The sequence below is a fragment of the Pelomonas sp. Root405 genome (genome assembly GCF_001425165.1).
GTDB lineage: Bacteria > Pseudomonadota > Gammaproteobacteria > Burkholderiales > Burkholderiaceae_C > Pelomonas.
In genome coordinates this window covers 111,833-168,134 of the sequence record NZ_LMDU01000018.1, presented here as the reverse complement: position 1 = coordinate 168,134, position 56,302 = coordinate 111,833, and the positions used below count along the sequence as shown (strand labels likewise).

General features: G+C 68.2%; 50 protein-coding genes and 1 pseudogene (2 of these 51 cut by a window edge). 29 read left to right on the top strand and 22 right to left on the bottom strand.

Annotated features, from left to right (window positions below):
• Window positions 1-449, bottom strand: partial view of an amidohydrolase family protein gene (locus ASC81_RS26160; protein ID WP_156392431.1) — the 5' portion only. Its footprint begins 925 nt before the window's first position; only the first 449 of its 1,374 coding nucleotides appear in the window; it begins with the start codon at window positions 447-449; its stop codon lies beyond the left edge, outside the window.
• Window positions 450-515: 66 nt separating this feature from the next.
• Here ASC81_RS26160 and ASC81_RS26155 point away from each other — a divergent pair, with 66 nt between their 5' ends.
• From ASC81_RS26155 to ASC81_RS26125, 7 genes are all read left to right on the top strand, one after another.
• Entirely contained in the window at window positions 516-2,498 is a 1,983-nt protein-coding gene (locus ASC81_RS26155; protein ID WP_056274385.1) for a DNA topoisomerase IV subunit B, read from the top strand.
• Between the two features lie 154 nt (window positions 2,499-2,652).
• Window positions 2,653-4,170 carry a S8 family serine peptidase gene (locus ASC81_RS26150; RefSeq protein ID WP_235533797.1) on the top strand — a complete coding sequence of 506 codons (1,518 nt, stop codon included), beginning with the start codon at window positions 2,653-2,655 and terminating at the stop codon, window positions 4,168-4,170.
• 141 nt (window positions 4,171-4,311) lie between these two features.
• Window positions 4,312-5,343 (top strand): histone deacetylase family protein, encoded by a 1,032-nt coding sequence (locus ASC81_RS26145; protein ID WP_056274381.1) that lies wholly within the window; start codon window positions 4,312-4,314, stop codon window positions 5,341-5,343.
• 76 nt (window positions 5,344-5,419) lie between these two features.
• On the top strand, window positions 5,420-5,944 hold the full coding sequence (locus ASC81_RS26140; RefSeq protein ID WP_056274378.1) for a GNAT family N-acetyltransferase: 525 nt from the start codon (window positions 5,420-5,422) through the stop codon (window positions 5,942-5,944).
• Complete coding sequence (locus ASC81_RS26135) at window positions 5,941-6,594, top strand: lytic transglycosylase domain-containing protein (protein ID WP_056274375.1); 654 nt, start codon at window positions 5,941-5,943, stop codon at window positions 6,592-6,594. The genes ASC81_RS26140 and ASC81_RS26135 overlap by 4 nt, the downstream gene beginning before the upstream one ends.
• Window positions 6,591-8,924: a DNA topoisomerase IV subunit A gene (gene parC, locus ASC81_RS26130; RefSeq protein ID WP_056274372.1), complete on the top strand. Its 2,334-nt coding sequence runs from the start codon at window positions 6,591-6,593 to the stop codon at window positions 8,922-8,924. Before ASC81_RS26135 ends, parC begins: the two co-directional genes overlap by 4 nt.
• 192 nt (window positions 8,925-9,116) lie before the next feature.
• Window positions 9,117-9,596, top strand: a complete 480-nt coding sequence (locus ASC81_RS26125) for an FxDxF family PEP-CTERM protein (protein WP_056274368.1) — start codon at window positions 9,117-9,119, stop codon at window positions 9,594-9,596.
• A gap of 182 nt (window positions 9,597-9,778) precedes the next feature.
• Here the strand turns inward: ASC81_RS26125 and ASC81_RS26120 are convergent, their stop codons facing one another.
• From ASC81_RS26120 to ASC81_RS26110, 3 genes are read right to left on the bottom strand one after another with little or no spacing between them, the layout of a single operon-like run.
• Window positions 9,779-10,276, bottom strand: coding sequence for a hypothetical protein (locus ASC81_RS26120; protein WP_056274365.1), 498 nt, complete (start codon window positions 10,274-10,276; stop codon window positions 9,779-9,781).
• 6 nt (window positions 10,277-10,282) lie between these two features.
• Window positions 10,283-11,323 (bottom strand): quinone-dependent dihydroorotate dehydrogenase, encoded by a 1,041-nt coding sequence (locus ASC81_RS26115; RefSeq protein ID WP_056274362.1) that lies wholly within the window; start codon window positions 11,321-11,323, stop codon window positions 10,283-10,285.
• Between the two features lie 14 nt (window positions 11,324-11,337).
• The gene (locus ASC81_RS26110; protein WP_056274359.1) at window positions 11,338-12,282 is read right to left on the bottom strand and encodes a LysR family transcriptional regulator; all 945 of its coding nucleotides are present in this window, start codon (window positions 12,280-12,282) and stop codon (window positions 11,338-11,340) included.
• Between the two features lie 98 nt (window positions 12,283-12,380).
• On the opposite strand from ASC81_RS26110, the gene ASC81_RS26105 reads away from it, so the two are divergent.
• From ASC81_RS26105 to rpiA, 8 genes are all read left to right on the top strand, one after another.
• The gene (locus ASC81_RS26105) at window positions 12,381-13,304 is read left to right on the top strand and encodes a DMT family transporter (RefSeq protein WP_056274356.1); all 924 of its coding nucleotides are present in this window, start codon (window positions 12,381-12,383) and stop codon (window positions 13,302-13,304) included.
• 28 nt (window positions 13,305-13,332) lie between these two features.
• On the top strand, window positions 13,333-14,469 hold the full coding sequence (locus ASC81_RS26100; protein ID WP_056274353.1) for a 3-deoxy-7-phosphoheptulonate synthase: 1,137 nt from the start codon (window positions 13,333-13,335) through the stop codon (window positions 14,467-14,469).
• Window positions 14,470-14,572: 103 nt separating this feature from the next.
• Window positions 14,573-15,004, top strand: a complete 432-nt coding sequence (locus tag ASC81_RS26095; protein WP_056274350.1) for a DUF2141 domain-containing protein — start codon at window positions 14,573-14,575, stop codon at window positions 15,002-15,004.
• Window positions 15,005-15,017: 13 nt separating this feature from the next.
• A complete protein-coding gene (locus ASC81_RS26090) occupies window positions 15,018-16,499 on the top strand; it encodes a carotenoid oxygenase family protein (RefSeq protein ID WP_056274347.1) in 1,482 nt (493 codons plus the stop codon).
• 251 nt (window positions 16,500-16,750) lie between these two features.
• Window positions 16,751-17,416 carry a PEP-CTERM sorting domain-containing protein gene (locus ASC81_RS26085; RefSeq protein WP_056274344.1) on the top strand — a complete coding sequence of 222 codons (666 nt, stop codon included), beginning with the start codon at window positions 16,751-16,753 and terminating at the stop codon, window positions 17,414-17,416.
• A gap of 15 nt (window positions 17,417-17,431) precedes the next feature.
• A complete protein-coding gene (locus ASC81_RS28045; RefSeq protein WP_056274342.1) occupies window positions 17,432-18,073 on the top strand; it encodes a PEP-CTERM sorting domain-containing protein in 642 nt (213 codons plus the stop codon).
• Between the two features lie 5 nt (window positions 18,074-18,078).
• Window positions 18,079-19,848: a family 16 glycosylhydrolase gene (locus tag ASC81_RS26075; protein ID WP_082536838.1), complete on the top strand. Its 1,770-nt coding sequence runs from the start codon at window positions 18,079-18,081 to the stop codon at window positions 19,846-19,848.
• A gap of 50 nt (window positions 19,849-19,898) precedes the next feature.
• Entirely contained in the window at window positions 19,899-20,570 is a 672-nt protein-coding gene (gene rpiA, locus ASC81_RS26070; RefSeq protein WP_056274340.1) for a ribose-5-phosphate isomerase RpiA, read from the top strand.
• Window positions 20,571-20,660: 90 nt separating this feature from the next.
• On the opposite strand, the pseudogene ASC81_RS26780 reads toward rpiA, so the two are convergent.
• The 8 genes and pseudogenes from ASC81_RS26780 to ASC81_RS26030 all read right to left on the bottom strand — a co-directional run.
• Window positions 20,661-21,886 (bottom strand): annotated as a pseudogene (locus ASC81_RS26780) (methyl-accepting chemotaxis protein); the annotation flags it as partial.
• 190 nt (window positions 21,887-22,076) lie between these two features.
• Window positions 22,077-23,615 carry an FAD-dependent 5-carboxymethylaminomethyl-2-thiouridine(34) oxidoreductase MnmC gene (gene mnmC / locus ASC81_RS26055; RefSeq protein ID WP_056274329.1) on the bottom strand — a complete coding sequence of 513 codons (1,539 nt, stop codon included), beginning with the start codon at window positions 23,613-23,615 and terminating at the stop codon, window positions 22,077-22,079.
• On the bottom strand, window positions 23,579-23,899 hold the full coding sequence (locus ASC81_RS28040) for a hypothetical protein (protein ID WP_235533795.1): 321 nt from the start codon (window positions 23,897-23,899) through the stop codon (window positions 23,579-23,581). The genes mnmC and ASC81_RS28040 overlap by 37 nt, the downstream gene beginning before the upstream one ends.
• Window positions 23,896-24,531, bottom strand: coding sequence for a hypothetical protein (locus ASC81_RS26050; protein WP_056274326.1), 636 nt, complete (start codon window positions 24,529-24,531; stop codon window positions 23,896-23,898). Before ASC81_RS26050 ends, ASC81_RS28040 begins: the two co-directional genes overlap by 4 nt.
• A complete protein-coding gene (locus tag ASC81_RS26045) occupies window positions 24,515-26,476 on the bottom strand; it encodes a DUF3482 domain-containing protein (protein ID WP_056274322.1) in 1,962 nt (653 codons plus the stop codon). Before ASC81_RS26045 ends, ASC81_RS26050 begins: the two co-directional genes overlap by 17 nt.
• 20 nt (window positions 26,477-26,496) lie before the next feature.
• Window positions 26,497-26,823 (bottom strand): type II toxin-antitoxin system RelE/ParE family toxin, encoded by a 327-nt coding sequence (locus ASC81_RS26040; protein ID WP_056274320.1) that lies wholly within the window; start codon window positions 26,821-26,823, stop codon window positions 26,497-26,499.
• Complete coding sequence (locus ASC81_RS26035; protein WP_056274317.1) at window positions 26,820-27,089, bottom strand: type II toxin-antitoxin system Phd/YefM family antitoxin; 270 nt, start codon at window positions 27,087-27,089, stop codon at window positions 26,820-26,822. The genes ASC81_RS26040 and ASC81_RS26035 overlap by 4 nt, the downstream gene beginning before the upstream one ends.
• A gap of 65 nt (window positions 27,090-27,154) precedes the next feature.
• On the bottom strand, window positions 27,155-31,387 hold the full coding sequence (locus tag ASC81_RS26030) for a DEAD/DEAH box helicase (protein ID WP_056274313.1): 4,233 nt from the start codon (window positions 31,385-31,387) through the stop codon (window positions 27,155-27,157).
• A 200-nt stretch (window positions 31,388-31,587) separates the two neighbouring features.
• Between ASC81_RS26030 and ASC81_RS26025 the strand changes: the two genes are divergently transcribed.
• Window positions 31,588-32,199, top strand: coding sequence for a hypothetical protein (locus ASC81_RS26025; protein ID WP_056274310.1), 612 nt, complete (start codon window positions 31,588-31,590; stop codon window positions 32,197-32,199).
• A gap of 98 nt (window positions 32,200-32,297) precedes the next feature.
• On the opposite strand, the gene ASC81_RS26020 is transcribed toward ASC81_RS26025, so the two are convergent.
• Both ASC81_RS26020 and ASC81_RS26015 read right to left on the bottom strand, forming a co-directional pair.
• Window positions 32,298-33,815, bottom strand: a complete 1,518-nt coding sequence (locus ASC81_RS26020) for a DEAD/DEAH box helicase (RefSeq protein ID WP_056274307.1) — start codon at window positions 33,813-33,815, stop codon at window positions 32,298-32,300.
• A 143-nt stretch (window positions 33,816-33,958) separates the two neighbouring features.
• Entirely contained in the window at window positions 33,959-35,539 is a 1,581-nt protein-coding gene (locus ASC81_RS26015) for an ABC transporter substrate-binding protein (protein ID WP_056274303.1), read from the bottom strand.
• A 90-nt stretch (window positions 35,540-35,629) separates the two neighbouring features.
• Between ASC81_RS26015 and ettA the strand changes: the two genes are divergently transcribed.
• From ettA to ASC81_RS25995, 4 genes are all read left to right on the top strand, one after another.
• The gene (ettA, locus tag ASC81_RS26010; RefSeq protein WP_056274301.1) at window positions 35,630-37,294 is read left to right on the top strand and encodes an energy-dependent translational throttle protein EttA; all 1,665 of its coding nucleotides are present in this window, start codon (window positions 35,630-35,632) and stop codon (window positions 37,292-37,294) included.
• A 106-nt stretch (window positions 37,295-37,400) separates the two neighbouring features.
• Window positions 37,401-37,898, top strand: a complete 498-nt coding sequence (locus ASC81_RS26005) for a Spy/CpxP family protein refolding chaperone (protein WP_056274298.1) — start codon at window positions 37,401-37,403, stop codon at window positions 37,896-37,898.
• A gap of 91 nt (window positions 37,899-37,989) precedes the next feature.
• The gene (locus ASC81_RS26000) at window positions 37,990-38,706 is read left to right on the top strand and encodes a response regulator (RefSeq protein ID WP_056274296.1); all 717 of its coding nucleotides are present in this window, start codon (window positions 37,990-37,992) and stop codon (window positions 38,704-38,706) included.
• Between the two features lie 19 nt (window positions 38,707-38,725).
• Complete coding sequence (locus ASC81_RS25995; protein WP_056274293.1) at window positions 38,726-40,096, top strand: ATP-binding protein; 1,371 nt, start codon at window positions 38,726-38,728, stop codon at window positions 40,094-40,096.
• Here the strand turns inward: ASC81_RS25995 and ASC81_RS25990 are convergent.
• The 3 genes from ASC81_RS25990 to trpS are packed head-to-tail and all read right to left on the bottom strand — an operon-like array spanning window position 40,093 to window position 42,853.
• On the bottom strand, window positions 40,093-41,436 hold the full coding sequence (locus ASC81_RS25990; protein WP_056274291.1) for an MATE family efflux transporter: 1,344 nt from the start codon (window positions 41,434-41,436) through the stop codon (window positions 40,093-40,095). The genes ASC81_RS25995 and ASC81_RS25990 overlap by 4 nt on opposite strands.
• Entirely contained in the window at window positions 41,433-41,843 is a 411-nt protein-coding gene (locus ASC81_RS25985) for a DUF3717 domain-containing protein (RefSeq protein WP_056274288.1), read from the bottom strand. Before ASC81_RS25985 ends, ASC81_RS25990 begins: the two co-directional genes overlap by 4 nt.
• Complete coding sequence (trpS, locus tag ASC81_RS25980; RefSeq protein ID WP_056274286.1) at window positions 41,840-42,853, bottom strand: tryptophan--tRNA ligase; 1,014 nt, start codon at window positions 42,851-42,853, stop codon at window positions 41,840-41,842. Before trpS ends, ASC81_RS25985 begins: the two co-directional genes overlap by 4 nt.
• Before the next feature lie 58 nt (window positions 42,854-42,911).
• On the opposite strand from trpS, the gene purN reads away from it, so the two are divergent.
• From purN to ASC81_RS25960, 4 genes are all read left to right on the top strand, one after another.
• A complete protein-coding gene (gene purN / locus ASC81_RS25975; RefSeq protein WP_056274284.1) occupies window positions 42,912-43,544 on the top strand; it encodes a phosphoribosylglycinamide formyltransferase in 633 nt (210 codons plus the stop codon).
• Window positions 43,545-43,568: 24 nt separating this feature from the next.
• Window positions 43,569-44,831, top strand: coding sequence for an RsmB/NOP family class I SAM-dependent RNA methyltransferase (locus ASC81_RS25970; RefSeq protein WP_056274281.1), 1,263 nt, complete (start codon window positions 43,569-43,571; stop codon window positions 44,829-44,831).
• Between the two features lie 131 nt (window positions 44,832-44,962).
• Window positions 44,963-46,177: an acyl-CoA desaturase gene (locus ASC81_RS25965; protein WP_056274278.1), complete on the top strand. Its 1,215-nt coding sequence runs from the start codon at window positions 44,963-44,965 to the stop codon at window positions 46,175-46,177.
• Window positions 46,178-46,275: 98 nt separating this feature from the next.
• Window positions 46,276-46,761, top strand: coding sequence for a DUF3016 domain-containing protein (locus ASC81_RS25960; protein ID WP_056274274.1), 486 nt, complete (start codon window positions 46,276-46,278; stop codon window positions 46,759-46,761).
• A gap of 93 nt (window positions 46,762-46,854) precedes the next feature.
• Here the strand turns inward: ASC81_RS25960 and rpmG are convergent, their stop codons facing one another.
• From rpmG to trxB, 3 genes are all read right to left on the bottom strand, one after another.
• Window positions 46,855-47,025 (bottom strand): 50S ribosomal protein L33, encoded by a 171-nt coding sequence (rpmG, locus tag ASC81_RS25955; RefSeq protein ID WP_056274272.1) that lies wholly within the window; start codon window positions 47,023-47,025, stop codon window positions 46,855-46,857.
• 45 nt (window positions 47,026-47,070) lie between these two features.
• Complete coding sequence (rpmB, locus tag ASC81_RS25950) at window positions 47,071-47,304, bottom strand: 50S ribosomal protein L28 (protein ID WP_056274269.1); 234 nt, start codon at window positions 47,302-47,304, stop codon at window positions 47,071-47,073.
• A gap of 188 nt (window positions 47,305-47,492) precedes the next feature.
• A complete protein-coding gene (gene trxB / locus ASC81_RS25945; protein ID WP_056274266.1) occupies window positions 47,493-48,452 on the bottom strand; it encodes a thioredoxin-disulfide reductase in 960 nt (319 codons plus the stop codon).
• 164 nt (window positions 48,453-48,616) lie between these two features.
• On the opposite strand from trxB, the gene ASC81_RS25940 reads away from it, so the two are divergent.
• Genes ASC81_RS25940 through ASC81_RS25920 form a run of 5 tightly spaced genes read left to right on the top strand, consistent with a single transcriptional unit; the run spans window position 48,617 to window position 54,480 of the window.
• Window positions 48,617-49,285: a Crp/Fnr family transcriptional regulator gene (locus ASC81_RS25940; protein WP_056196243.1), complete on the top strand. Its 669-nt coding sequence runs from the start codon at window positions 48,617-48,619 to the stop codon at window positions 49,283-49,285.
• Window positions 49,286-49,301: 16 nt separating this feature from the next.
• Window positions 49,302-51,689, top strand: coding sequence for a DNA translocase FtsK (locus ASC81_RS25935; protein ID WP_056274263.1), 2,388 nt, complete (start codon window positions 49,302-49,304; stop codon window positions 51,687-51,689).
• Window positions 51,690-51,699: 10 nt separating this feature from the next.
• Window positions 51,700-52,305, top strand: a complete 606-nt coding sequence (gene lolA, locus ASC81_RS25930) for an outer membrane lipoprotein chaperone LolA (protein ID WP_056274261.1) — start codon at window positions 51,700-51,702, stop codon at window positions 52,303-52,305.
• Complete coding sequence (locus tag ASC81_RS25925) at window positions 52,302-53,597, top strand: replication-associated recombination protein A (RefSeq protein WP_056274258.1); 1,296 nt, start codon at window positions 52,302-52,304, stop codon at window positions 53,595-53,597. The genes lolA and ASC81_RS25925 overlap by 4 nt, the downstream gene beginning before the upstream one ends.
• Window positions 53,598-53,619: 22 nt before the next feature.
• Window positions 53,620-54,480: an amino acid ABC transporter substrate-binding protein gene (locus ASC81_RS25920; RefSeq protein ID WP_056274254.1), complete on the top strand. Its 861-nt coding sequence runs from the start codon at window positions 53,620-53,622 to the stop codon at window positions 54,478-54,480.
• On the opposite strand, the gene ASC81_RS25915 is transcribed toward ASC81_RS25920, so the two are convergent.
• Both ASC81_RS25915 and ASC81_RS25910 read right to left on the bottom strand, forming a co-directional pair.
• Complete coding sequence (locus ASC81_RS25915) at window positions 54,477-55,817, bottom strand: sigma-54 dependent transcriptional regulator (protein WP_056274250.1); 1,341 nt, start codon at window positions 55,815-55,817, stop codon at window positions 54,477-54,479. The genes ASC81_RS25920 and ASC81_RS25915 overlap by 4 nt on opposite strands.
• Window positions 55,810-56,302, bottom strand: partial view of an ATP-binding protein gene (locus ASC81_RS25910; protein ID WP_056274248.1) — the 3' end only. It continues 1,361 nt past the right edge of the window; only the last 493 of its 1,854 coding nucleotides appear in the window; the start codon falls outside the window, past its right edge — the gene reads right to left on this strand; its stop codon occupies window positions 55,810-55,812. Before ASC81_RS25910 ends, ASC81_RS25915 begins: the two co-directional genes overlap by 8 nt.

Sequence of the window (56,302 nt, the reverse complement as noted above, 5' to 3'; positions counted from 1 at the left end):
ACCGCGGCCAGCGGATAACCGTCGGGCGAGGTGATGCAGGCGGTGACGAAGCTGACGTCCGGCGCGCCTGGCGTGGCAGCCAACGGCTGCACTTCGGCAACGCCGGCTGGGTCGCCGCAGAGCATGGCGGCGTAGAAGACGCCCTCGTCGATGTACTTGTCCGCGAACTGGCCCCAGCCCCAGGCTGTCTGCAGGTTGTGGTTGTGGGCTTCGGCCAGCGGATTGATGAGGATCTGCTGGCCGCGCAGGTCCATCTTGCGGTTGACCTTGGCGGGCCTGTTGGCGACGAAGACGCCGTTCTCGACATAGAGGTTGCCACGCTGGAGCTGGCGGCCGTCGAACCAGCGGGCGTTCTTCAGCTCCCAGGACAGTGGGGCGCTGGCCTGGTAGGGGGCTTCGGCCTGTGCGAGTCCGCAGGCGAGCAGCAAAAAGGCGGTCAGGATTCTCAAGCGGGATCAGGCGAACTTCGGGGGCCGCGAATCCTAGCCGGAGCGCCTTCATAGAATCGCGCCCCTATGTCGAGCCGTCCGCCTTCCTCTCCCGCCTCTTACGGTGAAGCTTCCATCCGCGTGTTGAAGGGCCTTGAGCCCGTCAAACAGCGGCCGGGCATGTACACCCGCACCGAGAACCCGCTGCACTGCATCCAGGAGGTCATCGACAACGCCGCCGACGAGGCGCTGGGCGGTTTCGGCAAGCGCATCGACGTCACCCTGCATGTCGACGGCTCGGTGTCCGTCGCCGACGATGGCCGCGGCATTCCCTTCGGCTTGCACCCCGAGGAAGGCGTGCCGGTCGTCGAGATCGTCTTCACCCGCCTGCATGCCGGCGGCAAGTTCGACAAGGGCTCGGGCGGCGCCTACAGCTTTTCGGGCGGCCTGCACGGGGTGGGCGTGTCGGTGACCAATGCTTTGGCCAAGCGGCTGGAAGTGGCCGTCTGGCGCGACAAGCAGGTGGCCGGCATCGCCTTCGAGCACGGCGATGTCGTGCAGCAGGTCGTCACCCGCCCGGCCGCCAGTGGCGACCGCAAGCAGGGCACGACGGTGCGTGTCTGGCCCGAAGCCAAGTATTTCGAGAGCGCCGAACTGCCCAAGCACGAGCTGGTGCATTTGCTGCGCTCCAAGGCCGTGCTGATGCCGGGCGTGACCGTCACGCTCAAGATCGAGAAGACCGGCGAGACGACGACCTGGCTCTACAAGGCCGGCCTGCGCGACTACCTGGCGCAGTCGCTGCAGAGCGACCCGCTGGTCCCGCTGTTCGAGGGCGAGGGCTTCGCCACCGCCGGCGAGAGCGAGAACTTTGCCGAAGGCGAGGGCGCCAGCTGGTGCGTGGCCTTCACCGAAGACGGTGCACCGCTGCGCGAGAGTTATGTGAACCTGATCCCGACGGTCGCCGGCGGCACGCACGACTCGGGCCTGAAGGACGGCCTGTTCGGCGCGGTCAAGGGCTTCATCGAGATGCATTCGCTGCTGCCCAAGGGCGTCAAGCTGATGCCCGACGACGTGTTCTCGCGCGCCAGCTTCGTGCTGTCTGCCAAGGTGCTGGACCCGCAGTTCCAGGGCCAGACCAAGGAGCGCCTGAACTCGCGCGACGCGCTGCGGCTGGTCTCGGCCTATGTGAAGCCGGCGCTGGAGCTGTGGCTGAATCACCATGTCGACCACGGCAAGAAGCTGGCCGAGCTGGTCATCAAGCAGGCACAAACCCGGCAACGCGCCAGCCAGAAAGTTGAAAAGCGCAAGGGCTCCGGCGTGGCCGTGCTGCCAGGCAAGCTGACCGACTGCGAGAGCCGCGACCTGCTGCACAACGAGGTCTTTCTCGTCGAAGGCGACTCGGCCGGCGGCAGCGCCAAGATGGGCCGCGACAAGGAAACCCAGGCCATCCTGCCGCTGCGTGGCAAGGTGCTGAATTCCTGGGAAGTCGAGCGCGATCTGCTGTTCAAGAACAACGAGATCCACGACATCTCGGTGGCCCTCGGCGTGGACCCGCACGGGCCCAACGACTCGCCCGACCTGAGCGGCCTGCGCTACGGCAAGGTCTGCATCCTGTCGGACGCCGATGTCGACGGCTCGCACATCCAGGTGCTGCTGCTGACGCTGTTCTTCCGCCATTTCCCCAAGCTGGTCGAGACCGGCCACGTCTTCATCGCCCGCCCGCCGCTGTACCGCGTGGACGCGCCGGCCCGCGGCAAGAAGCCGGCCGCCAAGCTGTATGCGCTGGACGAGGGCGAGCTGACCGCCACGCTGGACAAGCTGCGCAAGGAAGGCGCGCGTGAAGGCTCATGGAGCATCAGCCGCTTCAAGGGCCTGGGCGAGATGAATGCCGAGCAGCTGTGGGACACGACGCTGAACCCCGAGACGCGGCGGCTGTCGCGGGTCGACTACGGCCAGCTCGACTTCGGTGCCACGGTGGAGGCCTTCAACAAGCTGATGGGCAAGGGCGAGGCGGCGTCGCGGCGCGAGCTGATGGAGCTGCATGGCGACGCCGTCGAGGTGGACGTCTGACGCCTGTGTGAAGCGGGCTGCCCCCGATACGAGGGACAGGGCCCGCCCCCGTTGACGCGGGCGGCGCGAGGCGAAAAATGGGTGGCTTCAATTCCATGGAGCTGCCATGCGCCAGCACAGATTCGCCCGAAGATTGCTCCCTCGTGCCCTCGCCGTGTGCCTGGGTTTGAGCACGCTGGCCCTGCCGTCGCTGGCAGCCGGCAAGGATGAGGTCCAGGTCATCGTCGGCCACAAGGCCAATGCCGGCGGCAGCGTGCGCGCGGAGGTGAACCGTGGCGGCGGTCGCGTCGACCACGACCTGTCCGAAGTTGACGCGCTGGTCGTCACCATGCCGCGCGCTGCGGCCCAGGCCCTGGCCCGCAACGGCAAGGTCGATTTCGTCGACTCGCCCGTGCGCCGCCGCGTCCTCGGCAGCCGCAGCATCCGGGTGGCCGGGAGCCAGGCCCAGGCGGCACCCTATGGCATCGCCATGGTGCAGGCCGACAAGCTGCCCGACAGCCAGGCCGGCAATCGCCGCCTGTGCATCGTCGACTCGGGCATCGACGCCGGTCACGAAGACCTGGCGGGCGTGCCGATGGCCGGCGAGAACTTCACCAAATCCGGCACCTGGAACAGCGACGAGAACTCCCACGGCACCCATGTGGCCGGCACCATCGCGGCACTGAACAATGCGGTGGGTGTCGTCGGCGTGGCGCCGTCGGGCCGGCTGAACCTCTTCATCGCCAAGGTCTTCGACGCCAGCGGCAGCGCCACCGACCCGCAGATCGCCCGCGCCATGATGAGCTGCGCCCGCAACGGCGCCAACGTCATCAGCATGTCGCTCGGCGGGGCCGAGGGCAGCAGGCTCGAAGCCCGCGTCGTGTCCCGCCTGGCCAAGCAGGGCGTTCTGCTCATCGCTGCGGCCGGCAACGATGGCGACAACACGCTGTCCTATCCCGCCGCCTTTCCCGAGGTCGTCTCGGTTGCCGCCGTCGACTCGGACAAGGTCGTGGCGGGCTTCTCGCAGTTCAACGCCGACGTCGAGCTGGCCGCGCCGGGCGTGGCCGTGATGTCGACGGTGCCGGCCTTCAGCCAGACCGGCGCGTCGCTGGACGTGGCCGGCAGCGGCTACGCCGAGCAGTCCATGGAGGGCTCGCCGCGCAGCACCGCGACCGGCGCTCTGGCCGATTTCGGCCTCGGCACGGCCGCCGCGGCCGGCAGCATGACGGGCAAGGTCTGCCTGATCCAGCGCGGCACGATCAGCTTCGCGGAGAAAGTCGGCAACTGCCAGGCCAGCGGCGGCGCTGGGGCGGTGGTCTACAACAACACGGCGGGCGACCTGGTCGGCACGCTCGGCGAGACGGTGACGGCCATTCCCTCGGTCGGCGCCACGCAGGCCGATGGCGCGACGCTGCTCGGCCAGCTCGGCCAGTCGGCCGAGGTCGGCGTCTTCGGCCTGCCGGACCTGTACGCGGCCTACAGCGGCACGTCGATGGCCACGCCCCATGTGTCCGCGGTCGCGGCTCTGGTCTGGAGCCTGAACCCCGGCTGCACCGCCGCTCAGCTCCGCGCCTCGCTGAACAAGAGCACCCTCGACCTGGGGACCGCAGGGCGTGATGACTACTACGGCAACGGCCTCGTGCAGGCCAAGGCCGCTCACCAGCGCATCGCCACGATGGGCTGCGGCAGCTGAGGCCGCGGCCTTCGCCCTGACGGGGCGGCATCAAAGCGTTGCACAATCCCGCGCCGTGATGACCGCCCCCACCCTGATCCCCTCGCCTCTGACGCCGCCCGGCGGCCGTGGCTGCGCGCTGCCACGTCGAACGGAGGGCTGATGCGAACGGTCTACAACACCGGGCACGCGCAGCACGCGGCCACGCACGAGTTCTTCCGCGGCCGGCTGGTGCCAGCGTTCGAGATCCCGGCACGGGCCGACTACATCCTGCAGGCCCTGCAGGCGGCCGGGCTGGGCGACGTGCTCGTGCCGGTCGACCATGGCCTGGCGCCGCTCGCGCGGGTGCACGCGGCGCGCTATCTCAAGTTCATCGAGGGCGCGCATGCCGAGTGGCTGGCTCTGGGAGGAGAAGGCGACGCCTTCCCGGCCGTGTGGCCGGTGCGTTCGCTGCGCAGCGATGTCGAACCGGCGAGCTTCGCGGCGCGCATGGGCCTGTATTCGATGGACAGCGGCACGCCGCTCACATCGGGCAGCTGGACCGCGGCCTATGCCGGCGCGCAGGCTTCGCTGACGGCGCTGGACCTGGTGCTGGCCGGCCAGCGGTCTGCCTATGTGCTGACCCGCCCGCCCGGCCACCATGCCGGCGCGGACTTCTTCGGCGGCTATTGCTTCATCAACAACGCCGCCGTTGCCGCGCAGGCCGCGCGCGATGCGGGCCTCGCACGCGTCGCCATCCTGGACGTGGACTACCACCATGGCAACGGCACCCAGGCCATCTTCTATGACCGCGCCGACGTGTTCTACGCCAGCGTCCATGGCGACCCGCGCACCGAGTTCCCCTTCTTCCTCGGCCATGCCGACGAGACGGGCGCAGGTGAGGGCGCGGGCTTCAACGCCAACTTCCCGTTGCCGGTCGGTGTCGCGAACGATGGCTGGTTCGCTGCGCTGGAGCAGGCGCTGGCGCGGCTGACGGTCTACCGGCCCGACCTGCTGATCGTGTCCCTCGGCGTCGACACCTACGGCGGCGATCCGATCTCGCATTTCAAGCTCGACGAGCCCGAGTTCCGCCGCATGGGCCAGCGCATCGCCGCCTTCGGCGCGCCGACGCTGTTCATCCAGGAAGGCGGTTATGCGACCGAGGCCATCGGCCGCAATGTCGTTGCCGTGCTTGGCGGATTTGAGACTGCATGACAACCCCCCCGCTCGCTCCGCTCACTGCCCCCCGAGGGGGTTGGTCATTCCTTGGGACGGCCCGGCGGGAAGGCCTATGAGCCTCAGATTGCGCCCGACCATGCTGTCCGACCTCGACTGGGTCGTCTCGGTCGAGCGCGACGGTGCCAACCTGCCCTTCATCACGCCCTGGGAAAGGACGCAGCACGAAGGCGCCATCCGTTTTCCGGACTCGCGCCACTTCATCCTGGAGGAGGGCGACGCACTGGAGCGCATCGGCTTTGTCATCCTGCAGGGCTGCCGCAACCCGAACGGCTCGGTCGAGTTGAAGCGCTTGGTGCTGCAGGCCAAGGGCCGCGGCCTGGGGCGGGCGGCGGTGCGGCAGCTCAAGGCGATGGCCTTCACGCAGCTGAAATCTCACCGCTTCTGGCTCGACGTGAAGGGGTTGAACACGCGCGCTTTCGAGCTGTACCGCAGCGAAGGCTTCGTCGAGGAGGGCCGGCTGCGTGAGAGCGTGCGCGTGACGACCGACGGCGCAGATGGCTACGACTCGCTGATCGTCATGTCGCTGCTGGATCGCGAATACCAGGCGCGCGTGGCGCTCGGCTTGGAGGCCGCATGAGGGCCTGGCTTTTGGTGTTGCTGGCCTGTCTTGCGCTGCCCGTGCACGCCGAGCTTTGGGGCTTTGTCGACGCGGCCGGTGTGGCTCATTTCGCGCCGCGCCAGCTCGATGCGCGCTACAAGCCGGTGCTCGGCAGCGTCGGCATGCAGCGCGTGCCCGGCAAGACCGACGCCGGACTGGCCTTGCTGAACTGGCTGGATATTGCGCCGGAAGTGAAAGCCGTCCAGCCCTGGGTGCGCGAGGCCGCCGCGCGGCATGGCGTCGACGCCGAACTGCTCAAGGCCATCATCGCCGTCGAGTCGGGCTACCAGAAGGCGGCCGTATCGCCGCGGGGCGCCATGGGCCTGATGCAGATCACGCCGGAGACGGCGGCCCGTTACGCGACGCCGGCCGACGCTGCGCGGCTGATCGAGCCGCGCATCAACATTCACACGGGCGCGCGCATGCTGGCCGACTTGTTGCGCCGCTTTCCCATCGACACGGCATTGGCCGCCTGGAATGCCGGCGAGGGCGCGGTACGTCGCGCCGGCAACCGCTTGCCCGACATCGATGAAACCCAGGCCCATGTGCAGCTCGTCCTTGAGCTGTACTGGGCCTTGCTGCAGCAGAGCCAGCCGGCCCGCGCGCAGCGCCTGACCTTGCATCCATGAGTTCCCAGACCCCCATCGATTTCGACTTGCCCACCGAGGGCGACGACGCCAACGCGCTGACGCTGGCCGCCTACGCACAGCAGGCCTACCTCGAATACGCGCTCAGCGTCGTCAAGGGCCGCGCATTGCCGTCCTATGCCGACGGCCAGAAGCCGGTGCAGCGCCGCATCCTCTATTCCATGCATCGCCTCGGCCTCGGCTGGAGCGGCAACTCAGGCGCCAAGCCGGTCAAGGGCGCCAAGGTCGTCGGCGATGTGCTCGGCAGCTTTCACCCGCACGGCGACCAGTCGGTCTACGACGCGCTGGTGCGCATGGCGCAGGACTTCTCGCTGCGCTATCCGTTGATCGACGGCCACGGCAACTTCGGCAGCCGCGACGGTGACGGCGCTGCGGCGATGCGCTACACCGAAGCGCGCCTCGCCCCCATCGCCCGCCTGGTGATGGACGAGATCGACGAAGGCACGGTCGACTTCCGCCCCAACTACGACGGCACGACGCAGGAGCCGGTCGAGCTGCCGGCGCGCCTGCCCTTCGTGCTGCTGAATGGCGCCAGCGGCATTGCGGTCGGCCTGGCCACCGAGATCCCGAGCCACAACCTGCGCGAGGTGGCCGCGGCCGCCGTGGCGCTGCTCAAGGACGACAAGCTCGGCGACGACGCGCTCTACGACCTGATCCCGGGGCCGGACTTCCCTGGCGGCGGCCAGTTGATCAGCGCGCCCGAGGAAATCCGCGCGGCCTATGCGTCGGGTCGCGGCAGCCTCAAGCTGCGCGCGCGCTGGAAGATCGAGGACCTGGCGCGCGGCCAGTGGCAACTCGTCGTCACCGAACTGCCCCACGGCACCAGCGCGCAGAAGGTGCTGGAGGAGATCGAGGAGCTGTCCAACCCCAAGGTCAAGGCGGGCAAGAAGACGCTGTCTGCCGACCAGTTGCAGCTCAAGGCCGGCCTGCTGGCGGTGCTGGACGTCGTGCGCGACGAGTCCAGCAAGGACGCGGCCGTGCGCATCGTCTTTGAACCCAAGAGCCGCACCGTCGAGCAGCAGGACCTGATCAACACGTTGCTGGCCCACACCAGTTTGGAAAGCAGCGCACCGGTCAACCTGACCATGATCGGCGCCGACGGCCGTCCGACACAGAAGAGCCTGCGCGAAATGCTGGCCGAGTGGGTGGGCTTCCGCCAGGTGACGGTGCGCCGGCGCACCGAGCATCGCCTCGCGCACGTCAATGACCGCATCCATGTGCTCGAAGGCCGGCAGCTGGTGTTGCTGAACATCGACGAGGTGATCCGCATCATTCGGGAGTCCGACGAGCCGAAGACGGCGCTGATTGCGCACTTCAAGCTCAGCGACCGCCAGGCCGAGGACATCCTCGAAATCCGCCTGCGCCAGCTCGCGCGGCTCGAAGCCATCAAGATCGAGCAGGAGCTGGCCAAGCTGCGGGACGAGCGCGCCAAGCTCGAAGACATCCTGGGCTCGGCCGCCGCGCTGCGCCGCACGGTCATCAAGGAGATCGAGGCCGACGCCAAGCAATACGGCGACGACCGCCGCACGCTGATCCAGGCGGAGAAGCGCATCACGGCGGAGGTCAGAATCGTCGATGAACCGGTCACTGTCATCGTCAGCCAGAAGGGCTGGGTGAGGGCGCTGAAAGGTCACGAGGTCGATGTCGCCGCCCAGACCTTCAAGGCCGGAGACGCACTCCGGGGTGCCTTCCGCTGCCGCAGCGTCGACCCGCTCGTCGTCATCGCCAGCAATGGGCGCGTGTACTCGGTGCCTGTCTCGACACTGCCCGGCGGGCGGGGCGACGGCCAGCCCATCACGACGATGATCGAGCTCGAAAGCGGGTCACAGATCGCGCACTACATGGCGGCGGCAGCGTCGCAGCGCCTCGTCATGGCTGGGTCGACCGGTTACGGCCTGATCGCGCAGGTGGGCGACCTCGTCGGGCGGCAGAAGGCAGGCAAGACCTTCCTGGCGCTTGATGAAGGCGAACAGCCCTTGGTGGCTGCGGTACCCGCGACCGTGGTGGCGGTCCAGCTCGGCGTGTTGAGCGCGCAGGGGCGCTTGCTAACCTTTTCTCTCGACGAACTCAAGCATCAGCCCAAGGGCGGCAAGGGGTTGATGTTGATGGACCTGGAAGCGAAAGACACGCTGGCCTCCGTTGCCTGCTTCACGACCCATCTCCGCGTGCTCGGCAGCGGTCGTGGCGGCAAGCCGCGCGAGGAACTGCTGAAGAACCAGTCTTTGGCCGCTCATGCGTCCAAGCGGGCTCGCAAGGGCAAGGCGGTCGATGGCTTGCAAAAGGTCGCGCGCCTCACTGCCGAGTTGCCATGAACAGAATTGGTGACAGCCAGCGCTTCACTGGTGCAGAAGTGACAAGGCTGGGGCGTGTACTTACAAGAGGCTACAAGTAAAAGAGGGTGTACCCCTAGGCCAAGGGATGTTTGAGACTTTCTACCGCTTCGTTGCACTGCACAATAGTTTCCGGCGGTTGTGCTTGACCGTCCCAAGTCAGGAGCTACGCATATGAAATTGAAAACCATCGTCGCCGCAGTGGCGGCGTTCACCGCCCTCAGCAGCCAAGCCGCATCTTGGAACTGGGGCTCGCACGGCGCCCTTGAGCTCGGTGGCAACACCGTCAGCGGCGCCATCTTCGACACCTTCTCGTTCTCGCTGGGCACTGCGTCCAACGTGGAGAGCGGTGTTCTGTCCTTCGGCACCATCGTGGGCGGCGCTTACAGCCTGTACTCCGCAGGTGGCGACGGCATGATCGGCGGCGGCGACGACGTCGGCATCGGCGCCTGGACCTTCGGTGGCACGAACTCCGTGTCCCTGGGCGCTGGCAGCTACTACTACTCGGTCCTGGGCGGCGCAGCCGGCACGGCTTCGTACGCCATCGCTTCGGCTGCCACGCCGGTGCCGGAACCCGAAACCTATGCCCTGTTGGGCGCCGGCCTCGGCATCATCGGCTTCGTCGCTTCGCGTCGCCGCCGCGACGACCGTTAATCGGAACTTGGGATGAGCGCCCCTGGTGGGGCGCGCTTCAGGAGCGCCAACGCTCCCCCAAAAATTCAGGATTCGTCTTCAGCGACCTCGGGCGTAAACCTGAGGTTCGTTGGTATTCATGATCCTTCAAGGTCTTGGTAGCGCAAGCTTCCAGGGCCTTTTTCACGCCCACGCCCTGCAGATCAGTCGTCCATGCCCGGGAACAACCGGCTCGGAAACACCATGCTCTGGCCCGCCCGCACAACGCGGCCTTCCTTGAAGTGGACGTTGAAGCGCATGCCGTAGCCGGCTTGGTCGGGCTCGATGGTCCAGTCCCAGACATTCTCGCCGCTGTTGCGGTAGAACACGCGGCTCCTTTCGGTGCCGAGGATGCGGCTGACCTGCTCGGGTGTCATGCCCGGCTCGATGCGCGCGCGGTTGGCGGGTGATAGGCCGTCCTGGATGCCCATAAGCCGTCCGTCGGCATTGAGGCGCACCATATAGCTGTGCCGGCCCATGGGCTGGCTTGAATATTCCAGCGTGCGCCCGCCATCGGCTTCAGGCCAGACGCGGCGCGGTTGGCCGTAGATCGCGACCACCTCCGCCTCGCTGCTGACGCCGGGCTGCAGTCGCGCATCACGGTCCAGGGTCGCACAGCCGGTGAGAACGGCTGCGCAGATGGCGAGGAGGGCGAAGCGCATGATGTTTCAACCTTGTGCGAGGGCCCTCGCGCACTGGCTGACAAGGGCCGGGCCCTTGTAGATAAGGCCGGTATAGACCTGCACAAGATCAGCGCCGGCCTGGATCTTGGCGCGTGCATCGGCGCCGCTCATGACGCCGCCCACGCCGATGATGGGGCAGCCCGCCGGCAGCGCGGCGCGCAGCAGGCGGATGACGCGGTTGCTGGCTTCGAAGACGGGAGCGCCGGACAGGCCGCCGGTCTCGCCGGAGTGGGCCAGGCCTTGCACTTTGTCTCGCGCGATGGTGGTGTTGGTCGCGATGACGCCGTCCATGCCGTTGGCCTTCAGCGTCTGTGCGATGACGCCGACCTGGTCCTCCTCCAGGTCCGGTGCGATCTTGACGAACATCGGCACCCGCCGGCCGGTCTGATTTTCCAGCTGAAGCTTGCGCTGCTGCAGGCGCGACAGCAGGGCGTCGAGCGCCTCGTCGCTTTGCAAAGCGCGCAGGTTCTTGGTGTTGGGGCTGGAGATGTTGACCGCGATGTAGTCGGCATGCGGGAACACGCCGTCCAGACCGAGCAGGTAGTCGTCGGCCGCGTTCTCGATGGGTGTGGCGGCGTTCTTGCCGATGTTCAGGCCGAGGATGCCGCCGGCCTTGCGGAAGCTGTGGGCACGTTTCACGTTGGCGATGAAGCTCGGCAAGCCCTCGTTGTTGAAGCCAAGCCGGTTGATCAGCGCGTTAGCCTCCGGCAGGCGGAACATGCGCGGCTTGTCGTTGCCTGGCTGGCCCTTGGGCGTGACGGTGCCCACCTCGATGAAGCCGAAACCCATCGCGCCGAAGCCGTCGATGCAGCGGCCGTTCTTGTCCAGGCCGGCGGCCAGGCCGATGCGATTGGGGAAGCGCAGCCCGGCGATGGTGACCGGATCGCTGATGCGTTCGCCGCACCACAGCAGCTGCGCGGGCGTGTTCTGCAGCTTGGCGATGCTGTTCAGCGTCAGTTCGTGGGCGTGTTCGGCGTCGAGGCCAAAAAGGAAAGGGCGGACGAGGGCGTAGGGCATCAGCGGCATAGCCCCCGATTCTCTCAGTCACGATCCCACGGCGGCACGTCGCCCATCTTCTCCAGCATGAAGTCGATCAGCGCCCGCACCTTCGGCGCCGGGTGGCGGCTTGGCAAGTAGACGGCGTAGAGCGTGTCGGCATCGGCCAGGCCGCCCACCGGCTGCCAGCCGGGCAGCACGGCACGCAGGCGGCCGGCGCGGAGGTCGGCGCCGACGGCATAGGTCGGCAGCACTGCCAGCCCCAGGCCGGTGAGTGCAGCGACGCGCAGAGACTCGCTGCTGTTGGCCGTCAAGCCGCTCTCGAAGCGCAGCGCGCCGCGGGTCTCGACTTCGGCGACCTCACTCTGTGGGGCATGGCGGAAGCGCCAGCGGTCGGGGGACTGCAGATAGCCGAAGCGCAGGCAGCGGTGGCCGGCGATGTCAGCCACGGACCTCGGTTCGCCGTGGGCCTGCAGATACGCCGGCGCGGCGCAAAGCACGAAGCGGATGGTGGCCAGCCGCCGTGCCACCAGCCCGTCGGACGGCCTGTTCGTCAACCGCATCACGACGTCGAAGCCTTCTTCGGCCAGGTCGACGTAGCGGTCGTTCAGGCCCAGCACCACTTCCAGGCGTGGGTGGCGGGCGCAGAACTCGGCCATCAGCGCCGTGAACTGCAGGTTGCCGAACGCCGTGGACGTGGACAGGCGCAACACGCCGCGCGCCTCGTCGCGCTGGCCGGCCAGTTCGGTCTCCAGCGCCAGCGAATCCTCCATCAGGCGCAGCGCGCGCTCGTAGACCGCCCGGCCCTCGGCGGTCGCGCTGACGCTGCGCGTCGTGCGGTGCAGCAGCCGCGTGCCGAGCTGGTCCTCCAGCCGGCCGACCTGCTTGCTGACGGCCGATTTGGTGGTGCCCAACAGGCGGGCTGCGCCCGAGAAACCGCGGGCGTCGACGACACGGGCAAAGGCTTGCAGGTCTTCGAGGCGGCCCATCAGTGTGCTCCGTTTGGAAACTCTGAATCGAATTTTTGAAGGATTGTGTCCTATATCGCTAATTCCTAGAGTGACGCCACGCCTTTGAAGGAATTGCCATGACCACCTTGTCACCTTGCCTCCCGGCCCGCTCCTTACGCCCCAGCCTGCCGTACCGCCTCATCGCCGGGCTCGTTGCGGCCAGCCTGCCGCTGGTTTTCATCTTGCTGTGGAGCAGCGGTTACGTCGCCGGCAAGCTGGCCCTGCCGCACACGGGCCCGATGACCTTGCTGACGCTGCGCTTCGGCTTGGCGGCGGTGGTGCTGCTGGCTGTGGCGGCCGCTACCGGCGCGCCGTGGCCGCGGCGGCGCGCGGACTGGGGCCATCTCGCCGTTGTCGGCCTGCTGATGCAGGTGCTGCACTTTTCCTGCATCTATTTCGCGCTGCGCTGGGGCTTGAGTGCCGGTGTGGCCGGCTTGCTGATCGGCCTGATGCCGCTGGCCATGGCGCTGGGCGCGCACCTGTGGCTGGCCGAGCGCATCGGCGCCCGGCAGATGCTCGGCCTGCTTGGCGGCCTGGCGGGTGTGGGCCTGGTCATCGCCGACAAGCCGCTCGGCGGCGCCTGGACCGCCTATGCCGTGGCCGGCCTCGGCCTGCTCGGCCTCGTCGCCGGCACCCTCTACCAAAAGCGCTATTGCGCCCACATGGACCTGCGCAGCGGCGCGGGTATCCAGATGGCGGTGTCGGCACTCGCCGTTGCCACCGTCGCCGGGCCGTTGGAGGGCTTCGCCATCGACTGGACGCCCGAGCTGGTCGGCGCCTGGCTGTGGCTGGGCCTCGTCAACTCCATCGGCGCCTTCAGCCTGATGTTCATCATGATCCGCCGCGGCCAGGCGGGGCAGGTGGCGCGGCTTTTCTTCCTGATCCCCGGGGTGTCGGCGCTGATGGGCTTCGTGCTGCTCGGTGAGCGTCTGGAGCCGCTGGCGCTGGCCGGCTTTGCGCTGTCCGCGCTGGCGGTGTGTTTCGCTGCCGCCAAGCGGTGAAAATGCGGGGCTTGCCTGGAGCCCCGCGATGACCTCTCTCGACCATCCCCACCCCGACCGCCGTCCGTTTGAGGATGAACGCGGCTCCCGCGACGAAACCCGCGACACGACCCGCACCGACGACACCCGCATCGGTGCCGTGCGTGCGCTGATCAGCCCGGCGCTGCTGCTCGAAGAGCTGCCCATCCCGGATGCGACGCTGGAGCTGGTCGAGCAGGCCCGCCAGCAGATCAGCGCCATCCTGCATGGCCAGGACGACCGCCTGCTCGTCATCGTCGGGCCATGCTCCATCCATGATCACGACCAGGCAATGGACTACGCCCGCCTGCTCAAGGCCACGCGTGACGAGCTGAGCCGAGATCTGCTCGTCGTCATGCGTGTCTACTTCGAGAAGCCGCGGACCACGGTCGGATGGAAGGGCTACATCAACGACCCCCGGCTGGACGGCAGCTTCCACATGAACGAGGGCCTGCGCCTGGCGCGCCAGCTGCTGTTGGACGTGAACGCGCTGGGCCTGCCGGCAGGCACCGAGTTCCTGGACTTGCTGTCGCCGCAATACATCTCGGATCTGATCGCCTGGGGCGCCATCGGCGCACGCACGACCGAAAGCCAGAGCCATCGACAGCTGGCCTCGGGCCTGAGCTGCCCGGTGGGCTTCAAGAACGGCACCGATGGCGGCATCAAGGTGGCCAGCGACGCGGTGCTGGCCGCCAGTTCGCCGCATGCCTTCATGGGCATGACCAAGATGGGCACGGCCGCCATCTTCGAGACGCGCGGCAACGAGGACTGCCACCTCATCCTGCGCGGCGGCAAGGCGCCCAACTACGACGCGCCGTCGGTCAACGCGGCCTGCACTGCGCTGAAGACGTCGGGCCTGCGTGAGCAGGTCATGATCGACTTCTCGCACGCCAACTCCAGCAAGAAGTACGAGCGGCAGGTCGATGTGGGGCGTGATGTCGCGGGTCAGATCGCGGGCGGTGATGCCCGCATCACCGGCGTGATGATCGAAAGCCATCTGCAACCCGGCCGGCAAGACTTGGCCGAAGGCCAGACCAAGGCCGACCTCAAGCCGGGCGTCTCCATCACCGATGCCTGCCTTGGCTGGGCGCAGACCGAGCCGCTGCTGCAAGAGCTGGCAGCGGCGGTCCGCACACGGCGCGGCTGACCCCGCTCGCGCCAGCCGGCGCCCGGCTGTCGCAGTGCGCTCGCGTCGCGGCGAGCCGGTTTCCAGAATTCAGCCATTCCTTCTGCTGAACCTGGAGACCGTGATGAAGAAAGCGCTTGCCGCCGCCGCCCTGACCGCCATGCTGCCGCTGTGCAGCCACGCCGCCGACGTCACCCTTGAAGTCGAAGGCCTGGACGCCAGCCGCTTGGCAGGCGCCACGCTGATGGTGGCGGTGTTCACCGATCCCGCCGGCTGGCTGCGCCAACCGCAGTCGGGACAGCGATTCGTGCTGGGCGCTGAAGCGGCCAACGGCAAGGTCAGCGTCGTGCTGAAGGACCTGCCCGACGGCCCGCTGGCGCTGAGCCTCTTCCAGGACGCCAATGCCAATGGCCGCCTGGACATGAACGCCATGGGCATCCCCACCGAACCCTATGGCTTCTCCAACAACGCCGACGGTGGCTTCGGTCCGCCCAAGTTCGAGCAGGCCGTCATGACGCCGGCTGCCGGCGTGACGATCAAGGTTCGGATGAACTGACGGGGTGGCGGCCATGGACACCACACGTCGTTCCCTGCTGACCGCGCTGCTGGCCGGCGGCCTCAACCCCGAGTTGCTTGCCCTGGGCCTATCGGCCGATGGGTTTGCTTCCGATGCGCCGGAGCTGGCGCCATTTCGGGGCCTCGATGGAGAAGGTCTGGACACCGCGAGCGCAATCGTCGAAGGCCGCCTGCCCACGGCGCTACGCGGGCGCTACTTCCGCAACGGCCCCGGCTTGATGCAGCGCGCCGACCAACGCTACCGCCATTGGTTCGACGGCGACGGCTTCATGCAGGCCTGGACGTTGGGCGACGGCCGCGCTAGCCACCGCGGCCGCTTTGTGCAGACCGACAAGTTCCGTGCGGAACAGCAGGCCGGCCGCTTCCTGTTGCCCGCCTTCGGCACCGCCATCAATGCCGAGCGCCCGGTGCGCGGCCCGGACAGCCTCAACGTCGCCAACACCAGTGTGCTGCTGCAGGGTGACCGCCTCTACGCGCTTTGGGAGGGCGGCAGCGCCCATGAGCTGGACCCGGCGACGCTGGCCACCCGGGGTGTCAAGACCTGGTCAGCCGAGCTGCGCGGCATGCCGTTCTCGGCCCATCCCAAGGTCGAGGCGGACGGCACGGTGTGGAACTTCGGCACCGCCAACGGCCGGCTCGCGGTCTACCAGATCGACGCCGCCGGCAGCGTGCGCCGCCACGCGGTCCTGGACGTCGGCGCGCCCGCGATGCTGCATGACTTCGTCGTGTCGCAGCGCCACCTCGTCTTTCTGCTGGCACCGATCACGATGGATATGGCAGCGGTGCGCGCCGGCGCGTCGATGGTCGACGCCATGGGCTGGAACCCGGCTGGCCCGACCCGCGTCCTCGTCATCGACAAGGCTGACTTCAGCAGGCAGCGCATCTTCGAGATGCCCGCCGCCCTGGTATTCCACTTCGGCAATGCCTGGGACGATGGCCGCATGCTGCGCCTGGACTATGTCGAGAGCGTGCCGCTGCCGCAGTTCAATGTCGCCGCCGAGCAGATCATGCGCGGCCAGCGCACGGCGCGCGAGGTGTCCATGCCGCGTGTGCTGGAGATCGATCTCCAGACCGGCCGCCTGCGCGTGGCTGCGCGCGACGAGGCGGTCGAGTTCCCGGTCGTCGACCCGCGCGTCGTCGCACAGCGGCATCGCTTCGTCTGGTATCCCACGGCCGTTGACACCGGGGCGCGTTGGGGCTTCAACGGACTGATGCGGCTGAACATCGAGACCGGCGCGCGGGAGCGTTTCAGCTTCGGCGCCGATACCGTGGTCGAAGAGCATGTGCTCGTCGCCCGGCCCGGCAGCACCAAAGAAGGTGAGGGCTGGCTGGTCGGCATGGGCTACGACATCAAGCGCCAGCGCAGTTTCTTGAGCGTCTTCGACGCAATGGCCCTCGCCGCGGGGCCGGTGGCTCGCGCCTGGTTGCCCTACTGGGTTCCGTACGGATTTCACGGCAGGTTCTACGCAACCTGAGAAGCATGGCGTCAGGTCAGCCGCGAGCCGCGCAGCAGCCATGCCGCGCGGCTTTTTCGCATCCGCCGCTGCTCCTGACTAACCCTGAGATCAAGGGCAGGCCGCATTGACAGCCTTTTCCCTTGACCCTATGGTCCGCCGTCCTGAAAGCGCTTTCAGAAAGCGGTTTCATGATTGGCGGCCGGCATGGCAGTTCGTCGTCGCCTCGTTTTGAATCGATTCGACTTTCACCGAAAAACCAAGGAGACGACATGCTCAACTTCAAGACCTACACGGCGCTTGCAACCCTGTTGCTGGCCGGCGCGGCCAGCGCGGCCACCACCAATGGCTTCGCCAACGGCGGATTTGAAACGCCCGGCGGCGCCGTTGCGGCGGGCTGGCTGACGGCCCCCACCGGCAATCCCGTCATGCCCACCGCTGACGCGCACAGCGGTAGCGCTGCCGTGCTGTTGACAGTGCCCAACGGCTTCGGCGCATCCACGCTGTTCCAGGACTCGTTCGCCCACGGCGGCCTGCCGGCGTTGACGGCCGCCAACGTTGGCGACACCCCCGTGCTCAGCTTCTGGGTCAAGGGCGATGTCAGCACCACCGGCAACATCATGTTCTCGCTCGGCTACATGGGCGACAACGGCAGCCTGTGGGGCAGCGGCAACCGCTTCTTCCAGAACGACATCAACGGCAGCAGCTGGACGCAGATCAGCTTCCAGGCCGCCGCCATTCCCGCCGGCACGAAGTCGCTGTTCCTGGAGATCAACACTGCCGTCGGCCCGCTGCTGGACGGCCGCGTCAATGCCGTCTACCTCGACGACGTGCAGTTCACGCTGACCACCGCCGCCGTGCCCGAGCCCGAGACCTATGCGCTGCTGATCGCCGGCCTCGGCATCGTGGGCGCCATCGCTCGCCGCCGCCGCGCCTGATACGGAAAGACCACCATGACACTTCAGACCCACACCCTCTCCAAGGTCGCCGCTGCCCTGCTGATTTGCGGCTTGGCCGCCCATGCCCACGCGTCCGGCACCGTCGTGCTGGACACCTACCAGTCCGACATCAGTTGGCTGGACGGCTGGCCCAACCCGCTGGCCCAGGGCCAGGACATCGCCATCCCGTTCGCGCTTGCCGACGCCACCTCCATCCAGTCCATCCTGACCTCCATCGAGCGCACCGATGGCAGCGGCGGCGTCACGGTGGGCATCCTCGCTCGCGGCGGCGCGCTGCCTTCCGGCGCCAACTGGCTCTACAGCACCCATCTCGCGAACCCCGTCGTCAACACCTTGCTGACCCCCTCGGGTTGGGCGCTCGATGCTGGAAGCTACTGGCTCGTCGCCGTGCCCGACAGCGGCTTCATCGGGCAATGGCAAAGCGCGACCAGCGACCCCACCGCCAACTGGGCGCGCAGCACCAGTACCGGCGCCTGGGTGACGGTCGACTCGCCCTTCATCGGCATGCCCGCCGCCCGCATCACCGTCACCAGCGCCGTGCCCGAGCCCTCGACGTACGGCTTGATGTTCGCCGGTGGCCTGTTGCTGGCAGCTGCCGCGCGCCGCCGCAAGTCCAACGCCAGCCAGCAAGGATGACCCCCATGAAGCATCAACACATCGTGCGCGCCGCCGCCGGCGGCCTGCTGCTGGCCACCGGCGTCGCCGCCTCCGCCAGCGTCACCAGCCCCGTCATCGGCAAGCTGCTCTGGTCCGAGGAATTCAACGGCGCCAGCCTCGACGGCAGCGTCTGGACCGCCACCACCGGCAACGGCTGCCAGATCGGCCTGTGCGGCTACGGCAACCAGGAGCTGCAGTACTACAGCGCCAACAACCTCAGCATCACCAACGTGCCCTTCGAGCCGGCCACGCGCGCGCTCGCCATCACGGCCAAGCGCGAGGTCGTCGGCAGCAACCAGTTCACCTCCGGCAAGATCGACACGTCCGGCAAGGTACAGGTCAAGTACGGCCTGGTCGAAGTCCGCATGGCCACGCCCAAGGTAGGCGTGGGCCTGTGGCCGGCCGCCTGGATGCTGGGCACCAGCCCGCAGGTCTGGCCGCGCAAGGGCGAGATCGACATCATGGAGATGGGCGGCCGCCAGCCGGCCGGCCTGCCGCCCATCTCGCCCGACCAGTTCGTCGGCGCCAACGTCATCACCTTCAATGACGCGGCCTGCGTGCCCGGCAACGAAAGCTGCGCCGCCTCCACCGCCTGGCAGACCAAGAACTGGTACACGCCGTCGCGGTCGCTGGCCAACCGCTTCGTCACCTACCGCCTCTACTGGACGGACACGCAGATCCGCTTCAGCGTGCTCGACAACGGCCGCGAGGTCGACATGTACAAGGCGCCCATCTCCACAGTCGGCTCGCCCGCGTTGCAGGCGCCGTTCTACCTGCTGTTGAACCTTGCCGTGGGCGGCAACTTCACCCCGGCCGCCACGCCCGCGCAGATCACCGCGCCGCTGCCGGGCACCGCCTATGTCGACTACGTCCGCGTCTACGAACTTGACGGCAAGGGCGAGGTCAAGCTGGGGCTGGGCATTGAGCCCGAGGTCGGCAAGTTCGGTGTCTTCACCGACAACACGCCGGTCGACAACAAGCAGGTGCCGGGCGTGTCTTCCGACGTCTACATCTGGAACCAGGGCTCCATGACGGCCGGTGACATTCCGCCTTATGAGGGCGCGGGCGTGCTGGCCTTCCGCTACTTCGCGCCGGGGCAGTGGTTCGGCGGCAGCATCCAGTCCCGCCAGGTGCGCGACATGAGCGGCTTCCGCAACGGCAACATCAAGCTGAAGATCAAAGCGCCCGCCAACGTCGCCTTCCGCATCGGCATGCAGGACACCTACACCAACCAGAACTCGGTGACCTTTCCGGCCAACACGACCGCCTATGGCCTGGTGCGCAACGGCGAATGGGGCACGGCGACGATTCCGGTGGCCGAGATCGCCGGCCCGAAGATCGCGCTGCAGTCCATGCTGGACATGTTCCAGTTCTTCAGCGTCGACGCCGCCCTGCCGAACGCGCAGTTCCAGATCGCCTTCGACGACATCATCTGGGACTCGGGCGTCGCCGGCACGCCGCAGGTGGCGGTCAAGCCAGCCATGGCGAAGACGGCAGTGGTGTCGGCCGATTCGGCTCAGACCAGCGCCAGCACGCTGGAGTTCTCCGCTGCGTCCTCGGGCTGGGTCGACGTCCACTACAGCGTCAACGCCGGGGAGACCCAGACCGTGCGCATGCGCCAGGACGGCAAGGCCAGCCGCTACACGGCGGGCGGCCTGAAAAAGGGCGACGTCGTTGAGTACCGCTTCACCGCCTGGGATGCAACGCGCGGCGTGGCCGTGGATTCGGCGCCCAAGAAGGCGGTCGTCAAGTAGGCCGACGGGATCGGTGCTACCTCTGCACCGATCCCGGCAAAATCGGCGCCATGAACCAAGACCAGCTCAAGCAACTCGTCGGCCGTGCCGCCCTTGACTACGTCACACCCGGCCAGATCGTCGGCGTCGGCACCGGCTCCACGGTCGACTGCTTCATCGACGCCCTGGCCGCCGAAATCGCCAAGGGAGGCCTTGCGGTGGCGGGCGCCGTCTCCAGCTCCGAGCGGTCGACGCTGCGCCTGGCCAAGCACGGCATCCGCGTGCTCGAAGCCGCCGAGGTGACCGGCCTGACCGTCTACATCGACGGCGCCGACGAGATCGACGCCCAGGGCCACATGATCAAGGGCGGCGGCGCGGCATTGACGCGCGAGAAGATCGTCGCCGACTTGGCCGAGCGCTTCGTCTGCATTGCCGACGAATCCAAGCTCGTGCCGGCCCTGGGCAAGTTCCCGCTGCCGGTCGAGATCATCCCCATGGCCGCTGCCCAGCTGATGCGGCGCTTCGCCAGCATCGGCGGCGCCGCCCGGCTGCGCCAGGGTGTCGTCACCGACAACGGCGGCCACATCCTCGACGTGACCGGCCTGGCCATCACCGACCCGCTGGCCTTCGAGACCGAAGTCAACCAGTGGCCCGGCGTCGTCACGGTCGGCGTGTTCGCACGCCACAAGGCCCAGGTCTGCCTGCTCGGCAGTGCCGAGGGCGTGAGGACGCTGACCTTCTGACTGCACTGACCGACATGCAAAAGAGCCGGGCTTGCCCCGGCTTTTTCATTGCAGCGTCGGTGCGCCGATCAACAGGTTTACAGAACGTTCCTAGAACGTTTCCCAATCGCCGTCGGCCGCCGGGGCGGCTGCGGGTGCTGCAGGTGCCGCCGCTCGCGGCGCCGGGGCCGGTGCCGGTTCGGCCTTGCGTGCCGGCGCGGCGGGCTTGGCGATGCCGCCGCCCATGGGCTTGGGCGCCATCGCGGGCTTGGTGGGCGGGCTCGACACGGGCTTGGCGACTGGCTTGTGCACTGCTCGGGTCACCGCCTTGGGCGCCGTCGGGCGCGGTGCCGAGCCACCCAGCTTGAACACCGCAATCGCTTCGGCCATGCGGGCCGACTGCTCGCGCAGGCTTTCGGCCGCGGCGGCGGATTCCTCCACCAGCGCCGCGTTCTGTTGCGTCATCTGGTCGAGCTGCACGACCGAGCCGTTGACCACGCCGATGCCCTCGCTCTGTTCGCGCGCTGCGGCGCTGATCTCGCCAATGATGTCGGTCACGCGCTGCACGCTGGCGACGATCTCGGTCATCGTGCTGCCGGCCGCCTGCACCGCTGGGTGCCGGAGTCGACGCGCTCGACGCTGGCGCTGATCAGCGTCTTGATCTCCTTGGCGGCGCCGGCCGAGCGCTGCGCCAGCGAGCGCACCTCGGCGGCCACGACCGCGAAGCCGCGGCCCTGCTCGCCCGCCCGCGCCGCTTCGACGGCGGCGTTCAGCGCCAGGATGTTGGTCTGGAAAGCGATGCCGTCGATGGTGCCGATGATGTCGTTGATCTTGCGCGAGCTCTGGCTGATCTCCTCCATCGTCGAGACGACCTGCGACACCGCATCGCCGCCGCGCCGGGCCACCGTGGCCGCAGAGCTGGCGAGTTGATTGGCGGTCATCGCCGCGTCGGCCGTCTGCTTGACGGTACCCGTCAGCTCGGACATGGAGGACGCCGCGTTCTGCAGGTTGCTCGCCGTCTGCTCGGTGCGCTGGCTGAGGTCGAAGTTGCCGGTCGCGATCTCGGAGCTGGCCGTGCTGATGCTGTCGGCGGCGCTGCGCACGTCGGTGATGATCTTCTGCAGCGCAGACTGCGTGTCTTGCAGCGCCGACATCAGGCGGCCCATCTCGCCGCTGCCGCCGCTGCCAATCGGCTGGGTCAGGTCGAAGCGGGCCAGCGCCTCGGCCGCTTCGGCCGCTTTGGCCAAGCTGGCTCCGCCGGCGCCGCCCGAGGTCAGCACGGCCGCGATACCGGCCACCCAGGCCAAGCCCAGGGTCACGCCCAGCCAGAGCTTGGTCGACCCGGTGTCGCCCAAGGCCGAGTAGGCCATCAGCCCGCCGATGGTCGTGAGGACCAGAACCAAGCCCAGGGCCAGGGTCAGACGTTGCGTGGGGCTGTGCGGCATGCCGTTCTCCGTGATGAGGGGCGCTTCAGGGGCCTGAAGCAACGAAGCAGTTTGCCTCGCCGGCCCGTCTGGCGTGCCGCGATCAGCCGGCTAAACCGGGATTAGTTGCTCGGCGCGCCCGCCGCAGCGCAAAGCGCAGCGGGTCCACCGCATCCAGCAATTCAGCTTCCAGTGGCCGCGGCGAACCCAGCGCCAGCGCCGCCACAAGCCGGCCGGCCATGGCCGCCCAGCCGATGCCGCGCGACGCGAAACCGGTGCAGACGGCCAGCCCGGCGCAGCGAGGCTGCAGGCGCAGCTGATCGGCCCGCGGGCCCGGCGCAGCCAGGCCGCCGATCAGCGGCAGGCGGTCGGGCGCGACAAGGCGCCACGCGACGCGGCCGGCCAGCGGCGCGGGCGGCACCTCGCCCAATCCGGCAAGGCGGGTGTAGCGCTGCAGGTTGTCGAGCTGGTCGGCCTCGCGCAGCGCGGGGTCGAGGTCGCCGTCCTGCGCCGTGGCGCCGCACCAGAGGCCACCACGGCCGTCTGCGATCACGTAGCCGTCGCCCGCTACCGGCACGCCCGGGCACCAGGGGGCGTCGGTGAGGTGGCTGATCTGGCCGCGCTGCACGACCAGGTCCTCGGCCAGCTCGCCAAGCAGGGGCAGCTGCGCGTGACCGCCCGCCAGCACGACAAGCGGCGCGCTGGCGATGCGCTGGCCGGCGGCGTCGAGCAGATGCCAGCCATCGGCATGCGGCTCAAGCGCAGCCACGGCGGTGCCCAGCCGCAGTTCGGCAGCGCTCGCGGCCAGCATGGCGCGCGTGTAGGCGCCTGGGTCAACGGCGCCACCGCCGGGATAGAACCAGGCCGGATGGCGGAGTGCCGTGCCGGCCAGCGCGGCCGCCGCGTCGGCGGACAGCGGCTGCACATAACCCGGCGCTGCCAGCATCCGCGCCAGCGAAAGCCGCGTCTCCAGCCGCAGCAGGCCCTGGCTGTGCGGCACGCCCAGCTCGACCAGCAGGCGCTGCGTCGCCAGGGCCGCAGCCCGGTTGAAGCGCGCATGCGGCCCGTCATCCGGGTTGACGGTGCCGTGGAAAAGCCCGGCCGGGTTGCCCGAGCTGGCCTGCGCGGGGCCGGGCAGGGCGTCGATGACGGTGCAGGCCAGGCCCTGTCGAGACAGCGCCAGCGCGCAGGCTGCGCCGGCCAGGCCCGCACCGACGATGAGGGCGCGCCGGGCGCCAGGCGCCAGCGGCTCACGTCCGGCCGGGCGCTGCAAGGCGTGTCGCGGCGCAAAGCGGGCGGCGCCTGCTTCGGGCTTGCTGGCCAGACCCGGTACCGGTCCGATCTCGAAGCCCAGCGCAGAAAGCGCTTTGCCCATGGCGCGCGACATGTGCGACGTGGCCACCGTGGTGCCGGGCTCTGCGTGCCGCGACACGCTCTTGAGCAGCCATTCGTCCCAGGGCTCGCGGCGGTGCTGCGGTGCAAAGCCGTCCAGGTAGATCGCATCGGCTTGCAGCACCAGTTCGCGCATCATGTGGCGCGTGTCGCCCAGGCCAAGCAGCAGCTCGACGCGGCCGCCGTCGAAGCTCAGCGCATGCAGCCCGGCGGTCAGCGGTGGCCATCGGTCAACGAGTTGCGCAGCCAACACGCAGCCGGCGTGCGCGCGCGCCAGGTCCTCGCATCTGGGGGGGGGGGTTCCACGCTGACGAAGACCAGCCGCTCGCAGCGTGCCGGGTCTTGCCGCCAGGCATCCCAGGTCGCCAGGAAGTTATGACCCAGCCCGAAGCCAGTCTCCAGCACGACAAAGCGTTCGCGCCCTTGCCAGCGCCCCGGCAGGCCGTTGCCGGCGATGAAGACGCGGCGTGCCCGATCCATTGCGTGCGGGTCGGGCGGTTCGACCTCGGCGGGCGCGACAGCCGGCGACTTCATGCGCCCAGGCGCTGCATCTCGGCAGACTCGACGATGCGCACCGCCGGGCCGGGCGCATCCAGCGCCAAATGCAACGCGCGCGCCACGCGTTGCGGCGAGATCGGGCGCCAGGCGGCGGGGATCAGCCCGGCCAGCGGGCGGGCCAGCTTCAGCGTCCAGGCTTCCCCGCGGCGCGCGGGCTGGTCGAGCCGCTCGCGCTCACCGTCCAGCAGCGACGGCCGGGCGATGACGAGGCGCTGGAATCCCAGCGCGATCAGCGCGTCCTCCGCCTCGCCCTTGACCTGGTTGTAGAAGACGGCCGAGCGCGCGTTCGCGGCCATCGCCGACACAAGGCCGCAGTGCGTGGCACCGGCCTCGCGTGCTGCGCGCGCGACGGTGACGACGGCGTCGAAGTCCACCGCGCGAAACGCCTCGCGCGAGCCGGCCTGGGCCATCGTGGTGCCGAGCGCGATGTAGAGGCTGCCGGGTGCGGGCAGCGCAGCGAAGGATTCGGGCCGGGCGTAGTCCACCGTCATTGCACCCGCCTGAGGCTTGCGCACGAGGGCAATGGCGCCGGGCAACTCGGCCAGCAGCGCGCGGCCGACCAGGCCGGTCGCGCCGGCCAGCCAGATGGGTTCAGGAGCGGGCGACATGGGCGGAATTGTGGGCGCTCGGGTTGTCGCGTTCAGCCGCCTCGTCGACCTCCCGCAGCAGGCGCTCGCAGGCTTGGGCGAGCAGCGGCTGCAGCCGTGTCGGCACCTCAGTCGGTGCGTGCTTGAACGCGTCGACCCAGGCTCGCGCGCCGATGGCGGCGTCTACTTGCGCAGCCGGCAGCCGCAGCCCGATCTGGGCCAGCCAGACATTCAGCACTTCGCCGACCAGCAGCGGCGCGGCCTCCACCAGATCGACCTGCAGCGAGGTCGTGCGCCGGCCCTGGCGGCGGTTCAACCATTCCGTGAGCCCGCTGCCCGCCACGCCACCGACGACGGCGCCGATCAGCGCGCCGGCACCCAGCGTCAGGCCGCCTGCTGCCAGGTCCGCACCCAGGCCGGTCGCCGCACCGCCCATGGCGCCGCCCAGCACCGAGTTGCGCACGACGGGGCGCGGGCGTACCACCTGGTGCGGCCACTGCTCGGCGGCGGACGGCAGCGCATCGGCGGCGGCATCCTGGCCGTACAGCTCGCGCAGCCTGTCGGCCAGCAGCTGCAGCTGCTGCTCCACCGCCTTGCGCAGCTGCGCCTGCGGGTCCGCGCCTTCAGGCAGGTGCAGCGGCTGCAGACACAGGGTGGCCAGCGCCTGGGCCATCAGCTGCCGCGCCTGCCCCTCGCGTTCGCGCACCGGCGCCTCCCAGGCTTCGAACAGGCGCTGCCAAGCCGGCCGGCGGGCGGGTGGCCACAGCTTGCCCAGCGCACGCAGCTGGCGGCGCTGCGCCGGCCAGCCCGGCGTCGCAGCGGGCAGGCTGTCGGCCGCCACGTGGGCGTCGAAGGCAGGGGCGGGGTCAGGGCTTGCGTGCAGCAGCGCGAGCGCGCGTTCGCTCCAGGTGGCCGGCACGGTGTCGGGCGCAGCGTCGGCCTGCGTCACCAGCAGGCGGTCGCCTTCGGGGCTGCTCAGCCGTTCACCGGCCTGGCCGAGCAGGCTGCCGGCCAGGCGGCGCTGCGGGTCGATCAGCAGCAGGCGCAGGTCGGCGGGCCCGCTGCCGACGTGCAACGGCAGCGCGCGCGCCAGACGCCAGCTGCGCCATGCGGCGTGGAGCACCAGCAGCAGGCGCGGCAGGGCCACGAGCGCCACCGTTGCCGCCAGCAGATGCAGCCAGTCCGCCGCCAGCGCCTGCGGTCCCTGCAATGCGCCGTGGCGCAGCGGGGCGACGTCGGGCACGGCCAGGCCCGTGAGCCAGGCGGCGGGCGCCAGCAGCACATCGGCAAGGCGCTGCACCTGGGCTGCGTCGAGATACGTACTCTCCCAGCCGATCAGGATCTCCAGCCCGAGCGCACGCAGGTAGAGGCCGGCGATCAGCCCGAGGTTGAGCCCCAGCAGCGCGATGTGCCACAGCAGCGCGCTGCGGGCCGCCTGCAGCGGCAGGCTAAGCCGCCACCAGTGCGCCAGCGCCTGGCCGGCGCGCCCCCGGGCGCCCGGCGTCAGCAGGCGTTGCCACAGGCGCAGCAGCGGCCCCGCCTTGACTTGCAACTGGGGCCGCCTGAACGCCAGCACGAACAGCAGGCAGTAGGACAGCAACTGCAGCGCCAGCACACCCCACAGCGGCAGCGTCAGCAGGTTCAGCTGCTGGCCGCCCAGTCGGTCGACGCCCAGGCCCAGCAACAGGCCCACCACCAACGCCGCCAACGCCCAGCTGCCCGACCACAGCGGCCGCGCCAGCAGGTCCATCAGCCGGTCATCACGCTCGCCGAGTCGCTGCGCCGCATGGCGCGCCCGGGCCAGGCGGAAGTCGACGGTGGCACCCTCGGCCCGCGCCTGCTGCGTGGCCCAGCGGGCGTCCTCGGCCGACCAGAGTGCGCCCACCGCGTTGCTTTCGGCCCAGTCCAGCAGCGCCACGCGTCGTGCGGCTGCCTCGGGGGCCACGAAGTTGGGTTCGAGCTTCAAGGGTTCAGTCCTCGCAGCCGTCAGCGCGCCACGCCCAGCAGTCGCCGGGCGAGCAGGCCGCGCAGGTCGCGCCGCGCGTCGCAGACGATGTGGATGTAGACGACCTCGGCGGTCGGCTCGTAGATGACGCGGTTCTTGCCCGAGACGAGCTGGCGGTAGCGCTCGCTGCCCAGGTCGGCGAGTTCCTCTGGCACGGCGCCCGACAAAGGGAAGGTGTTGAGCGCATCGACCGTGGCGCGCAACCGGGCCAGCGTGTCGGCCCAGGCCGGCGGGCCGAACTTCTTCAGCACGTAGCGGCGAATGTCCCGCAGGTCCTGCTCCGCGCCGGGCAGGAAGACGACCCTCACGCGGCGTCGTCCTTTTCCAGGTCAGCAAACACCTCGTCGGCATCGCGCAAGCGCCCAGCGTCGATGTCACGCTGACCGAGCGCCAGCAGCTTCAGCAGCGCGAAGGTCTCTTGCTGGCGCTCATAGGCGTGTACGTCCATCACGACCAGCCGCGCCTCGCCGTTCTGCGTGATGAGCAGCGGCTCGCCAGACTCTGCAATGTCGTTGGCGATGCTGGCCGCGTGGCTCTTGAGGTAGCTGATGGGCTTGACTTGGGCGGTGAGCATGGCGGAGCGGTTTGGTTAGTGTGGACGGAATATAGACCGAATTCGGTCCTGCTGGCCGTGCCGGGTTACGCGTCGTCCAGCAATGCCGCCAACGCCGCCGCGTCCAGCGGGCTGGCCTGCCCGTCGCCTTCGAGCATGCCCTCGGCCAGGCCGCGCTTGTCGCGGTGCAGCTCGATGATCCGCTCCTCCACCGAGCCGGCCGTCACCAGCCGGTAGACGGTGACGGGTCTTGCCTGGCCCATGCGGTGGGCGCGGCCGGCCGCCTGGTCTTCGGCGGCGGGGTTCCACCAGGGGTCGACGATGAGCACGTAGTCGGCCATCGTCAGGTTCAGGCCGAAGCCGCCGGCCTTCAGGCTGATCAGGAACACCTCGCCCTCGCCACGTTGAAAGGCCGCGACGCGCTTCGTCCGCTCGGGCTGCGGTGTGCTGCCGTCCAGCCGCTGGAAGGGCAGGGCCATCTGCGTCAGGCGCTCACCCAGCAGGTCCAGGTAGTCGGTGAACTGGCTGAAGACCAGCGCCTTGTGGCCGCCGTCCACCAGCTCGCGCACGATGCGCTCGAACTCCATCATCTTGCTGCCCACCAGGCCCAGCTCGGGCGATACGAGGCGCGGGTCGCAAGCGGCGCGGCGCAGGCGCATCAGCTCGGCCAGCACCTGCATCGGCGCGGCGCGTTCGTTGCCCGCTGCGGCTGCGGCCACGGCGGCTTGCGCATCGCGGCGCAGCGCTTCCAGGAAGTGACGCTCCTGTTCGGAGGGCTCCACGCGGTGGACGATCTCGGTCCGTGGGGGCAGGTCTTGCAGCACCTGCGCCTTGGTCCGGCGCAGCAGGAAGGGCGCGACGATGCGGCGCAGCCGAGCCCGTGCGGCCGCGTCCTGCTGGCGCTCGATGGGGCCGGCAAAGCGCTCGTTGAACTGCTGCGGTGTGCCCAGCAGGCCGGGGTTGATAAGGTTCATGATCGACCACAGGTCCGCCAGCCGGTTCTCGACCGGCGTGCCGGACAGCGCGAGTCGGAAGTCCGCATCGAACTCGGCAACCGACTTGGCCCGCTTCGTGGCGGCGTTCTTCAGCGCCTGGGCTTCGTCCAGCACCAGCGTGCCCCAGCGGCGTGCGGCAAAGCCCTCGGCGTCGATCTGCGCCAGCGCGTAGCTGGCGACGACGACATCGCCCGGGCCGGCTGCGGCCAGCATGGCGCTGCGGTCAGTGGCTTCGGCGTAGACCTGCACGGTCAGGCCGGGCGCAAACGCGGCGCACTCGGCCGCCCAGTTGCCGCAGACCGACGTGGGCGCCAGCACCAGGGCCGGGCCCTGGGCGCTGCGGTCGATCAGCAGCGCCAGCGTCTGCACCGTCTTGCCCAGGCCCATGTCGTCGGCCAGGCAGGCGCCGAAGCCGGCGGCGGCCAGGCGGCTCATCCAGGCGTAACCCTCGGCCTGGTAGCTGCGCAGCTCGGCGCGCAAGGACTTGGGCGGCTGCGGCTGCAACGCGGCGGCTGCAGTGAGCTGGTCCACCCGCGCCCGCCAGGCCTTGTCGCCGCCCAGGCTGACCCCGGCCAGGCCCTGGTCCAGCCACGCCGCGCTGGCATGGGGCAGCTGCAGTTCGCCCTTCCTCGTCTGCGCCAGCGAGTCCAGGTCGCGCAGCTGCTGGCGCAACTGCTCCGACAGCGCCAGGTAATGCCCCTCGGCCATGCGCACGAAGCGGCTCTTGCTGGCGCGGCTGAGCGACAGCAGTTCCTGCAGACCGACGACGCGGCCTTCCTCGACCTGCACCTCGCCCGCCACGCCCAGCCAGTCGCGGCCGCTGCTGACCTGGATCTGCACCGCTGCGCCGTCGACCGGCAGCACGCGCACCGGCTTGCCCTTGGGCCAGTCCAGCGCGGCGATGCCGGGCAGCCCGGGCAGGCGCTCGACGGCAGCCAAGGCCTCTTCGGCATCGGCCAATAACCATGGCTGGTCGGGCGGCTGCTCGGGGTCGAGAAAGGGCAGGGCCTCGATGACGGCGGCGCGGTGGCCGGCCTCGGCGCCCAGGTCGCGCTCGGTCGCCAGGCTCACGCCCTCGTGCAGGCACATCAGCCGCGCGCGGCCCAAGCCTGGCGTGACGGCGGGGCCGAAGTCGCCAAAGGGCTGCGCCACCAGCAGCAGCGACAAGCCTTCGCCTTGCGGTGTCAGGCGGGCATGCAGCCGGCTGTCGCCTGACACACGTTCTCCGGCGTCCGCGTCGCTGTGCAGCTGGAAGTGGCCGGTCAGCACCTGCAGCGCCGCGCCCAGTTCGGCGGTGGCGTGGGCCGGCACCTTCCAGCCCTGGGTCACCAGCTCGGCGACGCGGCGCTGCGTCGGCGTGATGCGGATCAGCCGCGCCCGACCAGGCCCTTCGCGCAGCACGCGCTGGGTGTTGCGGCGCTCGCGCTCGGCGTCGGCCTGGGCGCCATGCAGCATGCCGGCATGCGGCGGCTCGGCGGCGACCAGCGGCGGGTGCAGGTGGAACTCGAAGGCGTCATTCGGCGGTGTGCCCACGCGGCGGACTTCCAGCTCCGGCAGGCCTTCGGCAAGCTCGACCCACTGGCCCGGTGCGTCGGCAAACATCAGGTGCGGGTGGCCGATCAGCGCGACCAGGGCCTGGCTCACGTCCAGGCGCAGGTCGTGCACGCCGGCCCAGGCATCGCGCTCGATGTGGCGCAGCACCAGGTTGTCGCGGCTGCGCTGGGCGCCTTGCTTCTTCAGCTTGGCCAGCGTCACGGCCTTGAACTTGGTGATGCCGCGTGCGCTGGTGCTGATCTCCAGCGGCTCCAGCGTGTGCACGCGGCCAGCGCCGTCGAGCTTCAGCTGCCAGGCCAGCTCGGGCTTGGTGGCGGCGCCGGCGGGCTTGCCGTCGTCGCTGAGGGCGGCGATGGCGGCGAGCGCATCCTGCCAAGCCTGGCGCGGCTGGCCGAGGTAGTTGGCGACGCGGGTCGGGCCGGTGCCGGCCAGCTCCAGGCGTTGCAGCGCTGCGCTCAGATAGTCAGCCAGCAGCGCTTCATCGGGGCCGAGGCGGGTGAGCAGGGTTTGCGCAAGCTGGGGTGTCCAGCCCGGCGCGGGCTTGCCCAGCCAGGCGGCGAGCAACAGGCGGTCCGCCGGCGCGGCGTCGCCCGGCGCGCGGGGATGGAAGGCGGCTTCGAGCCAACTGTCCTCGCCCAGCTTGACGCCGATGCCGTGTGCCCACAGGCCCCAACTCTCGTACGCAGTCGGGCTGCGGCTGCCGGACTCGGCAATCGCGTACTTGCGCGCCTGCGCCCAGGCCTTGGGGTCGTCCTGGGCCAGCAGGCTGAGCAGATAGAGCCGCGCGGTGTCCAGCGACAGCGCGTTGCGGCGGCTGCGGCTGGCGGTGTGGATGGCCTTGATGGCGGTCTCGAAACCGGCGCTGGCCTCGGCCCAGCGGCCGGCGACGAGGGCGCCCGTGGCGGCCAGCAGCGTGACGCCGGGGCCGGCCAGGCCGCTCAGGTGCTGCTCGGCGCTGTCCAGCTGCAAGGCCAGCATGTCGGCCTCGGCGAGGCGCACGCGCATGGGGATGCTGAGCGGCTGGGTGGTGGCCTGCAGCGCGGCGCGCAGTTCGGCGCGAATGGAATGGCCGGCGGGCAACACGTCCAGCAGCTGGCCCAGTAGCCCGTCGCGCAGGTCGGCGTCGATCTGGCCCAGCAGTCGGGGGCACCACGGGTCGACCAGCGCCTGCACGGCCAGCATCGGGGAACTCAGTTCCTGCAGACGGGTGGCGAGCAGCTCGTGGAACTCGGCCCCCGGCATGCCCGAGAAGATCATCAGGCGCAGCATCGTGCGCATGTCATCGGGACCGCGGAAGTTGACCCAGCCGATAGGGTCTTGCCAATCGCCTCGGCCCGAGCCCAGCAGCCACAGGCGCTGGCGCCAATAGCGCTCGGCGCCGGGCGCGGCGAGCAGCGCCTGCAGGCGCTCGACATGGTCGCCGAGCGAGACGCGCGTGCCCTTGCCCGCCAGCCCCTCGGCGCGGCCTTGCAACACGAGGGCCTGCAGGCCGTCGCGGGTGGCGTAGTGATCGAAGGTCTCGCCGTTGGCACGCTCGCGGCCGGTCAGCGACAGCCACTTCATGCCGGCGTTGATGCTGGCGGTGCCGCCGAGCAGCAGCAGGGCGTCGAGCAGCGTCTGCAGGTCGGCCTCGGGCAGGGCGTCGGCGAGCTGCTGGCTCCGCTGCGCGGCCTTCAGGTCCTGGATCTTGCGCAGCATCTCGTCAGCGGTGACGACGCTGCCGTCGGACAGGTTGAACTGGAGTAGCGGGTCGAGCGGGGGGCGGGCCATGGGCGGAATTAGATCAGCCCCTCCCGGGGATCCGGGTCGGCGGCGCCTGCGTTTCAACGGTTTCGGCAAGCGGCAGCCGCCTGCTGCAATTGAAACCATCGCACCCGTTGGGGAAACGGCCTTGATACCGCCGATCCAGACACTGATCTGCATCGCGACACGTCGTCGTGAACCGTTTCAAACCCCACAGGGAGATCACCATGTCTTTGCGTCACATCCTCATCGGCGCGGTCGCGCTGGCCTGCAGCGCCGCGGCTCAGGCGGGCCTCGTCAACTACAGCTTCGTGGCCAAAGGCCTGGACGCGGCGACCGGCGGAACGCTGTCGGGCAGCCTGGTGGTGGACATGAATGCCGTCGACTCGGATCCGGCGCTCACGCGCGGTGCCTACAACAGCGGCGCCAAGATATCGGGCGGTGTTTCTGGGGGCGTGCAGGACGGCATGGCGTACACGAATGAGAGCAAGCGGATCTTCGTCGACGCGGATACGGACAGCTTGTTCAGCTTCATTGACCTGAACGATCCGTGGCCCGTCTTCCAGCTGTCCTTGCAGGGGACAGTGGGCGTGGATGCGCTGACGACGGGCGCCATGCCCTACCTGTATCTTGAGGACTTCCAGTACCGTCATGAAATCCGCTTCCAGATGCCCAACGAGAAGCAGTACCGCTACGAGATCACCGCGTTGACGAGCAGGGACCTGCCACCCCGTGACGGCGCGAATGAGCTGCCGCTGCCCGGTACCGCGTCGCTGGTCTTGGCGGGTCTGCTGGGCCTCGGCTGGACCAGGCGCCGGGCCGCCACGCAGCTGCCTTGAGGGCCAGCTGGCGATGTGCGAGCCATGAGCCGCAGCGGTCGCCCAGCAAAAACGGCCTGCCCCCGTGAGGGACAGGCTGTGCAGGCGAAGCCTTGGACTCAGCGCTTGGGCTGCGTCAGGCGGGGGCCGTTGTTGTGGCGCGGGGCGCCGCCGTTGTTGCCGCGTGCAGGCTGGGCACCTGCGGCGCGAGGCGCATGCTCGGCATGCGGCTTGGGCGCCGTCTTGGCACCGCCCACGCCGGTGTGGCCGGCGGGCCTGCCGCCGCCACCTGAGCGGCCCTGGTTGTCACGGCCACCGTCGCGCGAACCGCCACGGCTGTCGCCACCACGGCCACCACCGCCGCCACCGCCCCGGCCACCGCGGCCGTTGGCGCCAGCCGGCGGGTTGGGGTTGCGGCCCCGGCTGCCGTTCGGGTTCAGCACGGTGCGGCCCAGCACGATGGGCTCGGCGCGCTCATTGGGGTCGGGTGCGAAGCCGGGCACGATCTCCTTCGGGATCTCGCGCTTGATGAGGCGCTCGATGTCCTTCAGGAAGCCGTTCTCGTCGACGCAGACCAGGCTGACTGCCTCGCCCTGGGCGCCGGCACGGCCGGTGCGGCCGATGCGGTGAACATAGTCCTCGGCCACGTTGGGCAGCTCGAAGTTGACGACGTGCGGCAACTGATCGATGTCGATGCCACGCGCGGCGATGTCGGTCGCTACCAGGCAGGTGAGGTCGCCGGCCTTGAAGTCGGCCAGCGCCTTGGTGCGCGCGCCCTGGCTCTTGTTGCCGTGGATGGCCATGGCGCTGATGCCCTGGTCGTTCAGGTAGTCGGTCAGGCGGTTTGCGCCATGCTTCATGCGCGTGAAGATCAGCACCTGATGCCAGGGCTGTCCATCCTGGCCACCCTTGATCAGGTGGGCCAGCAGTTCCTTCTTGCGCTCGCGGCCGACCGGATGCACCTTCTGCGCGATGGCGTCGTTGGTCTGGTTGCGGCGGGCCACCTCGATCAGCGCCGGGGCGTTGAGCAGGCGGTCGGCGAGGTTCTTGATCTCGTCGCTGAAGGTCGCGCTGAACAGCAGCGACTGCTTCTTGGCCGGCAGCAGGGCCAGCACCTTCTTGATGTCGTGCACGAAACCCATGTCGAGCATGCGGTCGGCTTCGTCGAGCACCAGGATCTGCACTTGGGACAGGTCCAGCGTGCCTTGCTGGGCGTGGTCAAGCAGGCGGCCCGGCGTGGCGACGAGGATGTCGACGCCGTCGCGCAGCTTGTTGATCTGCGGCTGCATGCCGACGCCGCCGAACATGACCATGCTCTTCAGCGGCAGGTACTTGCCGTAGGTCTGCACGCTTTCCTCGACCTGGGCAGCCAGCTCGCGGGTGGGCGTCAGCACGAGGGCGCGGATGGCGATCTTGCCGCGCTTGTTCAGCACCTTCTCGCCGGTGGACAGGCGGTGCAGCAGCGGCAGCGTGAAGCCGGCGGTCTTGCCGGTGCCGGTCTGGGCGCCGGCCAGCAGGTCACCACCGTTCAAGACGGCGGGAATGGCCTGGGCCTGGATGGGGGTGGGGGTGGTGTAGCCCGCGTCGGAAATGGCGCGCAGCAGGGGCTCGGCCAGGCCGAGAGTTTCGAAAGTCATCGAGTTGGGAAGTGAGCACGCCTGTTCGCATCGGCTGCCGTTGCAACGGAGAGTCGCAACCAGTCTTCGGGCAGCCGGGCGGCGTGCAGGGGCTGAAAAGAGAACGCCGCGCAAGACTGAGAAGCGCGGCGGATGGCGGCATTCTACTTGGCAGAAATCTTGACCCAGTCGACGCTGAGCCAATTGGCCGGGGAATGCGACACGCTGACGCCGGCCTTCATCGCCCAGGGGATGACCTGGCGGTGCAGCGGGATGAGGTTGGCCTGCTCGCGATAGGCCTGCAGCGCAGCCTTGACCAGAGGCTCGCGCTTGGCGGGGTCGGTCTCGATGCTGGACGCCGCGGCGAGCGCATCGGCCTTGTCATTGATGATGCCGCTGTAGTTGCCGACCCCCACGCCCTGTTCGCCGCGGTTGCGCAGCACGGGCGTCAGCATCACCTCTGCGTCCACGGTGCCGCCGCCCCAGCCGGCCAGATAGAGACTGGTGTCGTGCTTCTCGACCTTGGGGAAGAAGAGGGTGCGCGGCATGGCGTTGACGCGCACCTTCACTTTCAACTGCGCCCACATGCTGGCCACCGCGACGCAGAGCTTTTCGTCGTTGATGTAGCGGTTGTTGGGGCAGTCCATCGTCACCTCGAAGCCATCGGCATAGCCGGCCTCGGCCATGAGCTTGCGCGCAGCGGCGAGGTCGTAGGGCAGCCGCGTCTCCAGGGCGGGGTCGTTGTAGCTGCCCAGCGGCGACGGCGTCAGTGCGCCGGTCGGCGACGAGTAGCCGGCCATCAGCTTGGTCTTGATGGTCTCGATGTCGATGGCCTGGTAGAGCGCCCGACGCACGCGCACATCCTTGAACGGGTTCTTGCCCCCGGGCGCCTTGCCATAAAGCAAGCTGTCGCGCGTCTGGTCCATGCCGAGGAAGACGAGGCGGTTCTCCGGGCCGTCGACGACCTTGAGCCCGGCCGTGCGGCGCAGCCGCTCGATGTCGCGCGAGGGCGGGTCCAGCACGAGATCGAGTTCGCCGGTGATCAGCGCTGCGGTGCGGGTGGCGTCGTTGGAGATAGGCGTGAAGCTGAACTCCTGGACATTGCCCTGGTCGGGCGCGCTGCGGCCCCACCAGTCGGGGTTGCGCTTGTAGGTGGTCTTCACGCCCGGCTGGCGGCTGACGAGCATGAAGGGCCCCGTGCCATTGGCGTTCAAGTTGGCGTAGCTGTCTTCCTTCTCCTTGAAGTTCAGCGGCCGGGTCACGCGGTGCTGCTCGCACCAGCGCTTGCTCATCATGAGCAGGTTCATCAGGTGCTCACCGAAGATCGGGTTGGGCTTGGGCAGGACGAACTCGACGGTCAGCGGGTCCACGGCCCTGGGGATGCCGACGGCGTTGGCGTAGACGCGGAATGGCGAGTTGGGATCGCGCAGGCGCTGCATCGAGAAGATGACGTCTTCGGCACTGAAGGGGCTGCCGTCGTGGAACTTGACACCCGCGCGCAGCTTGACGCGCCACAGCAGCGGGTTCACCTGCGTCCATTCGGTGGCCAACGAGGGTCCCAGGGTCTGGTCGCGGTTGCGCCGGAGCAGGAACTCGTAGATCTGGTTGTTCAGCGAGGTCGTCAGCAACTCGTTCTGCGAGTGCGGGTCCAGCGTTTGCAGGTCGCCTTGGGCCGACCAGCGCAAGGTCTGGGCCTGGGCAAGGCTGGTGGCGAGGACAAGCAGGGTCGCGAAAAGACGGTGCATCTGGCTTCCTTATTCCGGGCTCGGCGACAATAGCAGGCAACGCAGGCCCCTCGGGGGCCTGCCGCCATTTCAGCCTCACAGGATTTGCCCATGGCCCAGTACGTCTTCTCAATGAACCGCGTCAACAAGACGGTTCCCCCCAAGCGCCACATCCTCAAGGACATCTCGCTGAGCTTCTTCCCCGGCGCCAAGATCGGCGTGCTGGGCGTGAACGGCTCGGGCAAGTCGACCATCCTGAAGATCATGGCCGGCGTCGACAAGGAGTACGAAGGCGAGGCCACGCCGATGCCGGGCATCAAGATCGGCTACCTGGAGCAGGAGCCGCGCCTCAACCCCGACCAGACCGTGCGTGAGGCCGTGGAAGAGGGCATCGGCGGCGTGCTGGCCGCCAAGAAGCGCCTGGACGAGGTCTACGCGGCCTACGCCGAGGAAGACGCCGACTTCGACGCGCTGGCCGCCGAGCAGGGCGAGCTGGAAGCCATCATTGCCGCCGCCGGCTCCGAGAACACCGACCTGCAACTGGAACTGGCCGCCGACGCGCTGAACCTGCCGCCCTGGGACGCCGTCATCGGCGTGCTGTCCGGCGGCGAGAAGCGCCGTGTCGCGCTGTGCCGCCTGCTGCTGTCCAAGCCCGACATGCTGCTGCTGGACGAGCCCACCAACCACTTGGACGCCGAGTCGGTCGAGTGGCTGGAGCAGTTCCTGCAGCGCTTCCCCGGCACCGTGGTGGCCATCACCCACGATCGCTACTTCCTGGACAACGCCGCCGAGTGGATTCTCGAACTTGACCGCGGCCACGGCATACCCTGGAAGGGCAACTACTCCGATTGGCTGGACCAGAAGGAAAAGCGCCTGGAGACCGAGCAGAAGTCCGAAGACGCGCGCATGAAGGCCATGAAGGAGGAACTGAAGTGGGTTCGCTCCAACGCCAAGGGCCGCCAGGCCAAGAGCAAGGCGCGCCTGGCCCGTTTCGAGGAACTCTCGGACGTCGAATACCAGCAGCGCAACGTGACGAACGAAATCTTCATCCCCGTGGCCGAGCGCCTGGGCAATGAGGTCATCGAGTTCGAGAACGTCAGCAAGAGCTTCGGCGACCGCGTGCTGATCGACAACCTGTCGTTCAAGGTGCCGGCCGGCGCCATCGTCGGCATCATCGGCCCCAACGGCGCCGGCAAGTCGACGCTGTTCCGCATGCTGCAGGGTGTGGAGCAGCCGGACAGCGGCACGGTCAAGATCGGCAAGACGGCCAAGATGGCGTTCGTCGACCAGAGCCGCGAGAGCATGGAAGCCGACAAGACGGTGTGGCAGGACGTCTCCGGCGGCCTGGACAACATCATCGTCGGCAAGTTCATCATGCCGAGCCGGGCCTACCTCGGCCGCTTCAACTTCAAGGGCAACGACCAGCAGAAGCTCGTCGGCGCACTGTCCGGTGGTGAGCGCGGCCGCCTGCACCTGGCCAAGACGCTGGCCCAGGGCGGCAACGTGCTGATGCTTGACGAACCGTCCAACGACCTGGACGTCGAAACCCTGCGCGCGCTGGAAGAAGCGCTGCTGGAGTTCGCCGGCTCGGCCATGGTCATCAGCCACGACCGCTGGTTCCTGGACCGCATCTGCACCCACATCCTGGCCTGCGAAGGCAACTCGCAGTGGTTCTTCTTCGACGGCAACTTCCATGAGTACGAAGCCGACAAAAAGAAGCGCCTGGGCGAGGAAGGCGCGCGCCCGAAGCGCATGCGCTTCAAGCCGATCAAGTGATTACCGAGGGCGGACAACGGGACACAGTTCTTTACCCCCGCCCCAACGAACCCATACAGGGGCCCTGGAAGATGACCTCACCCCATCCTCTTCCAGGAGACCTCTGATGAAAGCCTTCCAGATCCCCAACCTGTTGCGCGTCGGCACCGTGGCCGCCGCTTTGGCCTTGGGTGGCGTTGCCGCCCAGGCAGGTGGCCATGGCGGCCATGACGGTCATCACCGTGGCGGCCATGCCGCGATGGCCGAGGGCGGCATGTTCGGTGGGCACTTGGGCCACATGCTCGACATGGTCAACGCGACGGACTCGCAGCGCAGCCAGATCGAAGCCATCTTCAAGGCGGCGCGCCAGGATCTCTCCGGCCAGCGCGACGCCGGCAAGAAGCTGCACCAGCAAATGGCCACGCTCTACACCGCACCCAACATTGACGCCGCGGCCATCGAATCGGTGCGCGCCCAGATGAGCGCCCAGCGCGAGGCCGCCGCCAAGCGCATGAGCCAGGCCAGCATCGAGGCCGCCCGCGTGCTGACGCCCGAGCAGCGCAGCAAGATCGGTGAAGTCATGAAGAAGCGCATGGCCCGCCACGCCGCCCGCCAGGCCGGTTGATTGATCGGCAACCAGGAGTTCTGCGATGCTTGAGCCCCGACCGGCCGGCGCCGATGCGCGCCGGCTTCCCTCCCTCTCGCATGCCCCGGTGATGAGTGTCCGACTGCTGTTGATCGACGACGACGCCCGCCTGACCGGCATGGTGGGCGACTATCTCCGTGCCGCCGGCTTCGAGGTCAGCACGGCGGGCACCTTGGCCCAGGCCCGCGAGGCCCTGGCCCATGGCCGCTTCGAGTTGCTGGTGCTGGACCTGATGCTGCCGGACGGCGACGGGCTCGACTTCTGCCGCTCCCTGCGGGGCGACCCGCGCTGGCGCCACCAGCCGGTGCTGATGCTGTCGGCGCGCGGCGAGCCCATGGACCGCATCCTCGGCCTGGAGCTGGGCGCCGACGACTACCTGGCCAAGCCCTTCGAACCGCGCGAGCTGCAGGCACGCGTCAAGGCCTTGCTGCGCCGCCTGGAGCCCAAGCTGGACGGTGACGAGGTGCTGCGCTTCGGCCGCCTGGAGATCGACCTTGCCGCCCGCGTCGCTCGCCTGGACGGCAAGATCTGCGACCTGACCAGCCACCAGTTCGACCTGCTCGTCGTGCTGGCGCAAAGCCCAGGCCGCGTGCTGAGCCGCGACCAGATCATGGACGCGCTCAAGGGCCATCCGCTGGAAGCCTTCGACCGCTCCATCGACGTGCACATCTCGCGCATCCGCGCCGTCATCGAGGACGATCCCAAGAACCCTCGGCGCGTACTGACGGTGCGTGGCGCCGGCTACGTCTTTGCCCGCAAGCAGGACGCCGACTCAGACTCCGCCTGAATCGCCTGAAGCGCCTGAATTGAAGTCGCTCTACGTCCGCATCTACCTGACGCTGGTCGCGTTGCTGCTGGCGTTCGGCTTCGGCTCGGCCTGGCTGTTCCAGCGCCACATCGAGCAGGAGCGCGGCAACGTCGAGATCGCGGCCGGCGAGCGGCTGAATGCGATGGCCGGGCTGCTCAAGCTGGCGTTGCCGCCAGTCACGGCCCCGCGCGAGGACCAGGCGGCCGTCTTCGTCGACTGGGGCCAGCGCCTGCGCATGCCGCTGGCGCTGGAGGATGCCAACGGCAAGCGCATTGCGACGACGCGCATGTTCCAGCGCCGCGCCAGCGATCCTGCGGCCATCATCGTCAGCGCCGAGCTGGGCGACGGACGCAGCCTGGAGATGGTGCGCACCATGCGCCCGCCCAGCGCGCCGGGTGGCGCCTCGGGGCCGGGCGGTCCGGCAGCCGGCCCGCCCAGGACGGACGAAGGCCCCTGGACCAGCCCCTGGCTGCACCGCCCCGTGTCGCCCGGCGCGCCAGCCGTGTCGACGCTGGCGGTTGTGCTGCTGCTTCTATTCATCGGCGTGGCCGTGGGCGCCTACCCGGTCGTGCGCCGGCTGACGCGCCGGCTGGAGGCGCTCAAGCGCGGTGTGGAGCAGTTCGGCGCCGGCCAGCTCGCCCACCGCGTGGATGACAGCGGCCGCGACGAGGTGGCGGCGCTGGCGACCAGCTTCAACCAGGCCGCGGATCGCATCCAGACGCTGTTGCGCTCCCACCAGACCCTGCTGGCCAATGCGAGTCATGAACTGCGCTCGCCGTTGGCACGGCTGAAGATGGCCTTTGCGATGCTGGACGGCGCGGCGCCGGCCCAGCGAGAGCGCCTGGGGCGCGAGATCGACGTCAACATCGCCGAGTTGGATGCCCTCGTCGAGGAAGTGCTCCTGGCCAGCCGCTTGGAAGCGGGCAGCGCCGTCGGTGAGACCCAGGTGGTGGAGTTGCTGGCACTTGGCGCCGAAGAGGCCGCACGCGCCGAGACGGCTTTCGAGCCGGCGACCGACTCCGCCCGCGTTGACGGCGAGGAGCGCCTGCTGCGTCGCGCACTGCGCAACCTGCTCGACAACGCACGCCGCTACGGCGGGCCGGATGTGGAGCTGACGCTCCGGCCGGTGGCCGGCGGCTATGAACTCGTCGTTGCCGACCGCGGCCCGGGCGTGCCTGACGACCAGCGCGAGCGCATCTTCGAGCCCTTCTACCGCCTGCCCGGCCATGCCGAGATGGCTGGCGGTGTCGGGCTGGGGCTGAGCCTGGTCAAGCAAATCGCCGAACGCCACGGCGGCAGCGTGCGTTGCCTGGCGCGCGATGGTGGCGGAAGCCGCTTCGTGCTCTTCCTGCCGGCGGCGAAGGCCTAGCGGTTCTCGTCAAAAACGCGCTTCAGCAGCAGGCTCAGCAGCACCGCCGCCGCGATCAGCCCGGCCGTTGCTGACTGCCAGAAGCCCAGCGCGCCGTTGCCGTTCGCGCCGAATGCGAGGAAGTAGCCACCGCCCAGTCCAAAGCCCCACAGCGCGATGACGTAGATGACCATGGGCAATGTGGCGATCTGGTAGGCGCGCAGCACATGCGCCGCCACCGTCTGCAGCGCATCGCCGAGGTGGAAGAACCACACCCACACCAGCAGCGGCAGCGCCGCAGCGGCGGCTTCGGGGTTGGACGTGTACAGCGCCACGATGGGCTCGCGCGCCAGCGCGACGACGGCGCCCACGGTCGCGGCGACCAGGGCGCCCAGCACCATCGCATGCCGACCGACGATGCGCGCCTCTCGCTTCTGGCCGGCGCCCAGGTGCTGGGCCACCAGCGTGAGGGCAGCCATGGCCAGCGCGAGGGAGATCATGAACATCATCGCGACGAGGTTGACGGCGATCTGGTGACCGGCCACCGGCGTGGCCCCGAGCCGGGCGATGAAGAAGGCCATGAAGGTGAAGCCCGTCACCTCCACGAGGATGGAGCCGCCCATCGGCAGCCCGAGCCGCACCAGGCCTGCCAGCTGCGCCCAGTCCGGCCGGGTCTGCCACAAGTGCTGGATCTGGAAAGGCAGGTAGAAGGCGTCGCGGCGCAGCAGCATCATGGCAACCAGGGCCTGGCCGATCATCGCGATGGCTGTGGCCCAGCCGCAGCCGGCCACCCCCATCGCAGGAATCGGTCCCCAGCCGAAGACGAGCACGGCATTCAGCGGTACCTTGGCCGCCAGGCCCGTCAGCTGCATCGCCATGACGGCCTTGGGCCGGCTCACCGCCGTCGAGAAGCCGCGGAAGGCTGTGAACAGCAACGCCGCCGGGAGCGCGAAGGCCTCGGGCCGGGTATAGGCCTGCACCTTGGCGGCCTGTGTCGGGTCTAGCTGGGCGAGCCACACGAAGGGATCGGGGAACCACAGCATCAGGCAGCCCGGCACGCACAGCAGCACGGCCAGCCACTGCGCCTGGACGAAGCTTTCGCCGGCGTTGGGCAGGTCATCGGCGCCAAATTGCCGCCCTGCGATGGGGCCGATGGCTAGCACCACGCCCATCAGGCCGACAAAGATCGTCACATAGGCCGCCGAGCCGACCGCCAGCGCAGCCAGGTCCTCGGGGCCAACGCGTCCCATCATCAGCGTGTCGATGGTGCTGAACATCATCACGGCGATCTGCCCGACCAGAACGGGCCAGGCCAGCGGGACGAGGCGGCGGACGCTGTCGGTGAACCTGATCCTGGTCATCGCGTGACCCGTTCCGCGTAGCGATTGAAGCGCCAGGCGGTGCCTTCCTGAACGATGCGATGCCAGACGACGCGCTTCTCGAAGGGGTCGAGCGCGGGCCAGTGCTGTACCTCGTCGAAGCTGCGGCCGCAGCCTTTGCAGATGGCGTCACCCTGGGCGGTGGAGCAAATGGCGATGCAGGGCGAATCGGGCGTGGTCGCGTACCAGGTCATCCAGGCGTCCAGCGCCTTGGGCTTGAGGGCGGCGGCCTCAACTTCGGCGGCGCGGCTCAGGGCCAGCACGGCATAGGCTTCGGCCAGCGCGCGCACCTCGGGTGCAGCGCTGATGCCGTCGGGCGACGGCGCGCGCTCGCGCCACCAGTTGATGGCCGCTTCGAGGTCGGTGACGTGAATGGAGGCAGAACTCAAGCCACCAGCCCCATCACCGCGCGCACCTCGCGCAGGGTCTTGCGCGCCACCGCACGGGCGCGCTCGGTACCGACTTCCAGCGTCCACTGCACCTGCTGCGGGTCCAGCGCCGCGGCGCGCTCGCGCCAGGGCGCCTGCTCGCGCTGGATGGCTTCGATGAGCGGCTGCTTGCAGTCCAGGCAGCCGATGCCCGCCGTGCGGCAACCGGTCTCGCAGGCAGCGCGTGTCGCCTCATCGCTATAGATCTGGTGTAGCGGCCAGACGGGGCAACGCGCCGGCTCGCCCGGGTCGTTGCGGCGCACGCGCTGTGGATCGGTCGGCATGGTGCGGACCTTGGCTTCAACGACCTCGGGCGCCTCGCGCATCGCGATGGCGTTGTCCAGGCTCTTGCTCATCTTCTGGCCGTCCAGGCCCGGCACCCGCGCGGTCTCGGTCAGCAGCGCCTGGGGCTCGACGAAGACGGGCGCGGTCTCCGCATAGAGCCGGTTGAAGCGGCGCGCGACTTCGCGGGTCACCTCGACGTGCGCGGACTGGTCCTCGCCCACCGGCACACCGGCCGGCTTGTAGAGCAGGATATCCGCCGCCTGCAGCAGCGGATAGCCCAGGAAGCCATAGGTGGCCAGCTCTGGGTCGGCGGCGACCTGGTCCTTGTAGCTGGGCATGCGCGCCAGCCACGAGGACGGCGTGCACACGGCCAGCAGCGTGAACAGCTCGGCGTGCTCGGGCATGCGGCTTTGCAGGAAGAGGGTGCAGCGCTCAGGGTCGATGCCGGCGACCAGCCAGTCGGTCACCATCTCGTAGACATGGCGCGTCAGAGCCTCGCCGCTCGGGCGCTGCGTGGTCAGCGCATGCCAGTCGGCGACGAAGAAGAAGCAGTCGTGGCTGTCCTGCAGCCGCACCCAGTTCTTGATGGCGCCGTGGTAGTGGCCGAGATGCAGGGCGCCGGTCGGGCGCATGCCGGAGAGGACGCGCGGGCGGCTTGGCTGGAGGTTCTGAGCTGGGTTCGACATGGGGCGCGGATTGTCGCCTGCCGCTCATGCGTGGGCGACGCCCCTACACTGCCCGGTGATGAAGCGACTGGTGATTCTGATTTCGGGGCGAGGCTCCAACATGGAGGCCATCGTCAAGGCCTGTGCGGCCGAAGGCTGGCCCGCGGAGGTGGCCGCCGTCATCAGCAACCGGCCCGATGCGGGCGGCCTGCAGTTCGCCGCCGCGCACGGCATTGCCACCGCGGTTGTCGACCACAAGGCCTACGCCAGCCGAGATGATTTCGATGCCGAGCTGGCCCGCGTCATTGATGGCTTTGCACCTGATCTGGTCATCCTGGCCGGCTTCATGCGCATCCTGACGCCCGGTTTCACCGCCCGCTATGCGCGCCGCATGCTCAATATCCATCCGTCGCTGTTGCCGTCCTTTACAGGGCTGCACACGCATGAGCGCGCGCTGGAGATGGGTTGCAAGATTGCGGGCGCGACGGTGCACTTCGTCACCGCTGAGCTGGACCACGGCGCCATCGTCATGCAGGGCGTGGTGCCGGTGGGGCCGGGCGACGACGCCAAGGTGCTGTCCGCCCGGGTGCTGACCGTCGAACACCGCATCTATCCGCAATCGGTGCGCTGGTTTGTCGACGATGCGTTGGTGTGGGACGGCGAGCGCGTCGCGCACCGCGACGGCGCAGCCCAGCAACTGCTGCTGACGTGAACGGCGCGTCGGGATAATGCCGGGATGCATCCGAATGCCCTCCTGGAGCTGTGCGCCGAGCTGATCGCCGACGTCAACCAGCTCGACGCCCCGGCCGACTCCACCGTCTCCGCCTTTTTTCGACAACACAAAAACCTCGGTCAGCGCGAGCGCGCCGCCCTCGCCGAGACCGTCTACGCGCTGCTGCGCGAGCGGATCAAGTTCCAGAACCTGGCCCAGAGCGGCAGCGGCTCCATGCATCGCCGCCTGGCCATGTTGGCCTGGCGCGGCAATGCGGCCTTCTTGCGCGGCGCCCTCAGCCCGCAGGAGCAGCACTGGCTGGACCAGGTCCAGGCCATCGACCCGATGAGCCTGGCGTCCAAGATGCGCCACAACATGCCCGAATGGCTGGCTGAGCCGCTGCTGGCGCGCCTGGGCGAAGAGGAGTTCTGGAAGCTCGCCACCGCGCTGAACGAGGCGGCGCCGCTGGACCTGCGAGTCAATGCGCTCAAGCTCAAGCGCGAGGAGGCCCAGGAGCAATTCAAGGCTGCCGGCATCGAGGCGGTGCCCACGCCGTATTCACCGCTGGGCCTGCGCATTGATGGCAAACCGGCGCTGCACAAGCTGGAGCTGTTCACCAGCGGTGGCGTCGAGGTGCAGGACGAAGGCAGCCAGCTGCTGGCCCTGCTGCTGGCACCCAAGCGCGGCGAGATGGTGGTGGACTTCTGCGCCGGCGCCGGCGGCAAGACGCTGGCCCTGGGCGCGGCCATGCGCAACACCGGTCGGCTTTATGCCTTCGACACGTCCGGCCACCGGCTGACGGCGATGAAGCCGCGCCTGGCGCGCAGCGGGCTGTCCAACGTCTATCCGGCTCAGATCGCGCACGAGCGCGACGACCGCATCAAGCGCCTGGCCGGCAAGATCGATCGTGTGCTGGTGGACGCGCCGTGCTCCGGCCTGGGCACGCTGCGCCGAAACCCCGACCTGAAATGGCGCCAGTCGCCCCAGGCGGTGACTGAACTGCAGGCCAAGCAGCGCGCCATCCTGGCCAGCGCCGCCCGTCTGGTCAAACCGGGCGGCCGGCTCGTTTACGCAACCTGCAGCCTGCTGGACGCCGAGAACGAGTTGATCGCGGCCGAGTTCGCCGCGGCCCATCCCGGCTTCAAACCGCTGGCGGCGGACGAGGCGCTGACCAAGGCGCAGGTCGAGCGCGCCGACGAACTTGTGGAAAACGGCGCTCTTCGCCTGTGGCCGCACCGGCATGCCACGGACGGCTTTTTCGCCGTGGCGTGGGAACGGTCGGCTTGATCCGCATCAAGGATGCGCGCCGCATCGCACGTCTACGCTCGATTGCGGTGCCCGCTGACCCTGATTTCTGGGGGCGCTCCCCTACAATTGCCATTCCTTCGCATACCCACGTTGGGTGAGGTCTTGGACGCATGAACGAAATTCTGAACGGGCTGGTGAACTGGCTGAGCGATGGCCTGATCGGTGCCAGCGGCTGGCAGGTCTTGGCCTTCACCTTGGTGGTGACGCACATCACCATCTCGGCGGTGACGATCTTCCTGCACCGTGCTCAATCGCACCGCGCGCTGGAGCTCGGCCCCATCCCGTCGCATTTCTTCCGTTTTTGGCTTTGGCTGACGACCGGCATGGTGACCAAGGAGTTTGTCGCCATCCACCGCAAGCACCACGCCAAGTGCGAGACCGAGGAAGACCCGCACAGCCCGCAGACGCGTGGCTTGAAGGCGCTCCTGCTGACCGGCGTCGAGTTATATCGCGCGGAATCGCGCAATGAAGAGACCATGCGCAAGTACGGCCTGGGCACGCCGGACGACTGGATCGAGCGCAATCTCTACACCCGCTTCTCCTGGCAGGGCGTGGCGCTGATGCTGATCCTGGACCTGCTGATGTTCGGCGCCATCGGCGCGACGGTCTGGGCCATCCAGATGGCGTGGATTCCCGTTTGGGCGACCGGCGTCATCAACGGTATCGGCCACTACTGGGGCTATCGCAACTTCGAAGCCCCGGATGCGTCGACCAATGTGGTGCCCTGGGGCATCCTGATTGGCGGCGAGGAACTGCACAACAACCATCACACCTACCCGACCTCTGCAAAGTTCTCGGTCAAGAAGTTTGAGTTCGACATCGGCTGGGGCTATATCCGCGCGATGGAAATGATTGGCTGGGCCAAGGTCCGAAAGACCGCCCCCAAGCTCAGCCTGGGCGAAATCAAGCCGGCCGCCGATGCACGGACCTTGGAAGCGCTGATCGCCAACCGCTACGAGGTCATGGCCAGCTACGCCCGCAGTCTGAAGGCAGCTTGCGCCGCTGAATTGGCCAAGGTAAAGGCCGACGGTGGCAGGCACAGCGAGCGTTTCACGCAATTCAAGCTGGCCAAGCGTTGGCTGCACCGCGATGAAGACCGCATCCCGGCTGAGGTGCACGGCGATCTTGCCCATGTTCGTGCCGCCAGCCCCGTCATCGACAAGCTGGTGACGATGCGCGAAGAGCTGCGTCAGCTGTGGACCCGCACCAATGTATCGGCCGACCAACTGGTTGCCGATCTGCAGGCTTGGTGCCGCCGCGCCGAGGAAAGCGGGATTGCAGAACTGCAGGCCTTCTCGATGCGCCTGCGCGCTGCGCACGTCTGACCGGCGTTTCTCCGGTGTAAAGGGCGCCTTTCTGGCGCCCTTTTTTCTTGGTCTGGCCTAGACTCGGAGCGTGCAGACGCTCAATTAGGAGGCATGCCATGAAATACCGCTGGATCGCTTTGAGCTTGGTGGCCATCGCGGCCACCGCACGTGCCGACGTGCAGGTGAATTTCGTCCAACCCGAGAAGTTCTCGGACATCAAGGACAACCACGGCTTCAAGCAGTTGGAGCTGCTGAAAGACATCGAAGCCCATCTGGTCGAGCAGGCCGCGAAGCGCCTGCCCGGTCGCGATGTGCGCATCAACGTGACGGATGTGGACCTGGCCGGTGAGGTCGAGCCCTTCGGTCGTCGCATGGAGTGGTTGCGCGTGATGCGCAACATCACGCTGCCCTCCATCGTCTTCAACTACGAGGTTCGCGAGGGTGACAAGATCGTTCAGCAGGGCGAGGTCAAGCTGCGTGACATGAACTATCAGGACGGCTTCTACGGCTATTCGAACAGCGACACGCTTCGCGCCGAAAAGCGGATGATCGACCGCTGGTTCAAGGAAGAGTTCAGCCCCAAGATGGCTGCTGTGCGCTAAGTTTCAGTCTCGCCAAAAGACAAAACCCGCCAAGCGTTGCCGCTTGGCGGGTTTTTCATGAGTGCTTGTCTGGTCGGCTTGCGCCTACCGACATCACTTCAGCTTGATTTCCTTGTACAGGACATGCTTGCGCACCTTCGGATCGAACTTCATGAATTCGAGCTTTTCGGGCGTGGTTTTCTTGTTCTTGTTCGTCGTGTAGAAGTGGCCGGTGCCCGCAGTGGACTCCAGCTTGATCTTTTCGCGTCCGCCTTTGGATGCCATGGTCGTATTCCTTCAGTAGGTCAGTGAACGTCGATCAGGCTCGCCTTACAGCTCACCCTTGGCGCGCAGATCGGCGACGACTTGGTCGATGCCGACCTTGTCGATCAAACGCAGAGCGGCATTGCTGATGCGCAGGCGAATCCAGCGGTTTTCCGATTCCACAAAGAAGCGGCGGTATTGCAGATTCGGCAGGAACCGACGCTTGGTTTTGTTGTTGGCGTGGGAAACATTGTTCCCGACCATGGGCTTCTTGCCCGTGACTTGACAGACGCGTGCCATTGACGCTTCTCCGGTTTGACTTCGTTGACCAGCCGTTCTTGCGAACAGCCCCTTGACCGCAAATGCCTGCTAAACCTCGCCCCGGCGAAATTTCGACGGGGAAAAGCGCGATCCATCCGGCAGGCAAGCCCGCGAGTATAGCGGCAAACCCGCAGATGCTCTTCTCGGGACGGCGCCGAGGCTGCAGATCAGCCGTTTTCCTGGTCTAGGAAGCGCTGGGCGTCCAAGGCCGCCATGCAGCCCGTGCCGGCGCTGGTGATGGCTTGACGGTAGACATGGTCCTGCACGTCGCCGGCTGCAAAGACACCGGGGACGCTGGTCATCGTCGCGAAGCCATTCAGCCCGCTCTTGGTGAGGATGTAGCCGTCCTTCATCTCCAGTTGACCCCTGAAGATGTCGGTGTTGGGCTGGTGGCCGATCGCGATGAAGCAGCCATGCACCGTGATCTCGGCCTTGCTGCCGTCGTGCACGTTGAGCGTGCGAACGCCGGTCACGCCCGAGGCATCACCCAGCACCTCGTCGAGTTGCTGGAACAGGTGCAGCTTGATCTTGCCGGCGGCAGCCTTCTCCATCAGCTTGTCCACCAGGATGGGCTCGGCGCGGAACTTGTCGCGGCGGTGAATGAGGTGGACGGTGCTGGCGATGTTGGAGAGGTAGAGCGCTTCTTCGACCGCCGTATTGCCGCCGCCGACCACGCAGACTTCCTGGCCGCGATAGAAGAAGCCGTCGCAGGTCGCGCAACCACTCACCCCGCGGCCCATGAAGGCCTGTTCGGACTCCAGGCCGAGGTACTTCGCCGATGCGCCGGTCGCGATGATCAGGGCATCGCAGGTGTAGGCGCCGCTGTCGCCTGTCAGTGTGAACGGGCGCTTGGAGAAGTCGACCGCGTTGATGTGGTCAAAAACGATCTGCGTCTGGAAGCGCTCGGCGTGTTGCTGGAAGCGTTGCATCAACTCGGGACCCTGCACGCCCATGACGTCGGCCGGCCAGTTGTCGACCTCGGTCGTGGTCATGAGTTGACCCCCTTGCGCCATGCCGGTGATCAGCGTCGGCTTGAGATTGGCACGGGCGGCATAGATGGCGGCCGTGTAACCGGCGGGGCCCGAGCCGAGGATGAGCAGGCCGTGATGTTGGGTAATTGCAGTCATAGCGAAGAGGTGAGGGCGACATGGGCGTCTCGCAAGGGCGTCCTAGGGGTGAAAACCCAGGCCTAACCCGGTGCAGAGATACCTGCCACGTGTGCACAATGCACGCCATTTTAGGCAACCGGCTTTTCTGCCGTTAGCCTGAGGCCCAAACCTGGAGAGTGCATATGGCGATGATTTCCAATCTGGACCTGATCCGGCGTGTTCCGCTGTTCTCGATGCTGACCACCGACCAGGCTCAGTCCATCGCCGACAGCGTCGTCAAACGCCGCTTCAAGCGCGGTGAGTTGATCGTCGAACAAGGTACCAAGTCCAACGCCCTCTTCATCCTGCTGAACGGCCGCGCACGCGTGCTGACGGCAGACCACCGCGGGCGTGAAGTCATCCTCGCCGTGCTGCAGTCGGGCGACTATGTGGGCGAGATGAGCCTGATCGACAACGAGCCTCACTCGGCCACCGTGCGTGCCGAGGTGCAGACCGACATGCTGGTGCTGGGCCGACTGGAGTTTGCGCGCTGCCTGCCTGAGAGCAGCAGCCTTTCCTACGGCATCCTTCGTGGCCTGGTGGCGCGCCTGCGCAACGCCGACCGTCAGATCGAATCGCTTGCGCTGCTCGACGTCTACGGCCGCGTCGCCCGCACATTGCTGGACATGTCGGAGGACGAGAAGGGCATCAAGCTGATCCGCGGCAAGGTCTCGCGGCAGGACATGGCCAAGGTCGTTGGCGCGTCGCGCGAGATGGTCAGCCGCGTCATGAAGGATCTGGAAGAGCGCGGCGTCATCGAAACGCTTGAGAACGGTTCGGTCGTCATCAAGGAACGCCTGACCCACGATTGACAGTGACAATGCGGGGATGAGTTTTCCCCTCGGTTCACTGCTGGGCGGTCAGGATGCCGCCGGGGCCGCCAGCGAATCCGCCAGCCCTGCCAAACCCACGCGCCGCCAGGCGCCCAAGCCCGCCGTAGCGCCGCCATCGGCGGCCTCAAGGCTGCTGCGCACGCCACTTTGGCTCGCGCTGACGGCCATGCTGCTGGCGCTGCTGGTGCTGGCCCTTGCCACGCACGATGTGCGCGATGCCGCGTTCAGCTTCAGCGGCCAGCGCGACCTCGTCGGCAACCGGGTCGGCTCGTTCGGCGCCTGGGTGTCCGATGGCCTGTTGTACGTGTTCGGCTTCTCGGCCTGGTGGCTGCCGTTGCTGGCCCTGCGAGCCTGGTTGCGCGGCCTGGCCGGCTTGCTGCGGCATGACGCGCTGGAGCCGTGGCGCTGGAGCCGGCGGCTGCGTTGCTGGGCCGGCGTGCTGCTGCTGATTGCTGCGAGCTGCGCGCTGGAATGGAGCCGCCTCTACGCCGTCGAGCCGCGCCTGCCCGGCCACGCGGGGGGCATCATCGGTTACACGCTCGGCCCGTTGGGCATGAAGGGCCTCGGCTTTGCTGGTTCGGGCGTCGTCTGGATCGTGTTGCTGCTGACCGGCCTGTCCTGGGCGTTCCGCTTTTCCTGGGGGCACCTGGCTGAGCGCATCGGCGAGCGCATCGAGCACTTCCGCGAGCAGTACCTGGAAAAGCGCGAGATCAAGGCCGACCAGAGGTTTGGCGAGCAGGCCGTGAAGGAGCGCGAGCAGGAGGTCGAGGTCGAGCGTCGGATCGAGCGACAGGTCGAGGCCGAACATGCGCCGCTGGTCATCGAGGCGCCGGTCGTCGAGGTGCCGCAGTCGACGCGGGTCGCCAAGGAGCGCCAGCAGACCTTGTTCATCGATGCCGGCGATGCCAAGCTGCCGCAGGTCGACCTGCTGGACGCCGCGCCTGGCCGCCAGGAGACGGTCACGCCCGAGTCGCTGGAGATGACCAGCCGCCTCATCGAGAAGAAGCTGCGCGACTTCGGCGTGGAGGTGCACGTGGTCGCCGCCTCGCCCGGCCCGGTTATCACGCGCTACGAGATCGAGCCGGCCACCGGCGTGAAGGGCTCGCAGATCGTCGGTCTGGCCAAGGACCTGGCGCGCAGCTTGAGCCTGGTGTCCATCCGCGTCGTCGAGACCATCCCGGGCAAGAACTACATGGCGCTGGAGCTGCCCAACGCGCGCCGCCAGACCATCCGCCTGTCCGAGATCCTCGGCTCCCAGGTCTATGCTGACGCGTCATCCCAGCTGACCATGGGGCTGGGCAAGGACATCGTCGGCCTGCCCATCGTCGCGGACCTGGCGAAGATGCCCCACTGCCTCGTGGCCGGCACGACCGGCTCGGGCAAGTCGGTGGGCATCAACGCGATGATCCTCAGCCTGCTCTACAAGGCCGAGGCGCGCGACGTGCGGCTCATCCTCATCGATCCCAAGATGCTGGAGATGAGCGTCTACGAGGGCATCCCGCACCTGCTGGCGCCGGTCGTCACCGACATGAAGCAGGCCAGCAATGCGCTGAACTGGTGTGTCGGCGAGATGGAGCGGCGCTACAAGCTCATGTCCAAGATGGGCGTGCGCAACCTGGCCGGCTACAACAAGAAGATCGATGACGCCAAGGCCAACGGCATCAGCATTCCCAACCCGTTCGCGCTGAACAACGACGAGCCCGAGCCGCTGGAGCGCCTGCCTTTCATCGTCGTCGTCATCGACGAGCTGGCCGATTTGATGATGGTCGTCGGCAAGAAGATCGAAGAGCTGATCGCCCGCCTGGCGCAGAAGGCACGCGCCGCCGGCATCCATCTGATCCTGGCCACGCAGCGGCCGTCGGTGGACGTCATCACCGGCCTCATCAAGGCCAACATCCCGACGCGCCTGTCCTTCCAGGTCAGCTCCAAGATCGACAGCCGCACCATCCTTGACCAGATGGGCGCCGAGGCGCTGCTGGGCATGGGCGACATGCTCTACATGCCCTCGGGCACCGGTTTGCCGATCCGTGTTCACGGTGCCTTTGTCAGCGACGACGAGGTCCACCGCGTTGTGGAGTACATCAAGTCCCAAGGTGAACCGAACTACATCGAAGGCATCCTCGAAGGCGGCGTGCTCGACGGCATCGACGGCGAAGCGCCCGCACCGGGCGAGGCCGCCGGTGAAGCCGACCCGATGTACGACCAGGCCGTGGCCATCGTCCTACAACATCGAAAGGCGTCGATCTCGCTGGTGCAACGCCATCTGCGCATAGGCTACAACCGCGCCGCGCGGCTGCTGGAGCAGATGGAGAACTCAGGGCTTGTCGGTGCACTGGCGTCCAACGGCAGCCGTGAATTGATCATCCCCAAACGCGACGAATGATTTGAGACGAATGAAAAAACTCCTGTGCTCACTGGCTGTGCTCATCGCGAGTGCGGCCCATGCCGACGCGGTCGACGCGCTGCGCGAGTTCGGTCGCGACGTGAAGAGCGGCAAGGCCAACTTCACGCAGACCGTCACGTCACCGGACGGCAAGCGCAAGAAGGTCTCGTCGGGCAGCTTCGAGTTCCAGCGCCCCAATCAGTTCCGTTTCGCCTATGCCAAGCCGTTTGAACAGGTCATCGTCGCGGACGGCACCAAGGTCTGGATCTACGACGCCGACCTGAACCAGGCCAGCTCACGCAAGCTGGCCGAAGCGCTGGGCGCCACGCCAGCCGCGTTGTTGGCCGGCACCAACATTGAGCGCGACTTCGCGTTGAAGGCGCAGCCCAGCGAGGGCGGCATCGACTGGGTCCAGGCGACGCCCAAGCAGGCTGATTCGACCATCCAGTCGCTCAAGCTCGGTTTCCGCACCAAGGAACTGGCGGCGATGGAGATCGTCGACGGCTTTGGCCAGCGCTCGCGGCTGGATTTCAGCGCCGTGCAGGCCAACGTGCCCGTGGCGGCCGAGCGCTTTCAGTTCAAGCTGCCGGCCGGAGCGGACCTCATCGAGCAGTGAGCACAGCGTCTCTCTTCGACGCCGAGCCGCCCGCGCCGCCGCTGGCCGAGCGGCTGCGGCCGAAGACGCTGGACGAGGTCATCGGCCAGCGCCACCTGCTCGGCCCCGGCATGCCGCTGCGCGCGGCCTTCGAGGCTGGTCGGCTGCAGAGCATGATCCTGTGGGGCCCGCCCGGCGTCGGCAAGACGACGCTGGCCCGCCTGGTGGCTGGCGCCTTCGAGGCGCAGTTCATCGCCATCTCGGCGGTGCTCGGCGGCGTGAAGGACATCCGGGAAGCCGTCGAGCGCGCCCAGGTCGCCGCACAGCAAGGCCGCCGCACAGTGGTCTTTGTCGACGAGGTGCACCGGTTCAACAAGGCGCAGCAGGATGCCTTCCTGCCGCATGTCGAGTCCGGCCTGTTCACGTTCATCGGCGCCACGACGGAGAACCCAAGCTTCGAGGTCAACTCGGCGCTGCTGTCGCGAGCCCAGGTTCAGGTGCTGAAAAGCCTGGACGCGGGCGAATTGCAGGAGCTGATCGAGCGGGGGGCAGCCGAGCTGGGCATTCCGCCGCCGACGAAAGAGGCCGCCGACCGCCTCATCGGTTACGCCGACGGTGACGCGCGCCGTCTGCTCAACGCCCTCGAATCGGCCGCGTCCCTCGCCAACGGCCAGCCCATCGACGAGGCCCTGCTGGAACGCACGCTGGGCGAGCAGTTGCGCCGTTATGACAAGGGCGGCGACCAGTTCTACGACGTCATCAGCGCTTTGCACAAGTCCGTGCGCGGCAGCAACCCCGACGCATCGTTGTACTGGTTCGTGCGCATGGTCGACGGCGGCGTTGACGCACGCTACATCGCACGCCGGCTGATCCGCATGGCCAGCGAGGACATCGGGCTGGCCGACCCGCGCGCGCTGCGCATCACGCTGGATGCGGCCGACACCTACGAGCGCCTGGGTTCGCCCGAGGGCGAGCTGGCGTTGGCCGAGGCCGTCGTCTACCTGGCCGTGGCGCCCAAGTCCAACGCTGTCTACAAGGCCTTCAACGCCGTCAAGGCCTTCGTCAAGCAGGACCAGACGCGCCCGGTGCCCGTGCACCTCCGCAACGCGCCGACCCGGCTGATGAAGGAGCTGGGCTTCGGCAAGGCCTACCGCTACGCCCATGACGAGCCGGGTGGCTACGCCGCCGGCGAGCAATACCTGCCCGACGGGCTGGAAGGCCAGCGCTGGTACGAGCCCGTGCCGCGCGGCCTGGAGCAGCGCATCGGCGACAAGCTGGCCGAGCTTCGCCGCCTGGACGATGAAGCGACTTAGCGGCGCACTCCTTGCGCTGTGCATGGCCGCAGCCCAAGCTGCCGACGGCCCGACGCTGACCCGCGTGCGCGACACCGGCGTCATCGTCATCGGCTACCGGCCGGCCTCGCTGCCGTTTTCCTATCTGGATGCCCAGTTGCGCCCCACCGGCTACACGGTCGAACTTTGCGACCACATCGTCGCCGCCGTGCGGACCAAGCTGCAGCTGCCCGACCTGGAAGTGCGCCGCGTGGAAGTCGCCTCGGCCACGCGCATGCCGCTGGTCATCAACGGCACGCTGGACCTTGAATGCGGCATCACGACGCACACGGCCGAGCGGGCGCGCCACCAGGCTTTTTCGTTGACCATCTTCATTGCCGAGACGCGGCTGATGACGCGCTCCAGGGAGCGTGTGCAAGGGCTGACTGACCTGAGCGGCCAAACCGTGGCGTCGACCATCGGCACGACCAGCATCCAGCATCTGGCCAAGGTCAACCAGCAACTGGGCCTGGGCATCCGCATTCTCGGTGGCCTGGACGACCCCGAAGGCTTCCAGATGCTGCGCAGCGGCCGCGCCTCGGCCTTCCTGATGGATGACGTGCTGCTGCGCGGCCTGCTGGCCCAGCAGGGGCCTGGCGCGGACGACTACCGCATCTCCGACCAGGCGCTGACCGTCGAGCCCTATGCCATCGGCCTGCGCAAGGGCGACCCGCAATTCAAGTCGCTGGTTGACGAGGTGCTGACGGGTCTCTACCGCAGCGGCGAGATCCATGCGATCTACCGCCGCTGGTTCGAGCAGCCCTTGCCGACTCAGGGCCTGAACCTGAAGCTGCCGATGAGCGCGGCCTTTCGCCGCGTCATCGCGAACCCGACCGACTCGCCGGACCCGGAGAGGTACCGCTAGCGGAAGTTGTCCAGCACGATGCCGTGCCGGTTCAGCTTGTCGTACAGCGTCTTGCGCGGCGTGCCCAGCAGCTCCATCGCCGCGGGTACCTTGCCGCCACAGCGGCGCAGTGCCTGCTCGATCAGCGTCTTCTCGATCAGGTCCATTTGCCGGGCCAGGTTCAGCGAGGGCAGGGCCTGCAGGGCGGCCTGCGGGTCGAGGTCGTCCAGCGCCAGCACGAAGCGGTCGGCGGCGTTGCGGATCTCGCGCACATTGCCGGGCCAGTCGTGGGCCATCAGCTCGCGCAGCTTCTCGGGCGTCAGCTCGGGTGCGGCGCGCTCGTAGCGGGTGCAGGCCTGGGCGACGAAATGCTCGAACAGCAGTGGGATGTCCTCGCGGCGCTCGCGCAGCGGTGGCAACTTCAGCGTGGCGATGTTGAGGCGGTAGTAGAGATCGTTGCGGAACTCGTTGCGCTGAGCCTGCTCGCGCAGGTCGGACTTGCTGGCGGCGATGAAGCGCACGTTGATCGGCAGCTCCTCGTTGGACCCCAGCCGCTCGATGCGCCGCTCCTGCAGCACGCGCAGCAGCTTGATCTGCAGCGCGATGGGCATGGTCTCGATCTCGTCGAGCAGCAGCGTGCCGCCGTTGGCGTGCTCGATCTTGCCGATGCGGCGCTTGGCGGCCGACGTGAACGAGCCGGCCTCGTGGCCGAACAGCTCGCTCTCGAACAGCGCCTCGGGCAGACCGCCGCAGTTGATGGCGACGAAGTGGCGATCGCGCCGCGCGCTCTGGTCGTGCAGGCAGCGCGCCACCAGTTCCTTGCCGGTGCCAGTCTCGCCGACGATGAGCACGTCGGCCGACGTGCCGGCCAGGTTCAGCACCTGGCGGCGCAACTGCTGCATGGCCGGCGACTGGCCCAGCAGCGCAGCCTCAATGCCGCTGGCGCGCTGCAGCTGGGTGCGCAGCTCGTCGGCCGAGTGACGCAGCGTGCGCAGGTCCAGCGCGCGCCGCGCCACGTCCACCAGGCGCTCCGGCGCAAACGGCTTCTCGATGAAATCGTAGGCGCCGGCGCGCATCGACTGAACGGCCATGGTCACATCGCCATGAGCGGTGATCAGGATGGTGGGAATGCCGGCGTCCGTGGCCTGCACATGGGCCAACAGCGCGCGGCCGTCCATGCCGGGCAGGCGCACGTCGGTGATGACGACGATGGGTGCGCCGGGCTGGATGTGGGGCAGGGCCTCCTCGGCCGTGCGGCAGGGCTGCACGCTGAAGCCCTCCAGCTCCAGCGTCTGCGTGAGGCTGACCCGCACCGGCAGGTCATCCTCGACGAACACGACCTTGTAGCCCTCAAACATCTTGGTGCTCCCAGGTGTCGACACTCAGGTCGAACTCGAAACTCATGCCGTGCTCCAGTCGTTCGGCGCGCAGCGTGCCGCCGAACTCGTGCACGATCTTGGCTGAAATGACCAGGCCGAGTCCCAGGCCCTCGCCAGCCGGCTTGGTAGTAAAAAAGGGCTCGAACAGCCGCTGCAGGTCGGCCTCGCCGACGCCGGCGCCGCTGTCCTGCACGCGCACGAGCGCGCGGCGCCCGCCCTCCTGCCTGATGACCAGCACGCGCAATCGGCGTTCGGGTTCGTTCTGCATCGCGTCGATGGCGTTGCCGAACAGGTTGACCAGCACCTGCTCCAGCCGGTTCGCCTCGGCCCGCACGCGCAGCCCGGCCGGCACGTCGATCACCGTCATGACGTCCAGCGCGCGGCTGCGGTGCTCCAGCAGCAGCAGCGCATTGCGCACGCAGTCCAGCAGCGCGGCCGATCCTTCGACGCGCTCGTCCGCTTTG

Excerpts from the sequence above, each read along its gene's own strand:
- ASC81_RS26155 (WP_056274385.1), top strand. The coding sequence starts at position 516 with ATGTCGAGCCGTCCGCCTTCCTCTCCCGCCTCTTACGGTGAAGCTTCC.
- ASC81_RS26145 (WP_056274381.1), top strand. The coding sequence starts at position 4,312 with ATGCGAACGGTCTACAACACCGGGCACGCGCAGCACGCGGCCACGCAC.
- ASC81_RS26140 (WP_056274378.1), top strand. The coding sequence starts at position 5,420 with ATGAGCCTCAGATTGCGCCCGACCATGCTGTCCGACCTCGACTGGGTC.
- ASC81_RS26135 (WP_056274375.1), top strand. The coding sequence starts at position 5,941 with ATGAGGGCCTGGCTTTTGGTGTTGCTGGCCTGTCTTGCGCTGCCCGTG.
- parC (WP_056274372.1), top strand. The coding sequence starts at position 6,591 with ATGAGTTCCCAGACCCCCATCGATTTCGACTTGCCCACCGAGGGCGAC.
- ASC81_RS26125 (WP_056274368.1), top strand. The coding sequence starts at position 9,117 with ATGAAATTGAAAACCATCGTCGCCGCAGTGGCGGCGTTCACCGCCCTC.
- ASC81_RS26120 (WP_056274365.1), bottom strand. The coding sequence starts at position 10,276 with ATGCGCTTCGCCCTCCTCGCCATCTGCGCAGCCGTTCTCACCGGCTGT.
- ASC81_RS26115 (WP_056274362.1), bottom strand. The coding sequence starts at position 11,323 with ATGCCGCTGATGCCCTACGCCCTCGTCCGCCCTTTCCTTTTTGGCCTC.
- ASC81_RS26110 (WP_056274359.1), bottom strand. The coding sequence starts at position 12,282 with ATGGGCCGCCTCGAAGACCTGCAAGCCTTTGCCCGTGTCGTCGACGCC.
- ASC81_RS26105 (WP_056274356.1), top strand. The coding sequence starts at position 12,381 with ATGACCACCTTGTCACCTTGCCTCCCGGCCCGCTCCTTACGCCCCAGC.
- ASC81_RS26100 (WP_056274353.1), top strand. The coding sequence starts at position 13,333 with ATGACCTCTCTCGACCATCCCCACCCCGACCGCCGTCCGTTTGAGGAT.
- ASC81_RS26095 (WP_056274350.1), top strand. The coding sequence starts at position 14,573 with ATGAAGAAAGCGCTTGCCGCCGCCGCCCTGACCGCCATGCTGCCGCTG.
- ASC81_RS26090 (WP_056274347.1), top strand. The coding sequence starts at position 15,018 with ATGGACACCACACGTCGTTCCCTGCTGACCGCGCTGCTGGCCGGCGGC.
- ASC81_RS26085 (WP_056274344.1), top strand. The coding sequence starts at position 16,751 with ATGCTCAACTTCAAGACCTACACGGCGCTTGCAACCCTGTTGCTGGCC.
- ASC81_RS28045 (WP_056274342.1), top strand. The coding sequence starts at position 17,432 with ATGACACTTCAGACCCACACCCTCTCCAAGGTCGCCGCTGCCCTGCTG.
- ASC81_RS26075 (WP_082536838.1), top strand. The coding sequence starts at position 18,079 with ATGAAGCATCAACACATCGTGCGCGCCGCCGCCGGCGGCCTGCTGCTG.
- rpiA (WP_056274340.1), top strand. The coding sequence starts at position 19,899 with ATGAACCAAGACCAGCTCAAGCAACTCGTCGGCCGTGCCGCCCTTGAC.
- ASC81_RS28040 (WP_235533795.1), bottom strand. The coding sequence starts at position 23,899 with ATGAAGTCGCCGGCTGTCGCGCCCGCCGAGGTCGAACCGCCCGACCCG.
- ASC81_RS26050 (WP_056274326.1), bottom strand. The coding sequence starts at position 24,531 with ATGTCGCCCGCTCCTGAACCCATCTGGCTGGCCGGCGCGACCGGCCTG.
- ASC81_RS26035 (WP_056274317.1), bottom strand. The coding sequence starts at position 27,089 with ATGCTCACCGCCCAAGTCAAGCCCATCAGCTACCTCAAGAGCCACGCG.
- ASC81_RS26030 (WP_056274313.1), bottom strand. The coding sequence starts at position 31,387 with ATGGCCCGCCCCCCGCTCGACCCGCTACTCCAGTTCAACCTGTCCGAC.
- ASC81_RS26025 (WP_056274310.1), top strand. The coding sequence starts at position 31,588 with ATGTCTTTGCGTCACATCCTCATCGGCGCGGTCGCGCTGGCCTGCAGC.
- ASC81_RS26020 (WP_056274307.1), bottom strand. The coding sequence starts at position 33,815 with ATGACTTTCGAAACTCTCGGCCTGGCCGAGCCCCTGCTGCGCGCCATT.
- ASC81_RS26015 (WP_056274303.1), bottom strand. The coding sequence starts at position 35,539 with ATGCACCGTCTTTTCGCGACCCTGCTTGTCCTCGCCACCAGCCTTGCC.
- ettA (WP_056274301.1), top strand. The coding sequence starts at position 35,630 with ATGGCCCAGTACGTCTTCTCAATGAACCGCGTCAACAAGACGGTTCCC.
- ASC81_RS26005 (WP_056274298.1), top strand. The coding sequence starts at position 37,401 with ATGAAAGCCTTCCAGATCCCCAACCTGTTGCGCGTCGGCACCGTGGCC.
- ASC81_RS26000 (WP_056274296.1), top strand. The coding sequence starts at position 37,990 with ATGAGTGTCCGACTGCTGTTGATCGACGACGACGCCCGCCTGACCGGC.
- ASC81_RS25990 (WP_056274291.1), bottom strand. The coding sequence starts at position 41,436 with ATGACCAGGATCAGGTTCACCGACAGCGTCCGCCGCCTCGTCCCGCTG.
- trpS (WP_056274286.1), bottom strand. The coding sequence starts at position 42,853 with ATGTCGAACCCAGCTCAGAACCTCCAGCCAAGCCGCCCGCGCGTCCTC.
- purN (WP_056274284.1), top strand. The coding sequence starts at position 42,912 with ATGAAGCGACTGGTGATTCTGATTTCGGGGCGAGGCTCCAACATGGAG.
- ASC81_RS25970 (WP_056274281.1), top strand. The coding sequence starts at position 43,569 with ATGCATCCGAATGCCCTCCTGGAGCTGTGCGCCGAGCTGATCGCCGAC.
- ASC81_RS25965 (WP_056274278.1), top strand. The coding sequence starts at position 44,963 with ATGAACGAAATTCTGAACGGGCTGGTGAACTGGCTGAGCGATGGCCTG.
- ASC81_RS25960 (WP_056274274.1), top strand. The coding sequence starts at position 46,276 with ATGAAATACCGCTGGATCGCTTTGAGCTTGGTGGCCATCGCGGCCACC.
- rpmG (WP_056274272.1), bottom strand. The coding sequence starts at position 47,025 with ATGGCATCCAAAGGCGGACGCGAAAAGATCAAGCTGGAGTCCACTGCG.
- rpmB (WP_056274269.1), bottom strand. The coding sequence starts at position 47,304 with ATGGCACGCGTCTGTCAAGTCACGGGCAAGAAGCCCATGGTCGGGAAC.
- trxB (WP_056274266.1), bottom strand. The coding sequence starts at position 48,452 with ATGACTGCAATTACCCAACATCACGGCCTGCTCATCCTCGGCTCGGGC.
- ASC81_RS25940 (WP_056196243.1), top strand. The coding sequence starts at position 48,617 with ATGGCGATGATTTCCAATCTGGACCTGATCCGGCGTGTTCCGCTGTTC.
- ASC81_RS25935 (WP_056274263.1), top strand. The coding sequence starts at position 49,302 with ATGAGTTTTCCCCTCGGTTCACTGCTGGGCGGTCAGGATGCCGCCGGG.
- lolA (WP_056274261.1), top strand. The coding sequence starts at position 51,700 with ATGAAAAAACTCCTGTGCTCACTGGCTGTGCTCATCGCGAGTGCGGCC.
- ASC81_RS25920 (WP_056274254.1), top strand. The coding sequence starts at position 53,620 with ATGGCCGCAGCCCAAGCTGCCGACGGCCCGACGCTGACCCGCGTGCGC.
- ASC81_RS25915 (WP_056274250.1), bottom strand. The coding sequence starts at position 55,817 with ATGTTTGAGGGCTACAAGGTCGTGTTCGTCGAGGATGACCTGCCGGTG.